This window comes from Thalassospira sp. MCCC 1A02898 (assembly GCF_001618185.1).
In the GTDB taxonomy this organism is placed as follows: Bacteria; Pseudomonadota; Alphaproteobacteria; order Rhodospirillales; family Thalassospiraceae; genus Thalassospira; species Thalassospira tepidiphila.
The window spans coordinates 287,241-344,189 of record NZ_LPXK01000013.1 but is presented as its reverse complement, the minus strand read 5'-3'; the positions used below and the strand labels follow the sequence as shown (position 1 = coordinate 344,189).

The following is a 56,949-nucleotide window of genomic DNA, read 5'->3' as shown; positions in this document are numbered from 1 at the left end:
CAAATCGGGGATTTGTCGTGTCGGATACGATGCATCAAATGCACGGCGCCGGGGAAACCGGTGCCGTGCAACCCGCTATTGAACTGCGCGGTATAGACAAGCGGTTCGGTGCGGTACATGCCAATAAAGAAATCGACCTGAAGGTCGACAAGGGAACTATCCACGGAATCGTGGGCGAAAATGGGGCTGGTAAATCGACCCTGATGAGTATTCTGTACGGCTTTTATCAGGCCGATGCAGGAACCATTCACGTCGATGGCAAGCTCTGTGAAATCAACGGATCAGAAGACGCGATCGCGGTCGGGATCGGCATGGTTCACCAGCATTTCATGTTGGTTGAGACGTTCTCGGTGCTTGAGAACGTTATTCTTGGCGTCGAAGGCGGTGCTGTTCTGCGCGACGGTGTTGAAAAGGCACGCGAAGAACTCAAGCGTCTTGAACGCGAATATTCGCTCAATATCGATCCGGACGCCACGGTGGGTGATCTTTCGGTCGGGCTCCAGCAACGTGTGGAAATCCTGAAAGCCCTCTATCGCGGGGCGGAAATTCTTATTCTGGATGAGCCGACCGGTGTTTTGACACCGCAGGAAGCTGATCACCTTTTCAGAATTCTTGATACCCTGAAAGAACAGGGCAAGACGGTTGTTCTGATTACCCACAAACTGCGCGAAATCATGGCCGCAACGGACAACGTATCCGTGATGCGCCAGGGCGCAATGGTGGCGCATCGCAAGACAGCCGAAACCAGCCCGGAAGAACTGTCGGAATTAATGGTCGGCCGTAAGGTATTGCTACGCCTTGAAAAAGGTGAATCCAATCCGGCTGCGACCGTGCTTAAAGTCGATAATCTTTGTGTTGATAATGCGCAGGGCGTTCGTAAGGTCAAAAATGCGACCTTCACCGTGCGCGCAGGCGAAATCGTCGGCATTGCCGGGGTATCTGGTAACGGACAAAGTGAGCTACTTGAAGCGCTTGGTGGTATCAGATCTGCCAGCGAAGGGACCGTGGAACTAAACGGGCAGGATGTAACGCCGGGCAAAGGTGTTGATGCCGCAGAGCTCCGTCGTCGCGGTGTCGCGCATGTGCCCGAGGATCGCCATCGCATGGCGATGGTCACGGCCTTTTCAGCCAAAGAGGCGGCCATTCTTGGCTATGAAGATGATCCTGGCTATCAAAAGGGCGGGCTTCTGGATTGGGATGCTATTTCAGCTGCCACAGCCAATATGATGTCGGAATTTGACGTTCGTCCGGACAATCCGGATTTGAAAGCTGCCAATTTCTCGGGCGGCAATCAGCAAAAGCTTGTTCTGGCGCGTGAAATCATGCGTGACCCGGAATTGCTTCTGGTGGGTCAGCCGACCCGTGGTGTCGATATCGGTGCCATTGAATTCATTCATAAACGTATTGTCGCCATGCGGGATGCAGGCAAAGCCGTCCTTCTGGTGTCAGTGGAGCTTGACGAGATTATGTCGCTTGCCGACCGCATTCTGGTGATGTGCGATGGGGCCATCATTGGTGAAGTTGCCGCGTCTGAGGCCAACGAACGCGTGCTTGGTTTGATGATGGCGGGCGTTGACCCAAATGAAGCCAAGGCAGCGGAGGGGCAGGCATGAGCAAGACTGTCGAACTGCCACGCTGGATTGATGTTGGCGCCTTGCCTTTGCTGAATCTGCTGTCGGCCCTCGTTGTGTCCGGGCTTGTGGTTTTGGCGATTGGTGAAAACCCGGTTCAGGTGGTTGAAATCCTGCTTTATGGCGCGTTTGGCTATGAAGAGGCATGGGGTTATACGCTTTATTACACCACCAACTTTATCTTTACCGGCCTTGCCTTTGCCGTCGCGTTCCATTGCGGGCTGTTTAACATTGGCGCCGAGGGGCAGGCCTATATCGGTGGCCTTGGTGTGACGTTGGCCGCCCTTTATCTCGATTTCCTGCCATTCCCGATCATGCTGGTTGTGGCGATGTTGGCGGCGATGATTTTTGGCGCGGCGTGGGCGTATATCCCGGCCTACTTGCAGGCGCGGCGCGGATCGCACGTCGTTATTACGACGATCATGTTCAACTTCATCGCCTCATCGCTGATGGTGTATCTGTTGGTCAATGTGCTTCGTCCGGAAGGATCGATGACGCCCGAAAGCGAACAGATCGCCGAACATTTGCGGTTGCCATTTATTCATGACATTGCGGGTGCGCTTGGCGTTGATATGGCGTCAAGCCCACTGAACCTGTCATTTGTTTATGCAATCGTCATCAGCGTCATGGTCTGGCTGTTTATCTGGCACACCCGTTGGGGCTATGCCATCCGGACAGTTGGTGCCAATGCTGTGGCGGCAACCTATGCCGGGCTTGAGCCCGGGCGTTTTATCATCATCGCGATGATGATCTCAGGTGCGCTGTCATCCTTCGTGGCGCTAAACGAAGTCATGGGTGTTCAGCACCGCCTGCTGATTGATTTCACCGCCGGGTATGGCTTTGTTGGCATTGCTGTGGCGCTGATGGGGCGCAACCATCCATTTGGCATCTTCCTTGCGGCTTTGCTATTCGGGATGCTCTATCAGGGTGGGGCAGAGCTTTCATTTGAAATTCCGACCATCTCGAATGACATGGTCGTGGTTATTCAGGGGCTTGTCATCCTGTTTACCGGCGCGATGGAACACATGTTCCGTCCGCGTGTGACGAAGATCTATACAGCCTGGCGTCTGCGCCATGATGCCGGGGAGGCCGCATAATGGATACATTTCAGCTGATTATCCTGTTGCTTGATGCAACGCTGCGAACCTCGACACCGCTTATTCTTGCGGCCTTGGCCGGGATGTTTTCCGAACGGTCCGGGACGATTAACCTTGCCCTTGAAGGCATGATGCTGGGCGGTGCGTTTTCGGCTGCTGCGGTTGCATTCTATGTCGGTAGCCCGTGGGTCGGGCTACTGGCCGCGATTGCAACCACGATTGCGCTTTCGCTTCTGCATGGTTTTGCATGCATCACGCACAAGGGCAACCAAGTGGTTTCGGGCATGGCGATCAATATCCTGATGTCGGGTCTGACCGCCCTTGTCGGGATTGCACTTTTTGCACAGGGCGGCAAAACGCCAGCGCTTGATAAAGGATCACGTTTCCAGCCGATTACGTTCCCAGGTGCCGACGCCGTTCAGGACGTTCCGGTTATGGGCCTGATTTATTCGGAACTGCTAAGCGGTCATAATATACTGGTTTATGTTGCCTTCCTCGCCGTTCCGGCAGCCTGGTGGGTGATGTATCGCACCCGGTTTGGCTTGCGTCTGCGCGCGGTTGGTGAAAACCCGGGGGCTGTTGATACGGCCGGCATTGGCGTTGTTGCGATGCGCTATCGCGCCGTGATTTGCAGTGGTGTGCTTGTTGGCATGTCAGGCGCCTATCTTTCAACTGCACAGGGCGCATCCTTCCTGCAGGACATGACCGCAGGCAAAGGCTATATCGCGCTAGCGGCCATGGTGTTTGGCAAGTGGCGTCCGTTCCCGGCATTGGCAGCTTGCCTGCTGTTTGGCTTCCTTGATGCGGCAGCCACACGTTTGCAGGGTGTCGTTCTGCCCGGTATTGGCGAAGTTCCGGTCCAGTTGGTGCAGGCATTGCCCTATATTCTGACGGTCATTCTTCTGGCCGGGTTTATTGGCCGGGCCATTCCGCCAAAGGCGCTTGGTCGGGCATACGTCAAGGAACGCTAAGGTTTTCGTGGTTCGGGTCTCGGCCTATGATACAGGCAGTCCCGAACCACTTTTCCAGAAATGTGCGCTTTGGTCAGGCGCGATAGGTAATCAAAACAGGATCAAACAAATGGTTGCTCATAAACAGGCTCCGCGCGATCTGATTGACGCGGCTCTTGCGGCTCGTGACAAGGCATATGCGCCTTATTCGAACTTCTTTGTCGGTGCTGCGTTGCGCACGACTGAGGGTAAGGTCATTTCAGGCTGCAATGTTGAAAATGCGGCATATCCCGAAGGCGTCTGTGCCGAGGCCGGCGCGATTTCGGCAATGGTACTGTCAGGGGAAACCCGTTTTGACGAGATCGTCGTTGTCGGGCTGGGCGATATCGCCTGTACCCCGTGTGGTGGGTGCCGCCAGAAGATCCGCGAATTTACCGGTCTGGATGCGACCATCTTTATCATCAATGATGCCGGTGAAACGCTTCTGACGCTCAGCCGTGAAGAACTTATTCCCCATTCCTTCGGGCCGGAGAACCTCAAATGAGCAATGTAAAAGCAGCGCTTGATGTCATTGCCGCCAAGGCACCGGGTTTCAAGGCGGAAGTCGCATTGGTTCTTGGCAGCGGACTTGGCGGTGTGGTTGACGCCGTAAGTGATGCGATCAGCATCGCCTACGAAGAATTGCCGGGCTTCCCGCGCCCCACCGTGGTTGGCCATGGCGGGACACTCGTTCTTGGCCGTATTGGCGGTGTGTCGGTCGCTGTGATGCAGGGGCGGGCGCATTATTATGAACATGGCCGATCGGATTTGATGGCTGAGCCGCTTGAAATTATGCGCGAACTTGGCGCAGAACGTCTGCTTTTGACTAATGCTGCCGGTTCACTGATCCCTGAGGCTGTGCCGGGCAGTCTGATGCTGATTACTGATCATATCAGCCTGTTTGGTCCCAATCCGTTGATCGGCTTTCACGGTAATGACCGTTTCGTCGGCATGGATGTGCCTTATGATCCTGAAATCGGGTCTGGGCTGCATGGCGCGGCGGCCAAGCTTGGCATAAAACTGTTCGAGGGAACCTATTGCTGGTGCACCGGGCCAAGCTTTGAGACGCCAGCGGAAATCCGCGCGCTCAAGATCCTTGGCGCGGATGCGGTCGGTATGTCGACCGTGCCGGAAAACATTCTGGCCCGCCGTCTTGGATTCAAGGTGGCCGCGGTTTCAAACATCACCAATCTGGCCGCCGGCATGAGTGCGACACCGCTTAGCCACGAGCAGACATTGGAAATGTCGAAAGCCGGTTCGGCCAATCTTATCAAGATATTGCTGCAATACTTTTCAAGCGCTTCCTGAAGTCGAATGACTTCAAAGCGTCTTATTTGAATTAACGACACGTGCGCAGGAGACAGCACATGCTGCCCCAAGAAATCATTCGCCGTAAACGCGAAGGCGAAGTTCTGACAGACGCTGAGATCGCCTTTTTCGTCAAGGGCATTACCGATAACAGCATCAGCGAAGGGCAGGTTGCCGCCCTTGCCATGGCAGTGTTCTTTAATGGCATGACCATGGACGAGCGCGCGGCCCTTACCCGCAACATGCGCGATAGCGGTACGGTTTTGGACTGGAAGGCACTTGGCCTTGATGGACCTGTGGTGGACAAGCATTCGACCGGTGGCGTTGGTGACAAAGTAAGCCTGATGCTGGGTCCGATTGTTGGTGCCTGCGGGGCGTTCGTGCCGATGATTTCCGGCCGCGGCCTTGGCCATACCGGCGGGACGCTGGACAAGTTTGACTCCATTCCGGGCTATCGCACCACACCAAGTCTTGACGAATTCGCCAAGGTCACCCGTGAAGTCGGCTGTGCCATTATCGGGCAGACAGCCGATCTGGCACCGGCCGATAAACGGTTTTATGGCATTCGCGACGTGACTGCGACGGTTGAGAGCATCCCGTTGATCACGGCGTCCATCCTGTCAAAGAAACTGGCAGCCGGGCTTGATAGCCTTGTCATGGATGTGAAATTCGGCTCTGGCGCCTTTATGAACGAGTATGAGCGCGCCCGTGAACTGGCCGAAAGCATTACCGAAGTTGCCACCCGCAACGGTGTTCCCACGGTCGCACTTTTGACCGATATGGAGCAGGTGCTGGGTGACACAGTTGGCAATGCACTCGAAATGCAGGAAGCAATCAACTTTCTGACCGGCAAGCATCAGGAACAACGTGTCTATGACGTCACCATGGCGCTGGCGGCAGAAATGCTGACCGTTAGTGGTGTGGCAGCCGATGTTTCCGATGGCCTGCGTATGGCAACAGAGGCGCTTGAGAGCGGCAAGGCAGTCGAGACCTTTGGCAAGATGGTATCAAGTCTTGGTGGTCCTGCGGACTTTGTCGAAAACACCAACAAGTATCTTGAAGCCGCCCCGATGATAAATACGGTCACAGCCGCCAAGACCGGCCGTGTTCTCTCGATGGATGCCAGAAAGGTCGGTCTTGCGCTGGTGTCGCTTAAAGGCGGGCGCACGCGGGCAGACCAGAAGATCGACTTTGCTGTCGGCTTTACCGATTTCATCAAGGTTGGACAGCCGGTATCGGCCGAAACACCAATTTGCCTGGCCCATACCCGTGACGATGCACAGCTTGAAGAAGCAACCGCCTTGCTGCGTGAAGCTATCGTGATCGGCGAGGGGGATGTCGATCCGACAGGTACCGAACCAGCTGTACGGGAACGGATCGTGGCACGCAAAAAGGCGTGATCGTTACCAAGTCAAAAGCAAAAAGCCGGGGATGAAACCCGGCTTTTTTGTTTTCTGCGCTTATCGAAGTTCGCCGTCAGCTTTCTGCGCGCATTTGCTTTCGACGGACAAGGCTTGCCAAATGGCTCAAGAGAAAGCATTTTGATCAGGAATGAAAATTTTCCAATAAAGATGAAAATTGAAAACAGAAGGAGAGAGGCATGGGGAAACTGGATCGGCGTCGTAGAGAGATTTTGGAGCTTGTCGCCTCCAACAGCTTTATGACCATTGATACCCTTGCCGAACATTTTTCTGTCACGCCACAAACCATCCGACGCGACATCAATGAAATGGCCGAAGAAGGCCTGATTGCCCGCTATCACGGCGGGGCTGCCAGTGTCTCGACCACCGAAAATACCGCCTATACCGACCGTCAAGTTCTAAACCTTGGCAGCAAGCGTGAGATCGCAAAGCTGGTGGCGCAACATATCCCCGAAGGCGCGTCTCTGTTTATCAATATCGGAACAACCAACGAAGAAGTCGCACATGCGCTTCTGGGCCATAAAAGTCTTAAGATCATTACCAATAACCTGCATGTTGCAGAAATCTGTGCTGCCAATCAGGGATTTGAAGTGATTATTGCCGGTGGCGTTGTGCGACAGCGCGATTTCGGTGTCATCGGCGAGGCCACCATTGATTTCATCAACCAGTTCAAGGTTGATTATGCGATTGTCGGGATTTCCGGTGTCGATGAAGATGGCAGCCTGATGGATTTTGATTATCGTGAAGTGCGCGTCGCGCGGGCGATTATTTCCAACGCCCGCCAAACATTCCTGTGCACGGATGCATCGAAATTCGGCCGTCGTGCGATGGTGCGCCTGGGACATCTTTCCGAAATCGACGCTCTGTTTACAGACCGTCATCCGGGGCCGGTTTGGGCCGATGTGATCCGCGAAGCCGATGTTTCGGTCTATACAGCCAACTAGAACCGCCAAGGGGCAGGGTGATTATCCGGTTAGCTATAGACGTGATCTTCGCGTTTGCCGGTTCGCATGGTGATCGGGCCCTGTGACGATCCGTTCAGCATCTGGGTCAGATGCGCATTATGTGCATCATCGATATCTTTGGTTTTGCCCGCCCAATAGACTTTGCCGTCATGCATCATCATCAGGTTCTGATAGCGGGTGCGGGCAATCTGCATGTCGTTGGTGATTGATATCACCGTGGTCCCGCGTTGTTCCGCAATCTTGCCAATCATGCGTTCGATATGGTTCGACAAAACCGGATCAAGCCCGGCGGTCGGATTGTCGAGCAACAGGATCGCCGGATCGGTGGAAATCGCCCGTGCGACACCAACGCGTTTTTGCATGCCGCCAGACAGGTCACTTGGTGTTAAATCCGCACTTTCCGATGCCAGACCGACAAGGCCCAACAGATCAAGGGCACGTTCCCTGGCCTCCTTGCGGCTGAGAGTGCCGGTTTCAATCTGACGAAAGCAGATGTTCTCCCAAACCTTCAAACTGTCAAACAGGGCATTTTGTTGAAACAGCATGCCGATGCGTTCCGCCCATGCGGCGCGTTTGGGCGCATTGGTTTGGCTAACATCATCGCCATCCAAAAGGATCTTGCCTGCATCGGCGCCGTAAATCCCAACCAGACATTTCATCAGAACACTTTTGCCTGCGGCAGACGGACCAATAATGGCCATGGTTTCGCCCTTGGGAAGATGCAAGCTGACATCATCAAGGGCAAGTTTGTCGCCAAACCGTTTGCTGAGATTTTCAACCGAGATAAAGGCCGGATGGGTCGCGGAGCTGGTTTCAGGCGTGGTCATTGGCAATCCGGATGATGAACGTGTTGGGCCGAGTTTCGGCAATTGCGCGGGTCTGGGCAAGGATCATTTTTACAAAAATGAAAACGGCCCCGCAAATGGGGGCCGTTTTGCAAAGATCGGGTGTTTGATAGCCGATTAATGCGACAGGATCTGGCTGAGGAACAGCTTTGTACGATCGCTTTTCGGGTTATCAAAGAACTCCTTCGGACCAGCCATTTCGACGATCTGGCCTGCATCCATAAAGATCACACGGTCAGCGACCTCTTTGGCGAAGCCCATCTCGTGGGTCACGCAAAGCATGGTCATACCTTCCTTGGCGAGTTCGACCATCACGTCGAGAACTTCCTTGACCATTTCCGGGTCAAGCGCCGAGGTCGGTTCATCAAACAGCATAATTTTCGGCTGCATGCAGAGCGAACGGGCAATCGCCACACGCTGCTGCTGACCGCCGGAAAGCTGACCCGGGAATTTGTGGGCCTGCTCGGCAATTCGCACACGCTCAAGGTAATGCATGGCCAGTTCGTTGGCTTGCTTCTTGGGCATCTTGCGAACCCAGATCGGGGCCAGCGTCAGGTTTTCCAGCACGGTCATGTGCGGGAAAAGGTTGAAGTGCTGGAACACCATGCAGACTTCGCGGCGCACGGCTTCGATGTTTTTTACATCGTCACCAAGCAAAATGCCATCGACGTAGACTTCACCGCTTTGATAGGTTTCAAGGCGGTTCAGGGTGCGGATCAGCGTCGATTTACCTGAGCCGGACGGGCCGCAGATAACGATACGCTCACCTTTGCGAACAGACAGGTCAATATCCTGAAGAACATGGAAATTGCCATACCATTTGTTCATCTTGTTGACGGTGATGACATCCTCTTTGGACGGAGGAGGCACAGCGCCGGTAGTGGGTTCAGTTGCTACAGTCATTGTTTTTTCCTCACTCCTTACCTTTGTTCGCCTTTGCGAAGCTCTTTTTCAAGATAGGCGGAATATTTCGCCATCGAGAAACAGATCAGGAAGAATATTGCCGCGGCGAAGGCATAACCTTCGACGTAATATTTGGTCCAGGCCGGGTCACTGCGCAGTGCCAGCTTTACCGTGCCAAGGAAGTCAAACAGGCCGATAATCACGACCAGTGTGGTGTCCTTGAACATGGAGATAAAGCTGTTGACGGTCGGCGGGATCACCAGACGCAGTGCCTGCGGTAAAATGATCAAACGCATCGACTGCCAATAAGACAGCGCAAGACTGTCACCAGCCTCAAACTGACCACGCGGAACGGCTTGCAGACCACCACGGAATACCTCGGCGAGGTAGGCGGCGGTAAACAGGATAATACCGATCTGCGCGCGCAGCAGCTTGTCGATGGTAACCCCATCTGGCAGGAACAGCGGGAACATGACGGATGCCATGAACAGAACCGTAATCAGCGGCACACCACGAATGACTTCGATGTACACCACGGAAACGGTTTTGATGGCCGGCATGTGCGACTGACGACCAAGTGCTAGCAGCAGCCCGAACGGGAAGGCAAAGATCACACCGATCGAGGACAGGATCAGGGTCAGCGGCAAGCCACCCCAATAGCTGTTCTGGACATAGGTAAGGCCAAACACACCACCCCACATGAGGATGGCAATAATCGGCACACCAATGACCCACATCGGAATGATTGCCTTGCGCAGGCTCGGATACTTAACCGCACCCAGACTGCCGCAAATAATGCCCATAAGAAGGATCATGGCAAGAAGCGGCCGCCATTGTTCTTCAAACGGGTAGGTGCCAAACAGAATCAGTCGTAAATTGGCATTAACGAACCCCCAGCAGGCACCTGTCGCTTCCGCGCAGGCCTCAATTGATGGCGCCAACGTCGCATTGATGATGGCCCACTCGACGATTGGCGGAATCAGCCAAACGAGGAATGCGATCGAACCAAGGGTCAGGAGGGTGTTGAACCATCCATCAAACAGGTTCTTTTTCGACCATGCCACGGCACGCTCGGAAAAGGTGCCGGTCGGAAGAGGAGGTAATTTTGCGTTTTCTGACATGTTACCTCTCCACCAGTGCCATTTTCTTGTTGAACCAGTTCATAAAGAGCGAGGTCAACAAGGACAAACCAAGATAGATCGACATGAAGATCGAGATTGCCTCGATCGCCTGACCTGTCTGGTTCATGGTCGTGTTGGAAACAGAAACCAGATCCGGATAACCGACGGCAACAGCCAATGAGCTGTTCTTGGTCAGGTTAAGATACTGGTTGGTCAGTGGCGGGATCGCGACACGCATGGATTGCGGCAGGATCACCTTGCGAAGCGCAATAGAACGGCGAATGCCCAAACTGTCGGCAGCTTCCCACTGGCCATTCGGAACAGCCTGAATACCGGAACGAACAACCTCGGCAACATAGGTCGAGGTGTAAACCGTAAGCCCGATCAGAACCGCCATGAATTCAGGCGAAATGTTGTAGCCACCCTGAATGTTAAAGCCTTTGAGGGCCGGCATGCTCATGTCGGTCGGTGCGCCACCTGCCAGATAGGCAGCCAGGACGAGACCAACGAAAATACCAATCCCGGCAAGAAGCATCGGGAAGGGCTGACCTGTGGCGTCCTGGCGTTTCTTGGCCCATTTCTTGACGAAATAGATCACAACGCAGGCAATCACGGCCGCAATGGTCATAAGGGTATAGGCGTTATCAGGTTCCGGCACCGGCAAATACATACCGCGCGACGTCAGCAAAACACCGGGCAGAGGCTCCAGCGCGTCGCGTGGATGCGGGAAAGCGCTTGGAATAAGTGCGTACCAGAAGAACAGTTGCAACAGGACCGGAATGTTCCGGAACGTTTCAACATACACAGTCGCAAGTTTGCGAACGATCCAGTTCGAGGACAGGCGCGCAATGCCAAAGATTGTCCCGATAATCGTACACAAAATGATCCCAAGCAGTGACACCTTCACAGTGTTAAGAAGACCGACCATCAACGCCGTCGCATAGTCGCTTTGGGCGCTGTAATCGATCATGGTTTCGCTGATCTCGAAGGAAGCTTCAAGATCAAGGAACCCGTAACCGGTTGAGATGTTCTGTTGTTCAAGGTTGTACAAGGTGTTGGACACCAGGTACCAGCCCGCAAGAACGATCAGTCCAATTGCGACGACTTGATAAAGCACCGCACGGACGTTTTCGTCATTGAGATAATCAACGAGGCCCTTGGAACGAACATCCCCCGGGGCATTTTGAGGCTTACTCATATGACCCTCAGGTGTAGATTGTATCCAAAATCAGCAAGCACCTAACGAAAAGCTCCGCCCATGCGTTCAGGCAGTGGGGCGGAGCTTCGTAGGTTTAGGCAGTCGGTTTGCTAGCGATTAGCGAACCGGCCATGCGTACTGCAGGCCACCATCGGTCCACAGAGCGTTCAGACCACGCTCAAGACCGAGCTTGGCGGTAACGTTTTTCTCATAGCTTTCGCCATAGTTACCGACCTGCTTGATGATGTTGTATGCCCAAGCTTCGTCAAGACCAAGAGCTTCACCCATGCCCGGCGAAACGCCAAGAAGACGCTGGATACCCGGGTTGGTGCTGTTTGCTTTCATGTCGTCAACATTTTCCATGGTGACGCCATACTCTTCTGCTTCAACCATTGCAGCAAAAGCCCAGCGAACGATGTCCGACCACTGTTCGTCGCCCTGGGCGACAACCGGGCCGAGCGGTTCTTTGGAGATGATTTCCGGCAGGATCACATAGTCAGCCGGATTTTCTGCCATCTGGGTACGGATGGAAGCAAGACCCGAAGCATCGGTGGTGTAAACGTCGCAACGACCAGAGAAGAAGGCAGCGGTTGCTTCGTTGATGTTCTCGATAACGACCGGCTCGAAGGACATGCCTTTGGCGCGGAAGTAGTCAGCGAGGTTCAGCTCGGTCGTGGTGCCCGGCTCAACGCAGACGGTCGCACCGTCAAGCTCGGTTGCGCTGGAAACGCCGAGAGCTTTCGGGATCAGGAAGCCCTGACCGTCATAGTAGTTGATGCCGACAAAGGTCAGACCCAGTTTCGCATCACGGGTGGTGGTTGCAGTGGTGTTACGCGACAGGATGTCGATTTCACCGGACTGCAGAGCCGTGAAGCGCTGTGCTGCGGTCAGCGGGGTGTATTGAACAGCGTTTGCGTCGCCAAGAAGTGCAGCAGCGGTTGCACGGCAGACGTCAACGTCAATACCTTCCCATTTACCTTCGGCATTGGCAGCGGAGAAACCCGGAAGACCGGTGTTCACGCCGCACTGAACGAAACCTTTGGCCTTGATGCCGTCAAGCACGGCACCTGCCTGTGCGTTCTGTGCGGCAACGGCTGCAACGGTCATTGCGCCAGCGGCAAGGATCGTCTGGATTTTCATAAGATAGCTCCCTTGTTAGCAAAGCATTGTTTTTAGCTTTTGTGCCACCCTGGATATGCACAGCCGCATATCCATCTGTCCGAAGAAGATCGGACCGCCAAATTAAGAAATTTTAGGCCGCCTTGTGTCAAGTGTGAAAAAATTTTGGCAACATTAGAACCTACGGTGCTGGCTAAAAATTGAGGCTTTTTCTGCGGTTATATCGCGCGGAGATACGATCACATAAAATATACGAAACTTTGTTTGTCTCATATATTCAATAACCTAGTGGTAGTTTCGTTCTGATCACCGGCAAGACCGAAAATTGCACGAACTTTTTTTCACCAAACAATCAGCCATGATCAAAAAAAGTGCATCAGTTCACGCTGTTTAAAAAATACGCATCGTTGCACTGCGGAATCGGGAGCGGCATTCGTTAACCAGCCCGGTCGAGTATCTTGCAAAACAGGATCGACACGAAAAAGCCCCGCTTTGAGATGCGGGGCTTGTCTTGATCAGGTTTTCAGTTCCGACAGGTTGGAAAACAGTTCCAATGCCGTCGGGTTGGCCAAGGCTTCCTGATTTTTTACCGGCCGTCCGTGAACAACATCACGAACAGCAAGTTCGGTAATTTTCCCCGATTTTGTCCGCGGGATATCGGCAACCGCAAGCACCTTGGCGGGGACGTGGCGTGGGGTGCAGTTGTTGCGGATCTGCTTCTTGATCTTGTCGATCAGTGCGGTATCCAATTCGTAATTGTCGCGGAGCACAACAAACAGGATCACCCGAACGTCATTATCCCAGTCCTGGCCGATCACAATCGATTCCTGAATTTCAGGTAGTTTTTCTACCTGGCGATAAATCTCTGCCGTGCCGATACGAACGCCGCCGGGGTTAAGGGTCGCATCCGAGCGGCCATAAATGACCATGCCGCCATCATCATCAAGCTCGACATAGTCGCCATGGCACCAGATGTTATCAAACCGGTCAAAATAGGCGCTGTGATACCGCGAACCATCCGGATCGTTCCAAAAGCCGACCGGCATCGATGGGAATGGTTTGGTGCAGACCAGTTCACCTTTTTCGTTCCGCACGGAGTTGCCATCGTCATCAAACACGTCGACAGCAACACCAAGGGCACGGGTCTGGATGACGCCACGTTTGACTGGCAGGACAGGGCAGGCCAGCACAAAGCAGCCAAGGATATCTGTGCCGCCTGAGATGGACGCCAGATGGATGTCTTCCTTGATGTCGCGATAAACGTAATCGAAGCTTTCCGGGGCAAGCGGCGAGCCGGTTGACGTCATCGCACGCACAGTGGCCAGATCGTGTGTTTCGCGCGGTTTGAGTTCGGCCTTGGCCAACGCATCGATATATTTGGCAGATGTGCCAAACAGCGTCATGCCTTCTGCATCGGCATAGTCAAACAGGATATTGCCGCTCGGATAGAAGGGCGAGCCATCATAAAGCAGAAGCGTTGCGCCGGCCGCAAGACCAGCCATCAACCAGTTCCACATCATCCAGCCACAAGTGGTGAAATAGAAAACGCGATCACCGGGCGCGACATCACAATGCAGGATATGTTCTGAAACCTGTTTCAGCAGGGTTCCGCCCGTGCCGTGAACAATGCATTTCGGCTTGCCCGTCGTGCCAGACGAGAACATCACATAAAGCGGGTGATTGAACTCGACCTGCTCAAAGACGATCTTTTCGGTCCGGAAGGGGGCAATGAAGTCGTCATAGGTGACGGCGTTGCGGATATCCGTCGTGTTGGCGCCGTCAAAGGCATAGGGCACGATGACGACCTTTTTCAGGCTGTCGATCCGCTCTACAACATCGTGAACCTTTTCGCGGATGTCGTGTTGCTTGCCGTTATAGTGATAACCGTCAACGGTGATCATCACGGTTGGTTCGATCTGGCCAAAGCGGTCTACAACACCCTGAACGCCGAAATCAGGGGAGGCGGAGGACCAGGTTGCCCCGATGGCTGCCGTCGCCAGCATCGCAATCACGGTTTCAGACATATTTGGCATATAGCCGCATACGCGATCACCCTTGCCAACGCCCTCTGCGCGAAGGGCCTGCGAGAATTTTGATACCGCAATATTAAGTTCCGCCCAGGATAGGCGGCTTTTGACCTTGTCTTCACCCCAGAAGATCAGGGCGTCGGTGTCGTCATCACGGACCAGAAGGTTCTCGGCAAAGTTCAGGCGCGCATCCGGGAAGAATTGGGCGCCCGGCATTTTGTTGCCGTCGATCAGGACACGGTCGCCCCATGTTTCCGCCCTCAAATCGGCATATTCGATAAGAGCAGGCCAGAAACGCTCAATCTCGGCAACGGACCAGTCATAGAGTTCGGTGAAACTCTGAAGGTTAAGCGCATGCTTTTCATTCACCCAGTCGCGAAAGCGGGTGACGTTTGCATTTTCAACGCGTTCTTTCGTCGGTTGCCAAAGAAAGTCGCTCATCATGAGTCCTCTGTTTCCTGCCGAACGTTTCGATCTCGTCGGCGCATCCTTTGAGGGCGCCAAATTGGTAGTCCTTTACCGCTTTTCTAGGCGGAAAAAAGCGGACCAGCAAGTGAAGTAACGCAGATATCCTTTATTGGTAATACCAATTGACTTGTTTTTCATCATATATAAGGCGAGGTGTGGTCCTTAAGTATCTGTAGTTACTGTATAATTATCTAACGTTTTGACGTGCAAAAATATTGTGAGTTGGAGCTTAAAAATAGCCCGTAAGGCTAATAAAATATCAAATGGCGGACGGTTTTTGTTCTATCGTGATTCGTTAGGTTGCGATGCCAGCGTTTCTTGCACGTGAAAACGCTTGCACGCCTGTCTGGGCATATTAGGTTGACACAGCATTTCATGAGACATGGAGATAACCGTGGCAGGTATTGACGAAAGCCAACCCTTTGTATCGATCAATATTGCCGTATTGACTGTCAGCGATACGCGCGATCTCCATAACGACACCTCGGGCGAGGTTCTTTGTGAACGCATCATCGCCAAGGGCCATCACGTTTATGAACGCAAAATCCTGAAAGACGATCAATTGGCCTTGCGCAAGCAGCTAGGTGCTTGGTGCTCAAACCCGGATGTCGATGTGATCATTACCACCGGCGGCACAGGTGTTACCGGGCGCGACGTGACGGTGGAAGCCCACCGGGCAATCTACGAAAAGGAAATCCCGGGCTTCGGCGAACTGTTCCGTTGGATATCATATCAAAAAATTGGCACATCCACCGTGCAATCACGGGCGACTGCGGGGGTGTGTATGGGAACCTATTTGTTTGCGCTACCCGGATCGACCGGGGCATGCAAGGATGCCTGGGACGAAATTCTGACCTATCAGCTTGATATCCGCCATCGGCCGTGCAACTTCGTCGAGCTCATGCCACGTCTGCTTGAAGAATAAAGGCGCACGCCGTTCATATCCGTTGCCCGCGATCCCTGAATTCCCCCATTAACAAGGACTTCCGATGGAATTTATCTCGGATCCGTTTTTCTATGTTGTCGGCATTCCCGCCGTTTTAATCGCCGGTGTCTCAAAAAGCGGCTTTGGCGGCGGGCTCGGTGTTGTGGCTGTGCCTTTGATGGCGTTGGCGGTATCGCCACAGGCCGCCGCGGCGATCATGCTTCCCATTCTGTGCCTGATGGACCTTGCAAATGTCTGGGCCTATCGCAACCGCTGGGATCGCCGGAACATGAAGATCCTGGTGCCGGCCGCATTACTGGGCATTCTTGTCGGGACATTGTCTTTCAGCTACCTGAACGAGGCAGCCGTCAAACTGATCATCGCAATGATCGCGATCATCTTTACCCTTGATCATTGGCTTCGTGGCCGGAAGGAAACCGGTGCACCGGGCAGGGCAACGATTGGCAAGGGTACAGTTCTTGGTGCACTGGCTGGTTTCACCAGTTTCGTCGCCCACGCCGGCGGGCCACCGGTGTCGGTTTATCTGCTGCCGCAGCGAATGGACAAGTCGATCTTTGTCGGCACGACAGTCATGTTCTTCATTGTCGTCAATTACGTCAAACTGATCCCGTATGCGCTGCTTGGGCAATTCGATGCATCCAACCTTGGAACATCACTTTTGTTTGTGCCGATCGCGTTGTTCGGGACGTGGCTTGGCTTGTGGGCGCATGACAAAGTCAGCGTTAAATTGTTCTACCGGGTTTGCTACAGCTTGTTGTTCCTGACCGGGATTAAGCTGCTTGCAGATTCTATCCTCGAATTTGCAGCCTGAAGATCGCATCGGTTTGCGCGGTACTTTAAGGCACCGCGTCAACTGTCGGCGTAGCAAGTAATGGTTTTGATGTTAGATAGCCGCTCTCTTCTGGGTGGAAATGGCATAAGCCAATGAGATAGCCGTGCGGTACGAGTATAATCCTGTATTTACGTAATGGTATAAGTGGCTTATTAGATATCAGTGCTGCAAAGACAAGCAGAATGGATGGCGAATAAAAGCACGCGATCAGCAGCCAGGAGGAAACCTGATGCGCATATGGGAGCTTTATTTAAATGCCAGAAAGAATTCTGCAGGTTGCGACAGCAATTTCCGGGCAAGCCAATGATAAAATTACCGAAATCAAGGCCGTTACACGGGCAACACGAACCCTTGCACTGAATGCGTTGATCGAGGCCGCACGCGCTGGCGAAGTCGGCCGTGGGTTTGGTGTTGTTGCCAACGAGGTCAAGGAAATCTCGCAACGTGTCAACGTGATTACCGAAGAACTTGAAGACATGTTTCTGACGCTTGCCTCCGATCTGGAGAAAACAGCGCAGACGGTTCGTGGTGATCGTTTTGCCGACCTTGCCCGCTATTCTGTCGAACTGATGGATCGCAACCTGTACGAACGATCTTGCGATGTGCGTTGGTGGGCAACCGACGCAGCCGTGGTCGATGTTTGCGAAAATCTGCAAGACCCTGCGTTGGCGTCGCGTGCATCGGAACGGCTCGGTGTGATCCTTGATTCCTATACTGTGTATCTTGATCTTTGGGTGGCGGACCGGAACGGGAACGTTATTGCCAACGGACGCCCGGACTCCTATCGCGTGATGGGGCAAAATGTTTCTGGTCAGGGCTGGTTTCAGGAGGCGTTGCGCTGTCGGGATGGTGGACACTATGCCGTTGCGGATGTAGCATCCAATTCACTGTTAAACAACGCCGCAACCCCGACTTATGCGACCGCCGTGCGCAGGGGCGGTTCTGTTGATGGCGATGTGATCGGTGTTTTAGGGGTTTTCTTTGACTGGGAGAGCCAGGCACCGATGATCGTCAAATCGCTGAACTTCAACGCGGAAGAACGTGAACGTACCCGGGTGATGTTGATCGACGCAAAAAATCGGGTCCTTGCTGCTTCCGATGACCACGGTGTGCTCAGCGAAACATTTAATCTGCGTGTCGATGATCCTGCCCGCGGGGCCTATCTGCTCGAAGACGGATCCCTTGTGGCCTACGCCTTGACACCAGGTTACGAAACCTATCAAGGGCTGGGCTGGCGTGGGGTTATCGTGCAAACACCACGAGCGGAAAATGCTGCCGCCTGAACGTCGACGTCCAGGCAAACGGCGATGTCTATCTGCTAAACGAAGACGGGCACCTTATGTTGGTGTCCGTCTTCTTTTGTTTTGTATTCAGGTGTTTGCGCTTGCCCCTTGGTGTGAAAAGAGATAACGATGCTGTCACTTTATTGATAAAATGTCATCGTAACTGCCTTGAAGGATGAAAGCTGTTGGAACTGATCCTTGCCAAAATTGCCGTGTCAATCGGAACGGTGCTGGGGCTTTCGATGCTTGCAGAACGGGCAGGGCCACGTGTCGCCGGCGTGTTGTCAGGTTACCCGTTGGGAACGGCCATCCTTTTGTATTTCATTGCAATCGAGCAGGGTGTTGCCTTCGCAAGTGAAAGCGCGGTGTACGCTTTGCCCGGCCTGATTGCGACCTTAACCTTCCTCTATGCCTATTTCATTGTGTCGCGCCAATGCGTCCGGCTGCCTGTCTTTCCACAGATTCTTCTCAGCTCGCTCGGGGCGTTTGTCACTTATCTGTCTGTCTCATGGTTGTTTCAGCTCGCTCCGATGAGCTTGACGCAGGCGGCGGTAATTTTGCTGGTTGCGATCGTTGTCGCACTCATCCTTTTCCGCAAGATCGAGAATGTCCGTATTCTCAATCGGGTTCGCCTGACCAAGCGGGTTGTTTTGCTTCGTGCTTCACTGGCGGCAATCATCGTTCTGGTCATCAGCGGCATGGCGGCATGGATTGGTCCGCGCTGGGCAGGATTGTTGTCAGGTTTCCCCGTAACACTCTATCCCATGATGCTGATCCTTCATTTCACCTATGGGGCAGAACCGGTGCATACGGTTATTCGAAACTTTCCGAGGGGAATGGGGGCGCTCTGGGTTTATATCCTTGCCGTAACCCTTGGTTATCCTGTTCTTGGGCTTGGCTTGGGCACGCTGTGTGCCTTCGGGGCTGCCACCGTCTATTTGGTCGGGTACACCACTTTCGTCTGGGTCCGCCAAAAGTCCGTGCAAGCAGCGCAATGATCTCCTAACATTCAGAGAACACGACAATGATGGTCGGTCAAATCGACCGCACACAGGGAGTAGTCGCTGAATGCAGCAAGTCCAGTCACTGGTAAGGGCGTTAAGTATCCTCAACGCGCTTGCCGAAAGCGAAGACGGGATGACCCTGACCGAAATTTCCCATCAGGTGAAATTGCCGCCCTCGACAGCACACCGGTTGCTGACCACCATGCAGCACGAACGCTATGTGTCGTTCGAGGGGGAGCGCACACTCTGGTTCGTCGGGGTTCAGGCTTTCAGCGTCGGCAATTCGTTTACCAAAAATCGCAATCTCAGCCAGATCGCGCGCCCCTATATGCGCGCACTCATGGAAGACAGCGGTGAAACGGTCAATCTTGCTGTCGCAGACGGTGGGGAGGTCATCTTCCTGTCGCAGGTGGAATGCCGCAAAATGATGCGCGCACTCGTCACACCCGGCCGGCGGGCCTTGATGCACTGCTCGGGCGTTGGCAAGGCCTTGCTTGCCTTTTTGCCGGAAGAAGAACTGCATTCGGTCGTGGCAAAGCACGGGTTGCCAAAGATTACCGAACGAACCCTGATAACCCAGGACGCTCTTGAAAAGGATCTGGAGCGTTGCCGCCAGCGCGGTTATGCCCTTGATGATGAAGAGCACGCGGTTGGTCTGCGTTGTGTTGCGGGCGTTGTCCGTGATGAAACGGGTTTGCCAATCGCGGCATTATCACTTTCGGGGCCCGCGGCCCGTATTCCAAACGACCATATCGAGCAATTAGGGCTTAAAATACGCCGTGTCTGCGCCGACCTGAGCCGTGAATATGGAGGAAAGCCGGTCTAAAGACCGGCGTTCTTCCACGGACCAAAGCGATCCTGCTCAGTCGGATTGCTGTTTACATACCCGGGCAGGAAACGCCAGTGCCGCCGAGCCCGCAATAGCCATCAGGATTCTTGTGAAGGTATTGCTGATGGAAGTCCTCGGCATAAAAGAATTCCGGTGCCTCGGTGACTTCGGTTGTCACGTCGGCTTGACCTGCTTCTTTCAGTGCGGCGTTGTAGTCCTGACGTGACTGAACAGCCGCTTGCTGTTGTTCAGGCGTAAAGGTGTAGATGACGGACCGGTATTGTGTGCCAATGTCGTTGCCCTGACGCATCCCCTGAGTCGGGTCGTGGTTTTCCCAAAACAGCTTCAAAAGCGCTGAATAGGACGTTACGGCAGGATCAAAGACGACCAACACCACTTCGGCATGGCCTGTCATGCCGCTGCAAACTTCACGATAGGTCGGGTTCTTGGTGAAGCCACCGGCATAGCCGACAGCAGTGCTGTAAACGCCTTCAGCTTTCCAGAACAGGCGTTCCGCCCCCCAGAAGCATCCCATGCCAAAGACGGCAATTTCCAGATGATCCGGGAAGGGGCCCTTCATCGGATTGCCTGTGACGATATTGGCATCGGCAACCGGCAGTGCTTCGTCGCGCCCCGGAAGCGCAGTGTCAGCGGTTGGCATTTTGGGTTTGTCTGATTTCAGCACGGAGAACATGTCTTGATTTCCCGAAGAAGAATTTGCGTTCATGCCTGCAATGTACTCCAGAAGCGCACAATAGCAATTCCCGTCTTGATCAAATGTCTTTGAACATTCTTTTGGCCGCACCCGCGATCACGCGGATAATCCGCACCAAAAGTCCATGGAACTGCATAATGGAATGGCTTTGCACAGGTTCAAGCATTTGAAATCGACAGCTTTGATGCTTTTGGGGGCGTTCAGTTTGCTGGTTGGGCTTCTATTCCTGCCTTTGCCGCCACCATTTTTTGGCATGGTGTTTATTGCGCTTGGTATTCCGTTGCTGGCAGCGGGATCAAAACAAACGCGGCGATTTATCCAGCATCTGCGCTGGCGGTATTACCGGCACAACGCCAAGATCGAATATTTTTTGGGAAAGATGCCCGGGTTCGTTCGAAGACACGGTCGGAAAACCCGCCCGGATGGCTTGATGCGGTCTGAGAAGATGGCGGCATCCGCCCGACAGAGGTCTACGGACTAACGCGTCGAACCAGGCAATCCGTCCCGGCAGATTTCAAGCTGTTGCAAGCCTGTGTTGCATCAGCGGAGGAAGCATACATTCCGGTTAGCAGTCGGAAGAACAGACCTTTGCCTTCAATCGCGATGCTGACAACTTCATGGTCTGCTGCCGCCAGCATGCCATGCGATGCGCTTTGGAACTTCGTCCATGCATCTTCCGCACGTCCGCGCGAACGATACGCTGCAAGTTGAACCGAGTAGTAGGGGCTATCACTTTGCGTGGTTTGGCTGGTCGCAGTTTCCGCTGGCGCCGAGTTTTCGGTTGATGGCGCCACCACGTTTTGTGTTGCTACCGGCTCTGTCGAGGTGATCGGAAGTTCGATCATGGGTGCTTCGGGTTTAGGGTCAACAATATCAAGTTCGCCCTGTTCAGTCGGGCGCGCGTTTGAGGTGACCATTGCACCCTTATGTTCTGTTGATGCTGCGTCGCCGGCAATCGTCGGCGCAGCAATAACGCGAACCGGTGCCGCGGTTTGCACTGACTGACTGGGCACCGGCGCAGGGGCGGCAACCGGGGCAAGTTTTGAAACTGCCGTTTCTGTTCCACTGGTCGCCGGCCCGTCGGTTCTATTAGGGGCGGGGACAGGCGTTGCTGCAGGCGTCGTGTTTGGTGCGGCGGCCTGTCGGTCAACCCGTGTCAGTCGCGCCGTGTTTTCACTGACCTCCATCTCCATCTGAACGACGGGACTGGTGGGCGCTTCGGGTTCTGCCTCTACCACGCCACCGGTTTCATAAAACCGGCGATCGCGTTCGACCTGCGGCGGATTGGGTAACTCTGGACCTGGCGCAACGGTGGCGGATGCGACAACGGCATCTATTTCTTTGGATCGCGCATATTCCGGGGATGATGCATCAAGCGTGACAAGCCGTCGTTGCGCGAGGCTGTTGATGCTGCCTGAAAGCCGCACACCTTGGCCGCAATCGAGATCAATCTTGGCGTCGGGCGGCGTCGCGGTCAGCCAAACATAAAGCTTGCGCGCACTTTCATAGTTGCCGTCCATGTCATATGAAATCGCCTGCAGGAAGTTATCCACGGGGCTTCGGTCAAGTGAAATCGGTTCGGATGGGGTGGAGCCATCCTTGTGCATTTCGGTGCCGGTGGAAGCCGTGTGGCCGAAAAACAAACCACATGCGGCCCGGTTGAAGCTTGTTTTTTCCGCTGCAGGCAATTGTTCGTTCGATGGGGAACTCAGTTCTTGCGACGTGGGCGACGAACCGAACCAAAGACCGGAAAAATCAGAGGTGCTGCAAGCAGTCAGGAGCGGCAGGAGAGCTGCGGCAGTTATTCTTCCCCAGTTGCGTCGAAGGGGAGTGTTTGTTGTCGCAAACCTGATTTTCACGCTTCACCTGACCATCGCTGTATTACAGAAAGTTATATCTTTCATCGCCAGCAAAAACAACTCCTGCTAATGCAACGATGATGATCAGCTGTCTTTGGAAATCAGGGACATAGCAAGCAAGCGGTATCGCATTCAGAAGGGTGGCACAGAGCAGACAGGTAAATCACCGCATGGCCAATGGAACCATGATCCCGATAAGCAGGATCAGCACGGTTACGGCGATGACGATATTTATGATGCCTTTTGTTGCCTTGTTTGCCGTTTCACGCGTCATGCCACGGCTTTGAGAAGATCGGCCGGAGGCACCCATTGCGCCGCCCGCGTTATCGGACGTCAAAATCTTGATGACCTGCTTCTTTTCCTTGCGGGTATCTTGGTCGTACTTGTTTTCAACGATCCGTACTTCAGAATTGCCTTTGCTGCTGATCGCATCCTTGGCAGTCTTTAGAGCAGAACTGTAGTCGGATACCGGCTCGAGCTCCATCAGGTTCCCTGTCTTGCGCAGGCAAACCACAGTATAACTTTTGCTAAGTGCCGCGTCGGCCATCTTTATTCCTGTTTTTTGTGTACAACTTTGACAGACATATGGCGTGTTCGCACAAAAATAAGAACCTATCCTAAAGAATAGGTTCTATTGGCGACCAAACGGGAGAGGTCAATTCGTAATGCTGCTGGCCAGCGTTTTGTACTCTTCGCAGTCCATGCCACAAAGCTGTTCCAGTCGCGCAAGGTTTTCCTGAGCCATTTCAGGTTTCCCGGTCTGAAGGAAAAGTTCGCCCTGATACTCAAGAGCGCCGACATGTTCAGGGTCAATCATCAGGGCGCGTTCATAGTTTTGCGCCGCACTGTCAAAGTCACCCATCTTGCGCTGGCTGTAGGCCAGGTAATTGTACAGATCGGCATTTTCCGGATCTTCTTCGAGCATGGTTTCAATCTTGTCGATCGCCATGTCGTACATACCGGTATCAACAAGCTCCGTAACAGCGGAAAGGTCGGTGCCTTCCGAGCTCCAGCTGTCCGAACTGCCCATTGCAAAAGCGTTGCCTGCCAGAAGCGGGGTGGCAAGCATCATCATAACAGCACATGCCTTGATCATTTTTGGGGTTTCACCGTTACGGTCCATCGTCGTACCTTTCTGTGATCTGGTTTGGCATTAATACGTGTGTCGGGATGCGCTGAAAGTGTGATTTATCACAACTGAACGTTTTTCCTGTTCACTTGTTGGTGAGAATTATGGCTTTGAAAGGGCGGAATCTGTGGGGGTAATTGAAACTCTTGCGTTGGGAATGGGCGGGGCCTGGGCCAGTGGTGTAAACCTCTATGGCACAGTGGTTATTCTTGGTCTTCTGAACAATTTCGGGCTGCTTGATTTGCCGCCGGAGCTTCAGGTTCTGGGAAGCTGGTGGGTGCTGGCACTCGCCATGTTCCTTTATCTGATCGAATTTGTGGCCGACAAGATCCCGATCGTCGATAGCGTCTGGGATGCCATTCATACCTTCATCAGGATTCCTGCCGGCGCACTCCTTGCCGCAGGCGCCATGAGCGGCCTTGATACCGGCATGGGCGACGGCCTTCAAACTGCAATTGCCTTGCTGGTCGGCGGGACGGTGGCGGCTGGGAGCCACTTTACAAAGGCCGGCAGCCGCGCGGCAATCAATACATCGCCTGAACCGTTTAGCAACAGCATCGCCTCAGTCGCCGAGGATGTCGCCGTATTTGGCGCACTTTACACAGTCGCTTTCCATCCAGTAGTTTTCTTTGTGCTGTTTGCCCTGTTTGTTCTGCTTCTGGTCTGGCTGGTGCCAAAGATCTGGCGGTTCATCGGACAGGTGTTTGGCAACGCGCGTCATCCATCCGTGGCCTATGCCCAAACGCGTGCGCAACAAGCAAGCGGCGGTACGGGGCTGCCAAAACTCAATCTTTCAGGGGCAGGCGGTTCAGCTTTGCCTCCATCGGGTAAACCGAAACTTCCACCTGAATAGGATGGTGTTGAGCCAAAAGAAAAGCCCGCAAGTATCTGACTTGCGGGCTTTATTGGTTGTGTTTCTGACGTCAATCAGAAGTCGGCTTCGATCACGCGATCACGGATTTCGGCCGCCATTGCATCACCAAGTTCATCAATGCCAAACGTCTTCTGGTGCTTGAACCCAATGCGACGGACCGAAGCAGTTTTTTCTTCGGCTTCGCGTTTGCCAAGCGCAAGGATCATCGGAACCTTTGCATGGCTGTGTTCGCGGACCTTGTAGTTGATTTTCTCGTTACGGGTATCGAGCTCAACATTCAGGCCCTTGGCTTCAAGTGCTGCCTTAACTTCATGGGCATAGTCGTCGGCATCATTGGTAATGGTGCAGACAACCGCATGAACCGGTGACAGCCATAGCGGTAAACGACCGGCATAGTTTTCGATCAGAATACCGATAAAGCGTTCAAGCGATCCAAGGATCGCACGGTGCAGCATGACCGGGCGGTGTTTTTCACCGTCTTCACCCATATAGGATGCGTCAAGACGTTCCGGCAGAACGAAGTCAGCCTGAAGCGTACCGCACTGCCAGTCACGGCCGATGGCATCCCGAAGCACGAACTCAAGCTTCGGCCCATAGAACGCGCCTTCACCCGGATTGACTTCAAGTGCCAGACCCGCTTCCTCAGCTGCTTCGCGAAGGGCTGCTTCGGCCTTGTCCCAAATCTCGTCAGAACCCGCACGCACTTCCGGACGGTCGGAGAACTTCACAAGAATGTCGGTAAAGCCGAAATCCTTGTAGACCGATTTCAGAAGGTCACAGAAAATCTTGGTTTCCGAGACAATCTGGTCTTCGGTGCAGAAGATATGGGCGTCATCCTGAATGAACTGACGGACACGCATGATGCCATGCAGACCACCAGACGGTTCATTGCGGTGACAGCAGCCAAATTCTGCCATACGCAGCGGCAGGTCACGATACGACTTGCTGCCAAGACGGAAGATCTGCACGTGACACGGGCAGTTCATCGGCTTAAGCGCCAGAACCTTCTCGGGATCATCTTCATCCGGGGTGGTGGTGAACATGTTCTCGCGGAACTTTTCCCAGTGACCGGATTTTTCCCAAAGCACGCGGTCGACCAACTGCGGCGTACGCACTTCCTGATACCCGGCGGCATCGAGGCGATCACGGATATAGGTTTCGACCTTGCGATAAAGCTTCAGACCCTTGTCATGCCAGAAGACAGAACCCTGGGCCTCTTCCTGCATGTGGAAAAGGTCCATTTCACGGCCAAGGCGACGGTGATCGCGCTTTTCGGCTTCTTCAAGCATGTGCAGATACGCATCCAGGTCTTCCTTGCTTTCCCAGCAGGTGCCATAGATACGCTGCAGCATCTCGTTATCCGAATTGCCACGCCAATAGGCGCCGGCAACCTTCATCAGCTTGAAGGCCTTGCCGATCTTGCCGGTCGACGGTGCATGCGGCCCACGGCACAGGTCGATGAAATCGCCCTGGCGATAGCAGGTAATGGTCTCGGTTTCAGGAAGATCACGGATGATCTCGGCTTTGTATTTCTCACCTTTATCAAGGAAGAACTTGATCGCCTCGTTGCGGTCCCAGACCTCACGCACGATCGGTTCGTTGCGTTCGATGATCTTGTGCATCTGTTTTTCGATCTTCACAAGATCGTCGGGCGTAAACGGCGTTTCGCGGGCGAAATCATAATAGAAACCGTTCTCGATCGACGGGCCAATCGTGACCTGCGTATCGGGATAAAGTTCCTGGACGGCTTCGGCCATGACATGCGCACAATCGTGACGGATCAGCGGCAGAACTTCCGCATGGCCCTTGGTCACGATTTCGATAGTCGCGTCAGTGTCAATCTCGCGCGCGAGGTCGCGCACTTCACCGTTGACGATGATGGCAAAGGACTTCTTTGCCAGCGAAGAACTGATTCTTTTGGCGACATCGAAACCCGATACCGGGCCGTCAAATTCGCGTACGGCACCATCGGGAAGGGTCAGGGCAATCATGGTTGGCTCAACTCTGCTTTATCTGCGGGCATAATTTTGGAATGCACATATAGGACCCGCATGTTTACGCGGGGTAAATGCACAAGAAAAGGAATTTCAGGATGAGGTCAAGTTCGCTCTTTGAAAAAAGCGACTTTCGGGACAGCACGAACCGCCGCAACGCCAATCAGGCGTGCAGTGTTTTTGGCGGTATTCAACTTTTTGTCGGCAAAGCCGTGCATTGATACTATCCCGTAAGGTGAAGACTTAATATAACAGGACAAACTTGTAGAGCAAGACGCAAGCCTTTGCCAAAGGCAGGTTTTGTTCAACACATTATTACGGCGCCACCAACGCCATCGAAGGGAGCCCCAAATGTCGAGCCCGGAAGTTCGCCGGAACATCATGATTTTGAGTCTGTGCGTCGCGTTGTCTGCCAGCGCGATGTCGTTGATTTTCACGGTCGCCGCTGTGATCGGCTTTTCGCTGGCCAGTGACAAATCCCTTTCAACCCTGCCAGTCGCCTTCATGATGATTGCCATGATGGCGATGACGGCCCCGTCGGCGGTTGTCATGGCCAAGATGGGCCGGAAATTCGGGTTCTGGATGGGGGCGACCATTGCCATGATGGGCGCCGTGTCCGGTATGGGCGCTGTCTACTACGCCAATTTCTGGCTGCTTTGTGTGGCATGTGCCTGCATTGGTGCTGGCAATGCCATCGCCATGCAATACCGCTTTGCTGCCGCAGAAGCCGCACCGGTCGAATTTCGTGCGCGTGCGATTTCCTACACCATGCTGGGCGGGCTTGCCTCGGCCTTTATCGGGCCGAACCTGGCAAGCTTTGCGCGGGACTGGTTCGAGACGATCCCGTTTCTTGGCACCTTCGTTGCCCTGATCGGCTTGCAGTTCCTGTTGGTGATTGCCATTGGTCAACTGCGTTTACCCGACATGCGCGGGCACAAGCATCCTGAACCGGCACGCCCGTTATCAACGGTGATGGGGCAACCCGCCGTTATTGTTGCGATCATTGCAGGTGCGCTTGGCTATGCGGTCATGAGCTTTGTGATGACGGCGACACCGCTTGCGATCCTTGATTGCGATTACGCGTTCGGTGATGCCGCCTTTATCATTCAGTGGCATGTGGTGGGCATGTATGCGCCCGGCTTCATTACCGGCAACCTGATCAAGCGATTTGGCGCGCTTAAGGTCATTCAGGCCGGTGCAATCCTGAACTTTGCCTGTCTTGCGGTTGGTCTTGCGGGACAGGACTTGATCGGCAATTTCTGGGTGTCGTTGGTACTTCTCGGCGTTGGCTGGAACTTCATGTTTGTCGGTGCGACGACGTTCCTGACCGAAAACTACCGTCCGTCCGAACAGGCGCGGGTGCAGGCGATCAACGAATTTTGCGTATTTGGCACCGTTGCGGTTGCATCGCTGTCGGCAGGCACGATCTATGCCGGGTCGGGATGGGGCACGCTGCTTTACAGTGCCGCTTTGCCGGTTGGTCTGGTGTTGCTGATCGTTGCGACCTTCGCGATCCGCCGCAAGGCACAAGCGGCCTGAAGGCAGGACTTTGATAGATAAAGGAAAGGGCCGCACATGCGGCCCTTTTTCGTTGCGGTGACGATCAGTGATGACCGCTCAGGATATCGAGCGCGTGCGATCGGAATTCCCGATTATAGAGAACCAACGTCACCCAGGTTGCACAAACAATGAAGGCAAGGGGATGATAGAACCAGCCCAATGCCGAGAGCGCAAAGAAATAGGCGCGAATTCCGCGGTTGAAGTTGTGGGCCGACATCATGCTCATGCGTGATGCCCGTGCTGCCGCGCGGGCGGCATCGGGCGCGTCGGCTTCTGGGGCGGCACCGATCAGGATGGAACAATAGTTCGATAACCGAAACGCCCACGTGAATTTGAAGAAGGCATAAATAAAGATCACGATCAGCAACACCACCTTGCATTCCCAGACCGCCGGCGTGGTGACAGCGGCAAAGGGCAGGGCAGAAACAGTTTCAATCGCCTTGTCGGTATAACCCAGGAGCGCCATCAGACCGATCAGGACCAGAATGGTGGTCGAGGAAAAGAAACTGATGCCGGTGATCAGGTTGCTGGCGATTGATGTATCCACCATCCGGATATCGCGTTTGAGCATCTGTTCCATCCAGCGATGGCGATTGCGTGCCATATGTGCCGAGATGGAGTTGCGGCGTCGCGAACTGGCATCGGCAAAAATCGTATAACCAACCCACCAGGCAAACGCCCAACAAATTGCGACAACATCAAGAAGCGTGAAGGTGGGCATAACGGGTTCCATTCAAAGCCGTTCCATCAGATTTATTCTAATCCTAGTGATAATGCGCTATCGTTCGCAATATTGTTTGCCACGCAATGTGATGGATGCATAGCAGATGGTCATGTCACCAGTCCGGGTTGAGTTTTCCCGTAATCCAGAGTATCAGCAGCGCAAATTTTGATTGGAGAGCGACATGAGCGATCTTGAAAACGATCTTGGCGACGACATCGACTTCGAAGAATTCGAAGCCCATACCGAAAAGCTGCTGGAAGACGGTCGCACCAAAGACGACCTGTTCGAGTTCATCGGTTTCATGAACATCAACGAAGTCGGCACGCACATGATCGCGGCCGAAATGGTGCTTGATGAAGATGCCATCGACCAGATGAGCAAAAACCTGCGCAAACTTGAAATCGATCTTTCACCCCTTGGCGAGCTTACCGGAGGCCTTAAAGGCGGCGAAGACGTCAAACGCGCCCTTGGTGCCCTGTTCCTGGAACTGGTCGAGCTTTGCGAAATTGATGAAGATGACGAAGACGCGGGCGAGCTTTCCGAAGAAGCACTGCTGCTGTTGAACTTCATCAAACGCTTCAATCCGCAGATGCGCCGCCTGACGGTTGCGCTGACCGACACCGATGATGACGATGTGTCCTGCGAATATGAAGTGACCAACTGGTAAGCCAAGGCTTGCCGATCAGGCAAAAATTAATGTAGCTAAAGGCAGGGCATCGTTCCCTGCCTTTTTCTGTTTCGGAGCCACCACCGTGACCGCCTTGCGATCGACCGCTGCTGCCCAACGTCTTCAATCCTATCAGGACCGCTTTGCAAATGGCGAGGAACCGATGCCAGAAGCCGCAAGCCTGCGTGCCTGGATCGATGAGAACCGAGATGTTTTTCACTCTGTCATGGAATGCGACCTCAAGACATGTGCGAAGATCGTCTACGACTTTTCTTCAAACGGCGATGTGGTGATTGGTGGCGAAAGCGATCCGGCACGCCAGACCGAAATCATGTGGCAGCAACTGGCCGATGCCAATGCCCCGGTTGGCATTGGGCGTTATCGCGAGGACCGGATTTGTTATCAATCCGAACAGTTCAAAAACGATGGCGAGGCCCGCAGTCAGCACCTTGGCATCGATCTGTTCGCACCGGCATATACGCCGGTATTTGCGCCATTGGACGGTGTTGTGCACAGCTTTGCCGATAACAACCTGCATCTGGATTATGGGCCGACCATTATCTTGCAGCATGAACCGGCGGAAGGCATCAGGTTCTATACGCTCTATGGTCATCTCAGCCGCGAATCCCTGGAAGGGCTTTACAAGGGCAAGGAAATCAACGCCGGTGACCTTCTGTGTCGGTTTGGCGATTTCCCGATCAATGGCGACTGGATCCCGCATCTGCATTTCCAGATCATCTTTGACATGCTGGGGCGGGAAGGGGACTTCTTTGGTGCCGCCAAGCCGTCTGAATGGGATATCTGGGAAAGTATCTGCCCCAACCCGAACCTGATCCTGCAAATGCCCGAAAACGTGACCGCGTCACGGGAAGGGGTATAGATGCAACCGCGTCTAAAAGCCGGGTTGTGGGTGCGCGCGCAGATCGCGATTTGCCAGTCGAACCTGATTACGGCGATGGTGGCCCACATGGGCAACGAAGATGCCGGGGCCGTGCTTGTGAAGCTCAACCGGTTTGACGCAGGATGCTTTGTCTATTCACGTGTGACGACACTTGATGGAGAACTGGGTTGGATGCTGGTGGCCGGTGGCCCGGATGGGGGCCGCGAAACCGAGTTTGCCTGCGATGAATACTGGCGCAAGCAAATTGGCTATGATCCGGATGTCTGGGTGCTGGAGATCGAAGATCACAAGGGGCAATACGAACTTGATGCCCCGATTGTTGATTTCTGACAGGCGCGTCTGAAAAAGAAAAGGCTGGCAATCAAATGCCAGCCTTTACGTTTTGCATCATGTGCAAGCGATTGCTTATGCGGTGCGCTGCAGCAGGTGGTAACCGAAATCGGTCTCAACCACGTCAGACGTCGAACCAACTTCCATGCTGAACGCAGCGGCATCGAATTCCGGAACCATCATGCCACGGCCAAAGAAGCCAAGGTCGCCGCCCTGCTGGCCGGACGGGCAATCGGAGTTGGCTTTTGCCAGTTCTGCGAAATCGGAACCGTTTGCGATCTGGTCTTTCAGCGCGTTGATTTCGGTCAGGGCTTCGTCTTTGGTGCGGGTGGCGGTCGAACGTGCCGAACCGGCATACATCAGAAGAATGTGCGACGCGCGAACTTGTTCACTCATAATGGGTCCTTTCATCCGTCAAAACTTGCAACCGACGGATTTTCTGCAAGATTAGAAGTTTATGGATAACGCTAAGGGTCCAAATCCATGTACAGGCGTATACTCCTGTACATAGGGTTGGACCCTAGACATTGCCCATGCCTTGTGGCTTGTTACGACAAATCGAACCGAGATGAAAGAGAAGAGGCAGATTGATGCTTGCTGTTGTGTCCCCGGCCAAGAAGCTGGATTTCGAAACAGACGTCCCGGAAATGTCTGTTTCTCAACCCGCATTTCTGGACGACACCGAACAACTTGTTGATGTCGCGCGCAAAAAAAGCCGCAGCGATCTGATGAAGCTCATGGGCATCAGCGAAAACCTTGCCGATCTGAACTATCAGCGTTTTCAGCATTTTTCGCGTCCGTTTGATCGTACCAACGCCAAACCGGCGATTTTTGCATTCCGCGGTGATACCTATGTCGGCCTTGATGCCGATACCATGAAGGCCGAAGACATCGACTGGGCAGAGGATCATTTTCGGATGCTCTCGGGCCTTTATGGCCTCCTGAAGCCGCGCGATTTGATGCAGCCATATCGTTTGGAAATGGGAACGCGCCTTTCCAACCCGCGGGGCAAGGACCTTTACGCGTTCTGGGATGATAAGCTTTCAAAAGAAATCAACGAGATTACCAAAGGTCACAAGGACCGTAGTCTGATCAATCTCGCCTCGAACGAGTATTTCAAATCGATCAAGACCAAGGTCCTTGATGGCCCGGTAATTACGCCTGTGTTTAAGGAAGTGAAGGGCGGTACGGCCAAGGTTGTCGGCTTCTCGGCCAAGCGTGCGCGTGGCATGATGGCACGCTATATGATTGACAATCGGCTCGAAGACCCGCAAGAGCTCAAGAAGTTTAATGTTGATGGCTATCGCTATCAGGATGACCTCTCGACCGAGACAGAGTGGGTCTTCACACGTATTCACGATCAGTAACACCAACTATTCCGGTGAAACCATATGACCGACGAGCATCTTGAACAGCTCGAGGATGAGAATGTCTTACCAGAGGCGCATCCGTTTTCTGGCTATCTCCGCACGTTCTTCCGTGGGCCGGGCCGTTCGCGCAGTCTGACCCGCGAGGAGGCATTTGATGCCTTCTCGATGATCCTGCGCGACGAGGTCGAACCGATCCAGCTTGGCGCATTCCTTTTGATGCTGCGCTACCGTGCTGAGACGCCCGAAGAACTGGCCGGCATGATCGAAGCTGTGCGCAAGGCCGCGCGTCTTGAACCGGATGAAGACAGCAAAGATGACGCGCTTATGCGTCCTGCGCTGGATTGGCCATCCTATGCGGCCGGTCGGACCCGTGGTCTGCCCTGGTTTGTGCTGTCGGCGCTTCTGCTGTCGCAGAATAATGTTCCGGTGCTGATGCATGGCTATAACTCGCATCTGGTCAACGGGATCAGCACAGAAGTTGCCATCAAGGCGCTTAAGCTTCCGATTGCCATGTCTGCAGAAGAAGCGCGTTCTGATATCGCATCGAAGGGCTTTGCGTATCTGCCGCTGCGTCATATGCATCCCAAGCTGCAGGAGCTGATTGGATTGCGTCCACTTCTTGGATTACGCAGTCCAGTCAATACGTTACTGCGTTTGCTTAATCCTCTGCATGCGCGTGCAGCCTTCCTTGGTGTGTTTCATCCGGCGTTTCTTGATGTCCATCGTGAAACCGGCAAGCTTTTGGAACTTCCACGCATCGGTGTGATCAAGGGCGGTGGCGGCGAAGCCGAAAGAACACCCTATAAGCATGTCGATCTGCGCATGCTTGATAATGGTGAGCTCAATGATGTTCGCTGGCCGGCATTGCTGTCAAAAACCGAAAAGGATGGCGAAGACCAAAGCCCTGTATCGCTGAAGCACTTTCTGGCGGTCTGGCGTGGCGAGGTGGAAGATATTCCGGCCGAAGCCAAGATCAAGGGCAGTGCCGCCATGGCAGCCTTCCTTGCCGGCAAGGCGGATTACATGGATGAGGCAGAAAGCCTTGTGCAGGGCTGGTGGGATAATCGCGACCGTGATGTTGGCTGATGTTCCGCGATCAAGTGAGATGAAATGAAAGGGACGGGAAACCGTCCCTTTTTTAATGCTCAGAACGATGATCCGGGCTCTTTGAGAAACGCCACTTCCTCTGGCGTCGATGGACGGCCCAGTATTTCATTGCGGTGTGGATAGCGGCCAAACCGGTCAATGATCTTTTTGTGTTTCAGCTCGAACTCGTAATTGTTCTCAAGGCCGGGCTGTGAAAACAGGTCAACCGCCACTTCATGGATGATTTCGGATTCCGAGTGCATATACGGCATATACAGGAATGCCTGTTCCTGCGGTGTGACCAGTTTGCGATCCAGCTTCAAGGAAACAGCCTCCTGCGCCAGCACCAATGCCATTGGATCTGATGCAAAGGACTGTGGCTGATCGCGGTACATATTGCGTGAAAACTGATCAAGAACGATGATTTCGGCAAGTCGTCCATGGGCGGTTTTGCGCCAGTTAAAAAGCTCTCCGGCCGTGGCGGCGGCGTGAAAATCGGCAAAGCGTTCCGCGATATGGCGATCCAGGGCTTCATCCTTGATAAACCACTGTTTTTCTTCGAGTTCCTTGAACCAGAAAACAAGAACCGTTTCAGGTTTCATAATGTTTCCACCCATCTGATTGCAGGCTTTCGGGGCCCGTCGGCAAAATTGCGCGTGATCTTCGCGCCCGGTTTAAAGCGCGTCAAGCCATCCGCAAAAAGATTGTCACGGACCTTGGGGCAGGGAGTTGACAGCAATCCGTCCGACGTGGATTATGACATTGTCTTTGGTGTTGATCCGATTGGACCAACTTAAAAGGGAACGTGGTGCGTCATGCATGACAAAGCCACGGCTGCCCCCGCAACTGTAAGCGGTCAGAGCATTGCATATGCCACTGGTGCAAACCGGGAAGGCGCATTGCTTTTTAAACCGTGAGCCAGGAGACCTGCCTTTGACTGCCGGGTGCCGATTGCCCGGTATGAAACTGTTGGACGCCGGGGTGAGCGTCAGGTTGCAGGGGTACAAACGGTCTTTTGAAGATCCGCAATCTTGCTTCCAGCCATCCTATCGTTCTTTGTCCTGACCCTGTGCGCTGGGCCTTTGGCCTGCGTGCATCGTTTGAGAAAGAGACGATTATATGTTTAAGACCCTTGGCAGGCTTGCGATTGCAAGCGCCTGTGTGCTGTCGGCGGCCATGCCGGCGCATGCGCATTTTCAATTAGCCTATACGCCGGACGTGAACGTGACCAAGGCCGGGGATCAGCCGGTTAAGCTGATTTTCTGGCACCCGTTTGAAAACGGTCATGTCATGGATATGGCCGAGCCGCTTGAATTTTATGCGGTTAATCGCGGTGAGAAACTTGATCTCAAATCAACGCTTACGCCGATTACTTTCACCGGAATTGCCAACTCGGCAGCGGCCTTTGACGCAACTTTGACTCTGCGCCGCAGCGGTGATTACGTCATGGTGGTGGTCCCCGCACCGTATTATGAAGAAAGCGAAGATATCTTCATCCAGCAGATCACGAAGTCCTATGTAAACCGCAATGAAATTCCGACCGACTGGATGGAACCGCAAGGTCTTAAAACCGAAATCCTGCCGCTTAATCGACCAACCAACATCATTGCCGGTTCGACCTTTACTGGCCGAGTGTTAAGCGAAGGCCAACCTGTGGCCGGTGTTGAAGTCGAAATCGAATACATGGCCGCAGAACCCGATATGGCCAGCAACACACCCAAAGGGCCAACGGCATCGCCAATGCCCGGTGGTGCGGTTGTGGTCATTTCCGATCAAAACGGGTATTTCACTTTTGGTGTCCCCAAGGCAGGTTTTTGGGGATTTGCAGCACTTGGCAGCGGCCCTGACAAAGAATTTCAGGGCAAGGAACTTTCACAGGATGCAGTCCTGTGGGTTCGCGCCTATGATGTGAAATAGGCGAGGGACAAAACAGATGCATATTGTTGATGGTGCGCTGGCACCGGAAGTCTTGATTGGCGGGGGTATTCTTGCAATTGCCGGACTTGGCCTTGGACTGCGGAAACTGCCAATCGATAAAATTCCTGCAACCGGGGTTTTGTCGGCAACATTCTTTGTTGCCTCGCTTATTCATGTGCCGGTGGGACCATCCAGTGTGCATCTGATCATGAGCGGTCTTGCCGGGCTCGTGCTTGGCTGGACCGCGTTTCCGGCACTTTTTGTCGGTCTCCTGCTTCAGGCCGTTTTCTTTGGCTTTGGCGGTTTGACGGTTCTTGGCGTCAATACGGTCAATATCGCCTTTCCGGCTGTGCTGGCGGGCCTTTTGTTCCGGGGAATGGTGTCGCGCAGCAGCCCGGTCACGGCGGCCGTGCTTGGTGGATGTGCTGGTGCGTTTTCCATCGCGCTGACAACGGTGTTTGTCGCGATTTCGCTTGCACTCAGTGGTGATGCATTTGTTCCGGCGGCCAAGCTGGTCTTCTTTGCCCACATTCCGATCATGGTGGTCGAAGGGTTGGTGTCAGCGGCATCGGTGTATCTGATCGCCAAGGTCAAACCGGCCTTGCTGCAACCCGCCGATCAGACATCCGGTTTTGAGATGCAGGCGACAGCATCCTTGCGTGCAAAGCAGGCGGGCGAGGCATCCAATGGCTAGATCACTCATGCTGGTCTGTGCCCTTGGCATGCTTGTGTATGGCGCAGCACCTGCACAGGCGCACAAGGTTATCGCATCCCTGTTTCCAAGTGGTTCAAACATCGAAGGTGAAATCGGTTTCTCCAACGGTGTCATGGCCGAAAACACGCTTGTTGAGATCTTTGATCTTGATGGCAACAAGATTGATGAAGTTACCACCGACGGCGACGGTTTTTTTGTCTACACGCCAAGCCAACAGATTGATCTGCGTTTTCGGGCCGATCTCGGGGCAGGGCACGTTGCCGAGGCAACCTTTGCCATTGCGGACCTGACGGATGTTGATGCGGCTGTACAAACAGCATCGTCAAAGGCGCCGACTGCATCGAGGGCAGGATCAAACGCTGGGCCTGCAATTTCCCGCGAACAGGAAGAAATCATCGCGACCATCGTGCGTGACGAATTGCGTCCTCTCAGGCGCGAGCTCACCGCCTATAAGGAAAAGAATGATCTTCAATCGATTCTGGGCGGCATTGGCTATATATTCGGTGCCTTCGGGATCATTTATTACATCGCTGCGCGACGGCTAAGAGCAAAAGCACCCAACGCATGAGCCACCTTTTCGGACATGACCAACCCCTGAGCGTTCAGGCACATGGCGGACAATCACCGTCATTCGTCGGGACGTTCGATCCAAGGGTACGTGTGGTCGCGGCCTGTGTTTTTGCAATTGTCGTGGTGGCCCTGCATCAGATCGAATTTGCACTGGGTGCCCTGATATTTGCCGCCATTACCATGAGCCTGACGGACTTGCCGCTGCGCGTAACCCTGAAACGCATGGCAGCCATGGACGGGTTTATCATCGTCATGTTGATAATGTTGCCGTTTACGACCCCCGGAACACCGATGTTTTCGGTGCTTGGGGCAGAGGCCAGCAAGGAAGGCCTGATGCATGCCATCCTTGCTGGCATACGGGCCAATGCGGTTGTCCTGATGATGCTTAGCCTTTTGTCGGGTATGACGCCGGTGACACTTGGCCACACGCTATATCGTTTGAAATGTCCGCCGGTTCTGGTGCATCTGATGATGTTTACGGTGCGCTATATTTCGGTGCTTCATGACGAATATCATCGTCTTCGCATGGCGATGAAACTTCGCGGGTTTAAGGCACGCAATAATGCCCATACCTACCGGTCTTTTGGCTATTTGTTTGGCATGTTGGTGGTGCGGTCGCTTGAACGGGCCGAACGTGTGCTGGAAGCCATGAAGTGCCGCGGATTTAGTGGTCATTTCCCGATGATAGATGATCTGGCATTCAAGCGTCGTGACGGTGCATTTGCCGTTTTCTTCCTTGCCCTGATTATTGCCCTTGTCGTGATGGATCGCATGTATGTCGTCGCTTATTGAATTGAATGATATTTCCTATGGTTATCGGGCAGGGCAGAATGTGCTCGATCGCGTCAGTCTGACGCTTGATCCGGGTGAACGACTGTTCCTTGCAGGGCCGAATGGGGCTGGTAAAAGCACGCTTTTGCGTATTCTTGTCGGCCTGATTAAGCCGCATGCGGGTGAAATCCGTGCCTTTGGCACCCCGCGGGTTACCGATGCCGAATTTCACGATTTGCGCTGCCGGGTTGGTTTTATCGTGCAGGATCCCGATGACCAGCTGTTCTGCCCAACCGTGATCGAGGACATCGCTTTTGGTCCGCTAAACCTCGGTGCCAGTCGCGAAGAAGCCCTTGCGATCGTGGATGGGGTCCTGGATCAACTGCATCTCAAACACCTGCGCGAACGGATTACCCATGAGCTTTCCGGCGGTGAGAAACGGCTTGTTTCGGTGGCAGCTGTCCTTGCCATGAAGCCCGATGTGTTGCTGCTTGATGAGCCGACAAACGCGCTTGATGAAGAAAACCTGCGACGGCTTGAAGAAATCCTGCTGGGGCTGCCACAAGCCATGATCCTTGTGTCGCACGATCCGCATTTCAGACGGAAACTTGCAACGCGGATCATTGAATTGCGCACCGGAAAAGTGCTTCAGTTGCCAGACAAGAAATGCACGGCCAGTGAACGCACCAACCAGGCCGAGGCCACATCCTGAGGGTCCTGTGCCTCGGACGAGCATGAAAGGGCGGTGATGACAACAAACCTATCCCCGTTTTCGCAACCGGCCTTTCGCCATCTGTTTTCCGCCCAGATTACGTCCCTGATCGGGACCGGGCTGACGACGGTGGCGCTATCGCTGTTGGCTTATGATCTTGCCGGTGACGACGCTGGTCGGGTGCTTGGCTCCATCCTTGTTTTGAAAATGGTGGCCTATCTCGTGATCGCGCCGGTGGCTGGGGGCATGGCCCATCTGTTGCCGCGTCGGATGTGGCTGGTCGGGTTGGATGTGTTGCGCGCCGGGATCGTGCTTTGTCTGCCCTTTGTTGATCAGGTCTGGCAGATTTTCGTTCTGGTGTTTGTTGTAAACGCGGCCTCGGCCGCCTTTACCCCTGTGTTTCAGGCAATCATCCCGGAAATTCTCCCGGATGAAAAGGCGTATACCAAGGGGCTTTCTTACGCGCGGCTGGCCTATGACCTTGAAAATCTGGCCAGCCCGGCCTTGGCCGCGGCCCTTTTGGTTGTGTGGTCGTTTGACAGTCTGTTTTTGGCCAATAGCCTGACCTTTGCGATCTCGGCTTTGCTGATCATGACAGCACAGATCCCGCAGGCCGCACCGACGGATCGGACTGGCGGCATTTATGCCAATACGGTGTTTGGCATTGTGGCTTATCTGAAGACGCCGCGTTTGCGCGGGCTTCTGGCCGTTTACTTTGCCGTCTCATCGGTTGGGGCAATGATCATTGTCAATACCGTGGTTCTGACCCGCGGCATTCTTGGTGGGGCAGAGTTGCTGACGACAAGCTTTTTGGCTTGTGCCGGCGCCGGATCAATGTGTGCGGCATTCCTGATCCCGCGGCTGATCGAACGCGTCGGCGAACGCCATCTGATGTTGTTCGGTATTGTCGCCGCGGCGGTCGCAATGCTCTTGGGCGGCGCTTTGATGATTTCAGATTTTGGGTCGGTCATCGCTTTCGCAGTTCTGTGGCTGATTGCCGGGGCAGGTACAACATTTGCCCAGACCCCCGGCGGACGGCTTGTGCAACGGTCTGCCGGGGACGGGGATCGTTCTGCGTTTTTTGCGGCCAACTTCGCGCTTTCGCATGGCGGGTGGTTGTTTGCGTATGGCATCGTTGGCTGGCTGGGAAGTTTGGCGGATCTGTCAGTTGCTTTTCTGGCATCAGGCGGCATGGCAATCGGTTCTGTGCTTGTTGCTGTCATGCTCTGGCCGAAGGAAGACAGACTTGAAATCAAACACAGTCATCCGGGGTTTTGGCACGAACATCCGCACGACCACAATGACCCGCATCACGTCCATGTTCATGAACATGCGGCCGAAACAGACAAGCATCGTCATCGGCACTTCCACCCGCCAGTAACCCACAAGCATCGCTTTGTCATCGACAGCCACCATACAAAATGGCCGATGGAAAGCGGCGATCGGGTCTAGGGAATGGGGCCAAAACCCGAATGTGAGGAAAGCTCACTTTTGCGTTTTGCACGGTACGTGGTGACATTTCAAAAAGTATGAGGATATGAATTCGGGTGTCTTCACCGCGCACCTGAAACAACAGACTTGGCCTCCGGTTGTTTTGCGTTAAGGTTTTGCAATCCAAACAGGGAGGGCGGTTTATGGAAGTTGTATATGTATCAGAAGACGGGCAAGAACATTGGATTGATGCCAAAATCCGCCCGACATTAACCCTTGATCAGGCGATTGCGCAAAGTCGGCCCGGGCAAATGATCCGCATGATCGCGGGGGATTATTGCTTTGCTGAACCCTTGCATTTCCCGCGCAGTGGAACGGCTGATCAACCGATCATTGTCCGTGGCGAACCCGATGCGATAATCGACGCGGCAAAGCTTCCTGATCCTTCCGTTTCGGCAAGCAATCCGGGACGCGATGGTTATGCCGTCTTCCAATTGATTGATGTCGCCCATATCCGGCTTGAGCTTTTTACCATCAAGCGGGCTTGGCCAAGCGCGGTTTATATTGAAAACAGTCATCATCTGGCGTTTAGCGACCTTGATATCACCGAGGGCACCTATGCGTTTTATGCCAACGGCGAACAAACCCGCGGCATCTCGATCACGGGTTGCCGTTGGGTCCAAAACCCCGATATCTGGCGTCAGATTCGCTGGGATGAAATTCATGACGGCAAGGACGAAGACGGCAATGTGATCGAGGTTGAATATCGCTACCTGAACGGGGCGTTCTTCGGGGCTGATGATATTATCGGGGATGTCGAAATCATCCGAAACGATATCTGTGATTGTTATAACGGCGTTCGGATGGATGTATCCCAGCATAATCTGGATGCACCCGTAGGCAGCTTTAACCGCGACGTCCGGATATTTGACAACCGGTTCAGATATATCCGCGATAACCCGATAGAGCCCGAAGCAACCGCCGTTGGCTGGTGGATCGGCCGCAACCGGTTTTATAACTGCCATAAGCTGTTCTCGCAGGACGGTGTGCGTGGCGGATTCTGGTATTATTTTGGCAATATCTGCTGGTTTGACAGCCGACCGGGCCCAGAAGGGGACGAGAATAACGGCGGCGCTGTTTTCAAACTGGGCAAGGGCGGATCGGTGGCCCAGCCGGATTATATTTCCGTCTGCCTGCACAACAGCTTTTTCCTGCGCCAGAAATACATCAAGAAGGGCACGACGCGTGGCCTGATCAATGCCCGCAATGCGATTGAACATGCCGATCCAGCAAAACTTCCCGACGACCTGATGCCATTTGATCAGACATTCTTTGGTCCGGCCGACAAACTTTCGCTGTCGGCGGATGGTCCATTGCCTGTTTCGTTTGAAGGCGATCTTGCCAACCATCCGACATATCCGGCGGTGTTTGCGCCCTATGATGGTGTTTTGCGTGATCCGCGCGTTTCCGATGACCCGTTGTTCGAAGATGGGCTGTCCGGGCGGTTTGATCTTCGTGCGCAACATCGCGAGGGGTATTGCGACACACTAAGCATCCCGATGCCAGATGGCGGGACATGGTTGTCTCACCGTGCATTCTGGCCTGGTGCTTTGACAGATGGGGAGATCTTCGAGGGGCCGGACTATGTTCCCGTCGATCTGGATTACGTTCGAAGTTTGCCTGTTTACAGTGATTGAAAGGACGTCTTCGTAACGCCCGGCACGCGGTGTTATGGCCTTACGTATGCGTAAATCAGTTGACTGGGCTGTCGGAATGTTGCGATGGTGACGCACCGCATTCAACAAACAAGAAAAAACATGAACGATAAGCTTTATAGCATTACCGAGCTGGCCGAAGAATTCGACATCACGCCACGCGCGATCCGGTTTTACGAAACAAAGAACCTGCTTGCACCACAGCGTGCCGGTGCGACGCGCGTATATAATTACCGTGACCGGGCGCGGCTGATGCTGGTGCTGCGTGGCAAGCGTCTTGGTTTCTCGCTTGAGGATATCAAGGAATATATCGATCTCTATGACGCAGACCGCAGTCGGACGGAACAGCTTGCGCATCTGATGCTGGTCGGGCGTCGCCGGATCGAAGAGCTTGAACAGCAGCTCGAAGACGTGCAAACGACCTTGCAGGAATTGCGCACGATTGAGAATGAAGCAATTGATTCGCTTCGTGAAAAGGGCATCGATCCGGAAAAGGCCGTTGCCGATATCAAGGCCAAGCTTGTCGCAGAAACCGCCTGAATTTATTGAAACTCATGCCTGAAACGAAAAAGCCCGGTATTTCACCGGGCTTTTGTTGTTTGGTCATGATGGTGCGGTTTATTCCGGCTCACGCTGCAAGGGCAGGGTGACTTCAAACACCTCTTCATCCGGGATGAATTTGCGGCTGAAGCCAAGGCTTTCGCAAAGGGTCAACATCCGACGGTTATTTGGCAGAACCTGGCCGATGAAGGTTTCTGTGCCCTTGCGACGGCAGAATTCGATCATCTTTTCCATCAGAATACGGCCAAGGCCGCGGCCCTTGATATCGGATCGCACCATAATGGCGTATTCGGCTTTCTCGTTGTTCGGATCAATCACGACCTGAACGATACCGTGAATTTCGCCTTCCTGGTCACCGTTTGGTAGAATGGCAAGGAAAGCCATGTCGCGATCGTAATCAAGCTGCGTCTGACGGGCCATTTCCGAATGCGGCAATTCACGGACTGAGCCGAAGAAGCGGAAGTGAATATCTTCCGGGGTTAATCGCGACATAAATTCGTAGTGGGCCGGTTCATCTTCGGGCTTGATCGGGCGCAGCAAATAGGTCGTCCCATCATCCATCACCACCTTTTCCTTCAAGTGGCGCGGGTAGGGATGAATGGCCAGGCGCTGTTCATCGCTTACAACCTTTGGCGTTACCTTGATCCGGGCATCGAGCGCAATCACACCTTCACGGTCGGCCAGAAGCGGGTTCATATCAAGTTCGACAACTTCGCCCAACTGCACAACCAACTGCGAAAGCCGCACTAAGGTCATGTAAAGTTCTTCGAGGTTGACCGCCGGGACATCACGGTAACCTTGCAGAAGTTTATGAATGCGTGTGCCTTCAACCAGTTCACGGGCAAGCTTCATGTTCAGCGGCGGCAACGCCATGGCGCGGTCGCGGACAACTTCGACTTCGACACCGCCATGCCCGAACAGGATCACCGGGCCAAAGATCGGGTCGGTGGTCATGCCAACAATCAATTCACGCGCGCCGTCACGTTTGACCATTTCCTGAACGGTGAAACCGCGCAGGCGGGCTTCCGGGAATTTCTTGCCAATAACGCGCTGCATTTTTTCCGCCGCAGCACGAACTTCCTCACCGTTTTCAAGGTTCAGGATAACGCCGCCGACATCGGACTTGTGGCTGATGTCGTCCGACAGGATCTTGAGTGCGACCGGGCGGCCGATCTTTTCTGCCTTGCGAACGGCATCTTCAACATCAAGGGCGGCATAGGTTTTGACCGTATTGATGCCAAAGCATTCCAGAACCGATTTTGCTTCCGGTTCGGTCAGCATGTGACGTCCGGCATGAATTGCGGCGTGTATGATGCTGCGTGCCTTGTCTACATCAGGTGTGTAATCGTGCGGTACCGAAGGCGGTGTTTCCATCAAGAGCTCTTGCAGCTTGCGGAAATTGACCATGTGCTGGAAGGCGGCAACAGCATTTTCAGGCGTACGGTAGGTCGGAATACCAGCCGCATAGAACATATTGCGGGCTTCGGCCACGGTGGCCTCGCCAACCCAGTTGGTCAGGATGTTTTTCTTGCTGTTCTTGATGGTGTCAATCACACCCTGTGCGACTTCGACCGGATCGGTGATGGCCGTCGGGGCATGCATCACCAGCAAGCTGTCGATATTTTTGTCCTTCAGGACAACTTCAATGGTCTTGGCATAACGTTCACCCGGTGCATCCCCGATGATATCAACCGGGTTGGCGTGGGACCAGGTCGGCGGCAGGACTTCATCAAGGGCTGCTATGGTTTCGTCGTCAAGGTGGGCCAACTGGCCATGTCTTTCGATCAGGGCGTCAACCGCAAGCACCCCGATCCCGCCACCGTTTGTCACGATACCAAGCTTGTCACCACGGAACGGGCGCATCCGCGATAGTGTTTCGGCAGCCGAGAACATTTCACTGACCGTGTACACGCGCAAAACACCGGCACGTTTGATGGCAGCATCGAAAACATCATCGGCACCGGCAAGCGCACCGGTGTGAGACGCGGCCGCAGCTGCACCCTCGGCAAAGCGACCGGATTTGATGCACAGGATCGGTTTGTTACGTGATGCGGCTCGGGCGGCCGAGATAAAGCTTCGGCGTTCGTGAATGGACTCAATATAAAGCATGATCGCCCGGGTATCGGGATCAGAACCCAGATAGTCGATGACATCGCCAAAATCGACGTCATCGCATTCACCCAGCGAAATAAAGTGGGAAAAGCCGATTCCACGAGCAGCAGCCCAGTCGAGAACTGCGGTACACAGGGCACCTGATTGCGAAACAAAGGCAATCTTGCCATTGCCAATGCTTTGATGGCTGAAGCTGGCATTCAGGCCAATGCCCGGCACCATCAGGCCAAGGCAATTCGGACCCAGCAGACGCATCTTCTTGGAGGCCGCAATATCAAGCATCGCCTGTTTGACCGTGCGGTTGTCATCATATTGTTCCGCACTCAGACCTGCTGTCAGGACAATCGCGGCAAGGCAGCCTTTTTCGGCCAGGCATTCCATAACCGGAACGACACCTTTGGGCGGAACACAGATCACGGCAAGCTCTGGCACCACCGGCAGACTGTTGACGTCGGGGTAGGCCAGAACGCCACCGATTGACTGACTGCGTGGGTTAACCGGCATGATCGGCCCGTCAAATCCACCGGCAAGCAGGTTCTTCATAATCACGCTGCCGACGGAGTGCGGCCGATTGGAAGCGCCAATCACGGCGACCGATTTCGGTTTGAACAGATGATCGAGATTGATTGTACTCATCGCCAGTTTGCGCCTTGTCCTGTGTGGGCAGACCTGATTTCGGCCAACTCGCCCTATATGGTGATGCATGCGCTGTTTTTTCAGCGCACCATCATGATGCGGTGCGATATTTTAGAGCGATGCCAATTATATTGATTTGCTGTGCATCAATAAAGCGCTGCAAACACGAAGTTTTTATGGCAGTGCGATGCGGCAGGCTATGGGAAGCGTGAAGTGCGGAGATCTTGCGTCACGATTAATGCACGTGACCATGATGCCCATCGTCAAATCGCTCGGACTCTTCAAGCCAGGCTTCCACTTCGTCCTGTGAGCTCATGGCGAGCGCGATTTCAAGGTCGGCTTGGACATGCGCCAGACTGTCGAACATCGGGCACCAGCCAAACGCCTGTATCCGGGCATCGGTTGTCGACGAGATCGTGAACAGATCCCCGTCAATCGGGTGCACCAAGCCATGAATGACCCCGCCTTCGCCCGTGATCAACCATCCGCGGGTCGGTCCGGAAAGGGTGGCGAGTTCAACTTCGCGAAGGTCGATTTTGATGGTTTTCATGGGGTAAACATCCGTGTTTTGACGTTCAAAAGCAAAAGGGACCGAACATTACGTTCGGTCCCTTTTTAATTGGCTCCGGCAGCAGGACTCGAACCTGCGACCCAATGATTAACAGTCATTTGCTCTACCAACTGAGCTATGCCGGATCAGGTACTGCGCGTCTTTCGATGCGCGTGGCAGGTGTATAATCAAACAGCCCGAGGCCCGCAAGACCTTTTTTGAGAAAATCCGGCCAAAATCGCGTCTTTTTTCAACATGGTCGCGACAGGTTATCGGCAGGCGCGATAATGATGGAAACCATTTCCCAACTGGTTGAATTGGATCGCGTAAAGCGCATCGTGTTCTGTGATCGGGAAGGGGCAAATTACACTTGGAATAACTGCGGAGTTATATTGGCCCGGAAAGCAAAAACCCCCGGAACAGAGTTCCAGGGGTTTATGGCTCCGGCAGCAGGACTCGAACCTGCGACCCAATGATTAACAGTCATTTGCTCTACCAACTGAGCTATGCCGGATCAGTGGAGGCGCGAGCCGGAATCGAACCGGCGTGCAAGGATTTGCAGTCCTCTGCGTAACCACTCCGCCATCGCGCCTTCGCGTTGGCTGGAGCGGTGTATAGCCTCAACAAACGCACCCCGTCAAGCACCCAATTTTACATTTTTCTGAAGGCTTGGGGATTAGTGCTACGAAAAAGAAAAAACGCCCGGGAAAACTCCCCGGGCGATCTTTAAAGATGGATAAGTCAGTGAAGCGACAATGGCGTGCTGTTACCCGGCCATCTTCCCAAAGCGCTTTTCAAGCCAAGGGCGCAGACGTTCTTCACGAAGACTGCTTGGGGCGAAATCAAGGTTTGCGATGGTGTCTAGGACGTGTTCGACTTCGAACGGAATGGTCGTATTCGGACCCTCGATGGTGATCTCGCCTTTCGCGCCCTGCATGACTGGTTCGGGCAGGGAGACCTTCGCGCCACCGACAGAGATGTCGATTGTCTGACCAGCGATAGATTTACCGCCAATTTTGACGGTTACCTTGATCTGCGCATCATAACGCGGATCCTTGCGGCGGTTTACTTCCGGGGTTGCGGTTCGAACGATTCGTACAAGACTTTTACGAAGTTCTGCGATGCTTACATCCACTTCTTCGGCAATTTTGTTCATGTCAGCCGCACGGATGAGGTTGTCTTGCGCCTCGGAGGCAACATGACCGATCTTTTCGGTTACTTCGTTCGATGCTTCTGCTGTCTGAACCACGTTACGGGCGATTTCTTGGGTTGCATCGTCCTGCTGGCGCACGCTGATCGCAACGTTGGACGCAACCTCGTCAACGCGACGGATACTTGCGGTCATCTGCTGAACAGTGGAGACAACAGTGCCGGTAACATTCTGGATTTCGCCCAGCTGACGGGTAATTTCTTCGGTCGATTTGGCTGTCTGGTTGGCAAGGTTTTTGACTTCTTGGGCAACAACGGCAAAGCCTTTGCCTGCATCACCTGCGCGCGCGGCTTCGATGGTTGCGTTTAGAGCCAAAAGGTTGGTCTGTGCTGCAATGTCGCCAATAAGCTCTGCAACTTCACCGATGCGATCAACACTGTCTTTAAGCGACGTCACAGTGCTTTCGGCACTTTGGCCTGCCTTGTTGGCTTCGGCCGTTAGGTTAGTGGCTTCTTCGATCTGGCGGGTAATTTCACGGATCGAAGCGGCTAGTTCCTCGGACGCACCAGATACCGTCTCCGCATTTGCCAGTGCTTCATGTGCAGCTGCTGCCACACTTTCAGAGTTTTCAGAGACACGTTCGGACGAGCCGGCCATATCGCCAGCAGCCGCATTCAGACGACTTGTCTGATCAATAATCGACTGCACAACCTTTTGCAGTTCTTTTTCGACGGTCTCAGCCAACCCACGCAAGGCCCCAATACGCTGGTTGTTTGCTTTGGCTTCATTCTCATCACGTTCCAGGCGGTTATAGGCCAGCTTGGCGTGCAAGGCACGAAGTTGCTGGGTAAGTGATTTAAAGTCTGGCATATCCGGAAGCGGGATAAAGTAGGAAGAGTCGTTCCTCGCAATAGCTTCAAAGTGCTGTTCCATCACCACAAGAGGTTTGCGGAATTTACGAACAAGCCAAATGCCGTAGACAACGGTCAGAATACTCGCCAGCAAGAACAACCCAGTATCAATCGCAACCGTAACAAAGAACTCGGATCGAGCGTCTGTAACCTGCTTGCCGACAATATCATTCTGAACGATAGAAAGATTACCAATCTGCTCGGTAAGGGGGTCGATGGTTTGATAGAGTTCGTCCTTGACGAGCGCATCAAGTTCAGCGGTGTCCTCTTCGAGGAAAACTGTACGCAGGCGCCCAATCAGTTCATCTGCCGGAGGAATTAAGTCGCGAACCTTTTGCACGATATCGGCTTCTTCCGGGTCAATTTGGCGTGCAAAATAGATATCGAGGTTGTCCTTGATGCGTTTTTCCGCAATATCAATGCTTTCAAGGCCTTCCTGCCAGGTAAAGTTGCCATTGCGTACCTTGTGTGATGCATCGACCACAAACACAGCGTAGTCATCAGATACCTGCTTAAGAAGGTTTAGCGGCTTCACGCGGTTTTCATATACGCTTTCAAGTCGCTGTTCGGTTTGGAACTCGCCATAGAGTGCATATCCACCTATCAACAGCATCAGGAACACCATCGTGCCAAAGGCAACGGTCAGGCTTCCCTTGATGCTGGCAAGGAAGTTTTTGAATTTCGCAGAAGCACTTGTGTCGACAATTTCACCATACTCAAGCCCGACGTTTTGGGCAGCACCAGAGCGCATGTCGTAATAAACGCGTTCTGCTTTGTTCTTCTCACCCTCAGTCGGTTTTGTACGGATTGAGATAAAGCCGCCGATTTCGCCGTTATCGATGGTTGGCGTGATATTGGCGCGTACCCAATAGTGATCGCCGTTTTTTGCGCGGTTCTTAACCAAACCTTGCCAAGGCAAACCGGCCTTGATGGTTTCCCACAAATTGGCGAAGGCTTCCTTCGGCATATCCGGGTGACGAACAATGTTGTGTGCGGAGCCTGTAAGCTCTTCTTCACTATAGCCGCTGATATCAACGAACGCTTGGTTCGAAAACTGTATACGCCCACCAATGTCCGTCTTCGAGACAAGGATATCCTCGTCTTTCATTTGAATTTCGCGATTGGTAACAGGACCATTATCACGCATGTCAGTAGATCCCTAAAGTAAGGCGTGGTATGCCACGCCGCGCGCGGTTGTGGGAGGGTAGTTTTGCAGGTAATGCTTGTAGTTAGATTATGAACATATACTTATGTATGGTATCCTCATTTGGGGATGTATTAGTCTGTTTCCAAGATTTTTTTATGCTTCGTTTGCAAAAGCCTGGCGCTGATCTGTTTCAAAGGCCCCAAAAAAAATGTTGCGATGTGACGCCAACGCCAGAAAAGAGCAGAAAATACACGCCCAAAGAGGAGGTTGAGCTTGATCCGTGGTTGTCAGGTGCTTAAGTGCTGACTATAAACAGGGCAATTGCCGCAGCCGTCTTTGGGGACAACAAGAGGACTGTGGTCTGTTTCTCGCGAGAATTTTCAGGTCAGATAATCATGGATTACCAAATCGCGCGCCATAACATGGTGGAAAATCAGGTTCGGACCAACAAGGTTACCGATCCGCTGGTCATTGCAGCGATGGAAGGGGTTCCGCGCGAACTGTTCCTGCCGGAAGCCAAGCGCGGCGTTGCCTATATCGACGAGGATATCGCTGTGGGCGCCGGGCGTTTTGCCATGGAGCCGATGGTGATTGCGCGCCTTATGCAAAATGCCGAGATTGCTGAAACGGATGTTGCTCTGGTGATTGGTGCCGGGTACGGCTATTCCAGCGCGCTGATCTCGCGCGTGGCAGAAACTGTGGTATCTGTCGAAAGCGACAAGGATATGGCTGCCGCAGCCGAGGCCACCTTCCAGAAGCTCAACTATGACAATGTCATTGTTGTCGAAGGTGATCTTGCATCAGGGTATGCCAAACAGGCTCCTTACAACGTCATCGTCTTCGATGGTGCTGTTGCAGAAGTTCCGGCGGGCATCCTTGAACAGGTTTCCGAAGGTGGTCGTTTGCTCGCCGTGGTTCGTGAGCCAGGCAAGGTAGGCGTTGCACGCCTTTACGAGCGTGAAAACGGTGTCATCGGGCATCGCGATCTGTTTGATGCGAACATTCCGTATCTTCCGGGATTTGAGCCGGCAGAAAGCTTTGTATTCTGATTGAGGTTTGACGGTGCTCGACATCAGTTGTGCTGAACTTGCGTCACGGCTTGATGCGAATGCACCGATTGCCTTGCTTGATGTCCGCGAAGATTGGGAACTTGAAATCTGCGCGATAGATCAGGCGCTCCATATCCCTCTTTCCCAACTATCGGGAAGGTTGGATGAATTGGCGCCTGATATGCCTTTGGCGATCATTTGTCATCATGGCGTTCGCAGTCGCCATGCGGGCCTGTTGCTTGAGGATCATGGATTTAAAGAGCTTTTTAATGTTCGCGGCGGTATAGATGCATGGGCGCTTGAAGTTGAGCGCGATATGAGCCGCTACGATTGAAAACGGCGATGACGGAGAAACGGGGCAAATTACTTTTTTTTGATGCAAATGCCTCTTTTCTTGGAAAATTTTCCTTCCGTCGTTACCATACGTGAAACTGCGCCGGGGTCGGGACTTGGTGTAGGATTTTACAAGGGTAGATAAATGATCAAACGGTTCTTGCTGACCTGCAGTATTCTGGCGACCGGCGGCATTGTTGCCAGCGGCGCTTCTGCAGAAAGCCTGGAAGACGCACTTATCAAGGCGTACCAGAGCAACCCGACACTCGAAGCCGGTCGTGCGGCACTTCGTTCGACCGATGAAGAAATTTCCTCGGCATTGTCAAACTGGCGGCCGAGTGTAAGCCTTTCAGGTAGCGCTGGCGTTCGTGATACGGAAACAGAAGTCAACGGTACGAAAACAGATAACAGCCTGACGCCTTATACGGTTGGCCTCAACGTTACGCAGCCGCTTTATCGTGGCGGCCGTACCACGGCAGAAACCGAACGTGCAGAGGCCCGCATCAAGGCTGCCCGCGCGTCGCTGCGCTCGACCGAGCAGGATGTCATGCTTCAGGTGGCAACGGCGTATTTCAACGTTCTGCGTGATACTGCGGTTGTTGAGCTTAATCAGAACAACGTGCGTGTTCTGGAGCGTCAGCTTGAAGCAACCCGTGATCGTTTTGATGTCGGCGAGGTGACCCGGACAGACGTGTCCCAGGCCGAAGCACGCCTTGCAGGTGCAAAGGCCAATTTGATCTCGGCACAGGGTGCCTTGGCCAATACCCGGGCGCAATACGAGCGCCTTGTCGGGAATCCGCCAAGCGATCTTGAAATTCCCAATGCGCTCTCGGGACTTCCGACAAGCATTTCCGATGTTCTGACGATTGCACAGGGTCAGCACCCTGACGTCTTGCAGGCAATTTACAGCGAAGAAGCTGCTCAGTCCGACATTCGTCTGAGCGAAGGTTCGCTTTATCCGGAAGTAAGCCTTGCTGCCGGGGTTGAGCGTCAGCATGAAGCCTCGAACGATGATTTCACGTCTGATACGGCGGACATTATCGCGTCAGTCTCGATACCGCTGTACCAGCAGGGTGCTGTTTTCTCGAACGTGCGTTCGGCAAAGCAGACCGCCGGTCAGGCCCGGATCCAGATTGATGAAGCGCGCCGTTCAGTAATCGAAAATGCAACCAGTGCTTGGGAGACGCTTGTTACAGCACGTGCAAGCATCGAATCGCAGCAGGCACAGGTATCATCGGCTGAAGTCGCCCTTGATGGCGTTCAGCGTGAAGCATCGGTTGGTTCGCGTACCGTTCTTGATGTTCTTGATCAGGAACAGGAACTGTTGCAGGCCCGTGTGGATCTTGTGGGGTCGCGCCGTGACGCTGCGGTTGCCGAGTTTCAGGTTAAGGCTGCCATGGGAGCGCTTAATGCGCAGGTCCTTGGTCTGCCGGTCGAAATTTATGACACTGAGTCCAACTATAACAAGGTCAAGGACCAGTGGTGGGGAACGGATTGATTGGTTGATGGTCGGGGCAGGTTGGCGACATCCTGCCTTCGAACTTGCGTCGGATCGGTCTGGTTAAATGACACTAGTGCGGAAGTTTAATTATGAGTGACGGGCAACAAGAACCTTCCATGGAGGATATCCTCCAGTCCATCCGCAAGATTCTTGCCGATGAGGGGGATGAAGAAAAACAGGAAGCTGCTCCTGAACCCGAACCGACGCCGGAACCGGAGCCAGAACCTGAGCCCGAGCCGGAACCAGAACCCGAGCCTGAAGAAGAAATCGACGAACTTGTGCTTGACGAAGAGCCTGAGGAACTTGAGTTCGAGGAAGAACCCGAGGAACTGGAGCTCGACGAGCCCGAAGAAGAGGAAGAACTCGAACTCGACGATATGCTCGATTTCGATGAAACACCTCTGGAAGAAGAATTCGACGAGCCGGAACCGGAACCAGAGCCCGAACCGGCAATGCCAGCCCTTTACGATGATGAAGACGACGAACCGCTGATTTCGAATTTGACGGAATCGACGGCCACCGGAACCATCTCGGAACTGGCGCAAGCTGTTGCAAAGAAACGCGCAGTTGCCCTTGGCATTAACGCGGGTCACGCAACCCTTGAGGATCTGGTGCGCGATATGCTGCGTCCGTTGCTTAAGGAATGGCTTGACGAAAACCTTCCCTATATGATCGAACGCCTTGTGAAAAAGGAAATCGAGCGGATTGTGAACCGCGCCGAAGACCTGTAGGCGAGCCGATTTTGACATTCGAGCGGCGCGCCAACGGTGCGCCGCTTTTTCTTTGGATAAACAATTAAACCCGCAGCGGATCAAAAGACCATGTTGGAGAAGACCTACAACCCGGCCGATGTTGAAGGCAGACTTTACGATAAATGGGAAAAAGCAGGGGCATTTGCCGCTGATCCGGCATCGAGTGCCGATCCCTATGTCATCATGATGCCGCCGCCCAACGTGACCGGTAGCCTCCACATGGGGCATGCACTGACCTTCACGCTTCAGGATATCCTGGTCCGCTATAACCGGATGAAGGGCAAGGATACCCTTTGGCAACCGGGCACCGACCACGCCGGTATCGCGACCCAGATGGTCGTTGAACGCCAGCTTAGCGAACAGAACGTCACACGCCATGACCTTGGCCGTGAAAAGTTCGTCGAGAAGGTCTGGGAGTGGAAAGAGAAATCCGGCGGGACTATCACCAATCAGCTGCGCCGTCTGGGCGCGTCGCCCGATTGGCCGCGTGAGCGCTTTACCATGGATGATGGCTTGTCGGCTGCGGTCCGCAAGGTGTTCGTTAAGCTGCACAAGGATGGCCTGATTTACCGTGACAAGCGTCTGGTGAACTGGGATCCGAAACTTCTGACCGCGATTTCCGACCTTGAAGTCGTTCAGAAAGAAGTCAAAGGCCATTACTGGCACTTCAAATATCCGATCGAAGGCCGTGACGGCGAGTTCATCACCGTTGCAACCACCCGTCCCGAGACGATGCTGGGCGATACCGGCGTTGCCGTCCACCCGGATGACGAACGCTATCAGGACCTGATCGGGAAATACTGCATTCTTCCGATTGTTGGACGCCGCATCAAGATCGTCGCGGACGATTACGCCGATCCGGAAAAAGGGTCGGGTGCTGTTAAGATCACACCGGCGCATGATTTCAATGACTTTGAAGTCGGCAAACGTGCTGGTCTCGAAAAGATCAACATCCTGGATGATTATGCGCGCATCAATGATGAAGCGCCCGAGGAATACCGTGGCCTTGATCGTTTTGAAGCCCGTAAACTGATCGTTACGAAGATGGACGAACTCGGTCTTCTGGAAAAGATCGAGGATACCGTTCACATGGTTCCATACGGCGATCGTTCGAACGTCGTGATTGAGCCGTATCTGACCGATCAGTGGTTTGTTAACGCCGAGGTTCTTGCCAAGCCCGCCACCGAGGCGGTTGAAGATGGCCGCATTCGCTTTGTGCCGAAGAACTGGGAAAACACCTATTTCGAATGGATGCGCAACATCCAGCCATGGTGTATTTCCCGTCAGCTTTGGTGGGGGCATCGTATTCCGGCATGGTTTGGCCCCGACGGCGAATTCTTCGTTGAAGAAACCGAGGAAGAGGCCATGGCCGCCGCCAAGGCTCATTATGGCAAGGATGTCGAGCTGACCCAGGAAACCGACGTTCTTGATACCTGGTTCTCATCTGGTCTCTGGCCGTATTCGACGCTGGGTTGGCCGGAAAAGACCCCGGAACTTGCCAAATATTATCCGGGCGATGTTCTGGTCACCGGGTTTGACATCATCTTCTTCTGGGTTGCCCGGATGATCATGATGAGCATGTATTTCATGGACGGCAAAGTCCCGTTCCGTGACGTTTACATTCATGCGCTGGTGCGTGATGAGCACGGCCAGAAGATGTCAAAATCCAAGGGCAACGTTATCGATCCGCTTGAGATCATTGACGAATATGGCTGTGATGCGCTGCGCTTTACCCTGACGGCATTGGCAGCCCAGGGCCGTGATATCAAGCTTGCCGCATCCCGTGTTGAAGGCTATCGCAACTTCGCGACCAAGCTTTGGAATGCGGCCCGCTTTGCCGAAATGAATGAATGCAAGCCGGTTGATGGCTTTGATCCGGCGAACGTGAAATCGACCCTTGGTCGCTGGATCGTTGGCAAAACGGTTGAAGCGGCCAAGGCCGTCGGCACCGGTATTGAGACCTATCGGTTCAACGATGCCGCAAGCAGTGCCTATCAGTTTGTTTGGGGTTCTTTCTGTGACTGGTATCTGGAACTGGCGAAACCGGTTCTGATGGGCAGTGACGAGGAAGCCAAGGCGGAAATTCGTGCGGTTACCGCGTGGGTTCTTGACCAGATCCTGTTGATCTTGCATCCGGTCATGCCGTTCATCACCGAAGAGCTTTGGGAAAAGACCGCCGATAGTCGTGCAAAAATGCTGATCGCCGAAGGGTATCCGCAGTTTGACGACGCGCTGATTGATCGTGAAGCTGAGGCCGAGGTCGATCTGGCCATCCGCCTGATTGGGGATATCCGTGGTGTCCGTTCTGAAATGAATGTGCCGCCGGCGGCCGAAGTTCCGATCTATCTGGTTGATGCCACCGACGCGATGAAGGCGGCTGTCACGGCACAGGAAGCACAGGTCAAGCGCCTTGCGCGCGTTGCAGATGTTGCCTTTAAGGGGCAGGGCGATGTCGAGGCGATTGCCAAAGGTGCGATCCAGACTGTGGTTGATGGCGTGACGGTCTTTGTTTCGGTTGCCGATTTCATTGATGTTGCCGCTGAAAAAGCGCGTCTCGAAAAGGAAATTCAGGACAAGACGAAATACATCAAGGCCCAGGAAGGCAAGCTTTCGAACGAGAAGTTCGTCAGCCGCGCGCCTGAGCACATCGTCACGGCCGAAAAAGCCAAGCTTGAAGAAGCACGTGATACGCTTGCCAAGCTCAACGAAGCTTTCGCGCGTATTGCAGCGATGTAAGGTTTCGAACCAATCTGCGAGAAAGGCCAGCCATCTTTGGTTGGCCTTTTTTGTTCTGGGTTCAATTGAACTGTCGTAATGTCGCAAAAATCTTCACCCGATCATGCAGAATCGCTTAGATTGGCGTCGCCCGTTCCTGTGAGCGACAAGAACCCCCATGGAATGACGATTTTCGTCACGTCCAGTCGATAAGAATGCGCCGGCCCAATGCTGATTGAAGAATGCCCCTATATCGAACCCGTTGATGCCTATGGCGCGTTTGCGCCATTTGCCGATAGCCATTTTTTGGATTCTGGTGACCGTGACCGGTTCTCCTACATTGTCGTGTCGCCGCTGCATAAATTGACGGCGAAGAACGGGCAGGCGGTGCTGGATGGCTTTGAAATTCCGGGAAACCCGTTTGACGTCCTTGGCGATCTGTTGGCGCGCTATCAGGTCGAAGCGAAACCAGACTTGCCGCCGTTTCAGGGCGGTGCTGTCGGCTATTTTGGCTATGAGTTGGTACATCAGACAGAATTGTTGCCCACAGCACCGGAGGACTGGCTTTCAATGCCGGACATGGCCGTCGGGATTTATGATCTTGTGATCGCATTTGATCAGATTGACCGGCGGATGTGGCTTATTTCCACCGGCATTCCAGAGACCGAAGGTCCAAAGCGCAACCAGCGCGCAAACGATCGTATGGCCTTGATCCGCAAGTATCTAAGACTTGCACGACCTCTGATTGATACGCCTGCTGTTCCACATGTACCAAACGTTTCGAACTGGCAGTCAAACTTTGATCGCGCCAGCTACAAGGCCGCCGTACAGCGCGTAATTGACTACATCTTTGCCGGTGACATCTTTCAGGCCAACCAGTCACAAAGCTTCCGCGCAGAATATGCAAGTGATGCCATACCAAAGCGGTTTGATCTTTATCGCCGGTTGCGTGACATTAGTTCGGCGCCCTTCGGCGCATTCCTGAATTTCGGGGATGTGGCGGTGCTGTCAAATTCGCCAGAACGGTTCCTTAGGGTCAGAAACCGGCAGGTCGAAACCAAGCCGATCAAGGGCACAAGGCCGCGTGGCGAAACACCGTTAAGCGATGCTGAACTGGCACAGGAGTTAATGTTATCGCCAAAGGATCGCGCAGAAAACGTTATGATCGTTGATCTTTTGCGCAACGACCTTTCAAAGGTGAGTAATCCTCACACCGTGAAAACACCAGTGATCTGCGCGTTGGAAAGCTACGCCAATGTGCATCATCTGGTGTCCACCGTGACAGGCGAACTGCGAGAAAACAAAACGGCTGTTGATGCATTGCGCGCATGTTTCCCCGGTGGGTCGATCACTGGTGCGCCGAAGATCCGTGCGATGGAGATCATCACCGAACTCGAAAAAACAACGCGCGGTGCCTATTGCGGTGCCATTGGCTATATCGGTTTTGATGGGGCGATGGACACAAACATTGCCATCAGAACGCTTAGCGTAAATGGCGGCAAGATGGCCTTTAATGTGGGCGGCGGGATCGTTGCTGACAGCGACCCGGCGGCGGAATACGAGGAAACGCTTGTTAAAGCCGCCAAGATGTTTGAGTTGTTCGGAATAAGTGCCGGGGATCTGCTATGATCCTGCTGATTGATAATTATGATTCGTTCGTTTTCAATCTTGCCCGCTATCTTGAGGAACTTGGACATACGGTCAAGGTCGTGCGAAACGATGAGATCACGGCGGCAGACGTTCGTGCCCTTAATCCGTTAGCGATCGTCTTTTCGCCGGGCCCCTGCGGACCGGATGAGGCGGGAAACAGTCTGGACCTGATCAACGCGCTAAAAGCCGAGTTTCCGATGCTTGGCGTTTGCCTTGGGCATCAGTCTATCGCCCAGGCATTCGGTGGAACGGTCAAGCGCGCGAAACGGCCGGTTCACGGGATGACATCATCAATCCGGCATAGCGGAGACGATTTGTTTGCCGGATTAAACAATCCTTTGCAAGTCACGCGATATCACTCGTTAATCGTTGATTTGCCAAATGATGGCACTTTGATCGAGACAGCAACAGGCCCCGACGGAGAAGTCATGGCATTTGCCCATGCGACCTTGCCGATTTACGGTGTTCAGTTCCATCCCGAAGCCGTGCTTACGGAACAGGGCCACGCACTGTTGGCGAATTTTCTAAAACGCGCTTCCGGACAGGGAGCTGATAACGATTAAAAGGGACCGGGCTATGCAGGTGTGGATGAATGGCAGCTTTCTTGATCTTGCTGATGCGTCCATTCCGGTAACGGATCGTGGCTTCCTGCTGGGAGATGGTTTCTTTGAAACCATGCGTGCGCACGAAGGGAAAATTGCCTGGCTGGAAGCCCATATGGATCGGCTTGACCATCATGCCGAGCTGATCGAGTTCCCGCTTGACCTGTTGCCCGAGACAGAAGAAGTCGCAGAAATCGTTGCCAAGCTGTTTGAGCAAATTCACCGCAAGGATGCGGTTGTTCGTATGACGGTGT

At 53.8% G+C, this 56,949-nt stretch carries 54 protein-coding genes, 3 tRNA genes and 1 riboswitch (1 of these 58 cut by a window edge); of the genes, 37 read left to right on the top strand and 20 right to left on the bottom strand.

Going from position 1 to position 56,949, the window contains the following annotated elements; translation table 11 throughout:
- Nucleotides 1-38: 38 nt before the first annotated feature.
- From AUQ41_RS18305 to AUQ41_RS18275, 7 genes are all read left to right on the top strand, one after another.
- On the top strand, nt 39-1,613 hold the full coding sequence (locus AUQ41_RS18305; protein ID WP_063090131.1) for an ABC transporter ATP-binding protein: 1,575 nt from the start codon (nt 39-41) through the stop codon (nt 1,611-1,613).
- Nucleotides 1,610-2,728: an ABC transporter permease gene (locus tag AUQ41_RS18300; RefSeq protein WP_063089724.1), complete on the top strand. Its 1,119-nt coding sequence runs from the start codon at nt 1,610-1,612 to the stop codon at nt 2,726-2,728. Before AUQ41_RS18305 ends, AUQ41_RS18300 begins: the two co-directional genes overlap by 4 nt.
- Nucleotides 2,728-3,699, top strand: coding sequence for an ABC transporter permease (locus AUQ41_RS18295; protein WP_063089722.1), 972 nt, complete (start codon nt 2,728-2,730; stop codon nt 3,697-3,699). The genes AUQ41_RS18300 and AUQ41_RS18295 overlap by 1 nt, the downstream gene beginning before the upstream one ends.
- Before the next feature lie 109 nt (nt 3,700-3,808).
- On the top strand, nt 3,809-4,222 hold the full coding sequence (locus AUQ41_RS18290) for a cytidine deaminase (RefSeq protein ID WP_063089720.1): 414 nt from the start codon (nt 3,809-3,811) through the stop codon (nt 4,220-4,222).
- Entirely contained in the window at nt 4,219-5,025 is an 807-nt protein-coding gene (locus AUQ41_RS18285) for a purine-nucleoside phosphorylase (protein WP_063089718.1), read from the top strand. The genes AUQ41_RS18290 and AUQ41_RS18285 overlap by 4 nt, the downstream gene beginning before the upstream one ends.
- Before the next feature lie 59 nt (nt 5,026-5,084).
- Nucleotides 5,085-6,425, top strand: coding sequence for a thymidine phosphorylase (gene deoA / locus AUQ41_RS18280; RefSeq protein ID WP_063089717.1), 1,341 nt, complete (start codon nt 5,085-5,087; stop codon nt 6,423-6,425).
- Between the two features lie 200 nt (nt 6,426-6,625).
- Entirely contained in the window at nt 6,626-7,390 is a 765-nt protein-coding gene (locus AUQ41_RS18275; protein WP_008890742.1) for a DeoR/GlpR family DNA-binding transcription regulator, read from the top strand.
- Between the two features lie 29 nt (nt 7,391-7,419).
- Here AUQ41_RS18275 and AUQ41_RS18270 read toward each other — a convergent pair whose 3' ends face one another.
- The 6 genes from AUQ41_RS18270 to AUQ41_RS18245 all read right to left on the bottom strand — a co-directional run bounded on the left by AUQ41_RS18270 (nt 7,420) and on the right by AUQ41_RS18245 (nt 15,065).
- A complete protein-coding gene (locus AUQ41_RS18270; RefSeq protein ID WP_063089715.1) occupies nt 7,420-8,238 on the bottom strand; it encodes an ABC transporter ATP-binding protein in 819 nt (272 codons plus the stop codon).
- Between the two features lie 135 nt (nt 8,239-8,373).
- Nucleotides 8,374-9,159 carry an amino acid ABC transporter ATP-binding protein gene (locus tag AUQ41_RS18265; protein ID WP_040823744.1) on the bottom strand — a complete coding sequence of 262 codons (786 nt, stop codon included), beginning with the start codon at nt 9,157-9,159 and terminating at the stop codon, nt 8,374-8,376.
- 17 nt (nt 9,160-9,176) lie between these two features.
- A complete protein-coding gene (locus AUQ41_RS18260; protein ID WP_063089713.1) occupies nt 9,177-10,280 on the bottom strand; it encodes an amino acid ABC transporter permease in 1,104 nt (367 codons plus the stop codon).
- A gap of 1 nt (nt 10,281) precedes the next feature.
- Entirely contained in the window at nt 10,282-11,478 is a 1,197-nt protein-coding gene (locus AUQ41_RS18255; RefSeq protein WP_063089712.1) for an amino acid ABC transporter permease, read from the bottom strand.
- 117 nt (nt 11,479-11,595) lie between these two features.
- Nucleotides 11,596-12,618: an amino acid ABC transporter substrate-binding protein gene (locus AUQ41_RS18250; RefSeq protein WP_063089710.1), complete on the bottom strand. Its 1,023-nt coding sequence runs from the start codon at nt 12,616-12,618 to the stop codon at nt 11,596-11,598.
- Between the two features lie 494 nt (nt 12,619-13,112).
- Entirely contained in the window at nt 13,113-15,065 is a 1,953-nt protein-coding gene (locus tag AUQ41_RS18245) for an acetoacetate--CoA ligase (protein WP_063090129.1), read from the bottom strand.
- Nucleotides 15,066-15,486: 421 nt separating this feature from the next.
- On the opposite strand from AUQ41_RS18245, the gene moaB reads away from it, so the two are divergent.
- The 5 genes from moaB (at nt 15,487) to AUQ41_RS18220 (ending at nt 19,983) form a co-directional block, all read left to right on the top strand.
- Complete coding sequence (moaB, locus tag AUQ41_RS18240; protein WP_063090127.1) at nt 15,487-16,017, top strand: molybdenum cofactor biosynthesis protein B; 531 nt, start codon at nt 15,487-15,489, stop codon at nt 16,015-16,017.
- A 64-nt stretch (nt 16,018-16,081) separates the two neighbouring features.
- A complete protein-coding gene (locus AUQ41_RS18235; protein WP_063089708.1) occupies nt 16,082-16,849 on the top strand; it encodes a sulfite exporter TauE/SafE family protein in 768 nt (255 codons plus the stop codon).
- A gap of 275 nt (nt 16,850-17,124) precedes the next feature.
- The gene (locus AUQ41_RS21300) at nt 17,125-18,153 is read left to right on the top strand and encodes a methyl-accepting chemotaxis protein (protein ID WP_063089707.1); all 1,029 of its coding nucleotides are present in this window, start codon (nt 17,125-17,127) and stop codon (nt 18,151-18,153) included.
- A gap of 185 nt (nt 18,154-18,338) precedes the next feature.
- Nucleotides 18,339-19,151: a hypothetical protein gene (locus tag AUQ41_RS18225; RefSeq protein ID WP_063089705.1), complete on the top strand. Its 813-nt coding sequence runs from the start codon at nt 18,339-18,341 to the stop codon at nt 19,149-19,151.
- Nucleotides 19,152-19,221: 70 nt separating this feature from the next.
- Complete coding sequence (locus AUQ41_RS18220) at nt 19,222-19,983, top strand: IclR family transcriptional regulator (RefSeq protein ID WP_063089703.1); 762 nt, start codon at nt 19,222-19,224, stop codon at nt 19,981-19,983.
- Nucleotides 19,984-20,035: 52 nt separating this feature from the next.
- Here AUQ41_RS18220 and msrA read toward each other — a convergent pair whose 3' ends face one another.
- Nucleotides 20,036-20,680, bottom strand: coding sequence for a peptide-methionine (S)-S-oxide reductase MsrA (msrA, locus tag AUQ41_RS18215; RefSeq protein ID WP_063089701.1), 645 nt, complete (start codon nt 20,678-20,680; stop codon nt 20,036-20,038).
- Between the two features lie 145 nt (nt 20,681-20,825).
- On the opposite strand from msrA, the gene AUQ41_RS21370 reads away from it, so the two are divergent.
- Entirely contained in the window at nt 20,826-21,182 is a 357-nt protein-coding gene (locus AUQ41_RS21370; RefSeq protein ID WP_063089699.1) for a PGPGW domain-containing protein, read from the top strand.
- Here AUQ41_RS21370 and AUQ41_RS18205 read toward each other — a convergent pair.
- Nucleotides 21,172-22,254 (bottom strand): SPOR domain-containing protein, encoded by a 1,083-nt coding sequence (locus AUQ41_RS18205; protein ID WP_168173407.1) that lies wholly within the window; start codon nt 22,252-22,254, stop codon nt 21,172-21,174. The genes AUQ41_RS21370 and AUQ41_RS18205 overlap by 11 nt on opposite strands.
- Before the next feature lie 46 nt (nt 22,255-22,300).
- Here AUQ41_RS18205 and AUQ41_RS20780 point away from each other — a divergent pair, with 46 nt between their 5' ends.
- Complete coding sequence (locus tag AUQ41_RS20780) at nt 22,301-22,630, top strand: hypothetical protein (RefSeq protein ID WP_143588715.1); 330 nt, start codon at nt 22,301-22,303, stop codon at nt 22,628-22,630.
- A 93-nt stretch (nt 22,631-22,723) separates the two neighbouring features.
- On the opposite strand, the gene AUQ41_RS18200 is transcribed toward AUQ41_RS20780, so the two are convergent.
- The gene (locus tag AUQ41_RS18200; RefSeq protein ID WP_063089696.1) at nt 22,724-23,107 is read right to left on the bottom strand and encodes a hypothetical protein; all 384 of its coding nucleotides are present in this window, start codon (nt 23,105-23,107) and stop codon (nt 22,724-22,726) included.
- Between the two features lie 108 nt (nt 23,108-23,215).
- Entirely contained in the window at nt 23,216-23,683 is a 468-nt protein-coding gene (locus AUQ41_RS18195) for a lipopolysaccharide assembly protein LapB (RefSeq protein ID WP_063089694.1), read from the bottom strand.
- Nucleotides 23,684-23,816: 133 nt separating this feature from the next.
- Here AUQ41_RS18195 and AUQ41_RS18190 point away from each other — a divergent pair, with 133 nt between their 5' ends.
- On the top strand, nt 23,817-24,542 hold the full coding sequence (locus tag AUQ41_RS18190) for a DUF4126 domain-containing protein (protein ID WP_063089693.1): 726 nt from the start codon (nt 23,817-23,819) through the stop codon (nt 24,540-24,542).
- 74 nt (nt 24,543-24,616) lie between these two features.
- Here AUQ41_RS18190 and thrS read toward each other — a convergent pair whose 3' ends face one another.
- Nucleotides 24,617-26,554 carry a threonine--tRNA ligase gene (gene thrS, locus AUQ41_RS18185; RefSeq protein WP_063089692.1) on the bottom strand — a complete coding sequence of 646 codons (1,938 nt, stop codon included), beginning with the start codon at nt 26,552-26,554 and terminating at the stop codon, nt 24,617-24,619.
- 354 nt (nt 26,555-26,908) lie between these two features.
- Between thrS and AUQ41_RS18180 the strand changes: the two genes are divergently transcribed.
- Nucleotides 26,909-28,096, top strand: coding sequence for an MFS transporter (locus tag AUQ41_RS18180; protein WP_063089690.1), 1,188 nt, complete (start codon nt 26,909-26,911; stop codon nt 28,094-28,096).
- A 64-nt stretch (nt 28,097-28,160) separates the two neighbouring features.
- Here AUQ41_RS18180 and AUQ41_RS18175 read toward each other — a convergent pair whose 3' ends face one another.
- Nucleotides 28,161-28,850, bottom strand: a complete 690-nt coding sequence (locus tag AUQ41_RS18175) for a DUF599 domain-containing protein (RefSeq protein ID WP_008890722.1) — start codon at nt 28,848-28,850, stop codon at nt 28,161-28,163.
- Nucleotides 28,851-29,022: 172 nt separating this feature from the next.
- On the opposite strand from AUQ41_RS18175, the gene AUQ41_RS18170 reads away from it, so the two are divergent.
- From AUQ41_RS18170 to AUQ41_RS18160, 3 genes are all read left to right on the top strand, one after another.
- Nucleotides 29,023-29,508: a hypothetical protein gene (locus AUQ41_RS18170; RefSeq protein ID WP_008890721.1), complete on the top strand. Its 486-nt coding sequence runs from the start codon at nt 29,023-29,025 to the stop codon at nt 29,506-29,508.
- An 85-nt stretch (nt 29,509-29,593) separates the two neighbouring features.
- Nucleotides 29,594-30,388 (top strand): peptidoglycan DD-metalloendopeptidase family protein, encoded by a 795-nt coding sequence (locus AUQ41_RS18165; protein ID WP_063089688.1) that lies wholly within the window; start codon nt 29,594-29,596, stop codon nt 30,386-30,388.
- The gene (locus AUQ41_RS18160) at nt 30,389-30,739 is read left to right on the top strand and encodes a DUF1491 family protein (protein WP_063089686.1); all 351 of its coding nucleotides are present in this window, start codon (nt 30,389-30,391) and stop codon (nt 30,737-30,739) included.
- A gap of 75 nt (nt 30,740-30,814) precedes the next feature.
- Here AUQ41_RS18160 and AUQ41_RS18155 read toward each other — a convergent pair whose 3' ends face one another.
- Nucleotides 30,815-31,135 carry a peptidylprolyl isomerase gene (locus AUQ41_RS18155; RefSeq protein ID WP_063089685.1) on the bottom strand — a complete coding sequence of 107 codons (321 nt, stop codon included), beginning with the start codon at nt 31,133-31,135 and terminating at the stop codon, nt 30,815-30,817.
- A gap of 194 nt (nt 31,136-31,329) precedes the next feature.
- Between AUQ41_RS18155 and yaaA the strand changes: the two genes are divergently transcribed.
- The gene (yaaA, locus tag AUQ41_RS18150; protein WP_063089683.1) at nt 31,330-32,106 is read left to right on the top strand and encodes a peroxide stress protein YaaA; all 777 of its coding nucleotides are present in this window, start codon (nt 31,330-31,332) and stop codon (nt 32,104-32,106) included.
- Nucleotides 32,107-32,130: 24 nt separating this feature from the next.
- Nucleotides 32,131-33,195, top strand: coding sequence for a glycosyl transferase family protein (locus AUQ41_RS18145; RefSeq protein ID WP_008890716.1), 1,065 nt, complete (start codon nt 32,131-32,133; stop codon nt 33,193-33,195).
- A gap of 59 nt (nt 33,196-33,254) precedes the next feature.
- Here the strand turns inward: AUQ41_RS18145 and AUQ41_RS18140 are convergent, their stop codons facing one another.
- The gene (locus tag AUQ41_RS18140; RefSeq protein WP_063090125.1) at nt 33,255-33,797 is read right to left on the bottom strand and encodes a DUF924 family protein; all 543 of its coding nucleotides are present in this window, start codon (nt 33,795-33,797) and stop codon (nt 33,255-33,257) included.
- Nucleotides 33,798-33,947: 150 nt separating this feature from the next.
- Nucleotides 33,948-34,145: riboswitch (cobalamin riboswitch) on the top strand.
- A 169-nt stretch (nt 34,146-34,314) separates the two neighbouring features.
- On the opposite strand from AUQ41_RS18140, the gene AUQ41_RS18135 reads away from it, so the two are divergent.
- The 8 genes from AUQ41_RS18135 (at nt 34,315) to AUQ41_RS18100 (ending at nt 41,566) form a co-directional block, all read left to right on the top strand.
- Nucleotides 34,315-35,112 (top strand): DUF4198 domain-containing protein, encoded by a 798-nt coding sequence (locus tag AUQ41_RS18135; protein WP_063089681.1) that lies wholly within the window; start codon nt 34,315-34,317, stop codon nt 35,110-35,112.
- A gap of 16 nt (nt 35,113-35,128) precedes the next feature.
- Entirely contained in the window at nt 35,129-35,806 is a 678-nt protein-coding gene (cbiM, locus tag AUQ41_RS18130; RefSeq protein WP_063089680.1) for a cobalt transporter CbiM, read from the top strand.
- Entirely contained in the window at nt 35,799-36,395 is a 597-nt protein-coding gene (locus AUQ41_RS18125) for a cobalt ABC transporter permease (protein WP_232308449.1), read from the top strand. The genes cbiM and AUQ41_RS18125 overlap by 8 nt, the downstream gene beginning before the upstream one ends.
- Nucleotides 36,392-37,189, top strand: coding sequence for a cobalt ECF transporter T component CbiQ (gene cbiQ / locus AUQ41_RS18120; protein WP_063089676.1), 798 nt, complete (start codon nt 36,392-36,394; stop codon nt 37,187-37,189). Before AUQ41_RS18125 ends, cbiQ begins: the two co-directional genes overlap by 4 nt.
- Nucleotides 37,173-37,880, top strand: a complete 708-nt coding sequence (locus AUQ41_RS18115) for an energy-coupling factor ABC transporter ATP-binding protein (protein ID WP_063089675.1) — start codon at nt 37,173-37,175, stop codon at nt 37,878-37,880. Before cbiQ ends, AUQ41_RS18115 begins: the two co-directional genes overlap by 17 nt.
- A gap of 36 nt (nt 37,881-37,916) precedes the next feature.
- A complete protein-coding gene (locus tag AUQ41_RS18110) occupies nt 37,917-39,332 on the top strand; it encodes an MFS transporter (RefSeq protein WP_063089673.1) in 1,416 nt (471 codons plus the stop codon).
- A gap of 182 nt (nt 39,333-39,514) precedes the next feature.
- On the top strand, nt 39,515-41,008 hold the full coding sequence (locus AUQ41_RS18105; protein WP_063089672.1) for a hypothetical protein: 1,494 nt from the start codon (nt 39,515-39,517) through the stop codon (nt 41,006-41,008).
- 120 nt (nt 41,009-41,128) lie between these two features.
- The gene (locus AUQ41_RS18100) at nt 41,129-41,566 is read left to right on the top strand and encodes a MerR family DNA-binding transcriptional regulator (RefSeq protein ID WP_063089670.1); all 438 of its coding nucleotides are present in this window, start codon (nt 41,129-41,131) and stop codon (nt 41,564-41,566) included.
- Nucleotides 41,567-41,644: 78 nt separating this feature from the next.
- On the opposite strand, the gene AUQ41_RS18095 is transcribed toward AUQ41_RS18100, so the two are convergent.
- From AUQ41_RS18095 to AUQ41_RS18070, 6 genes are all read right to left on the bottom strand, one after another.
- Nucleotides 41,645-44,335: a bifunctional acetate--CoA ligase family protein/GNAT family N-acetyltransferase gene (locus AUQ41_RS18095; RefSeq protein ID WP_063089669.1), complete on the bottom strand. Its 2,691-nt coding sequence runs from the start codon at nt 44,333-44,335 to the stop codon at nt 41,645-41,647.
- A 235-nt stretch (nt 44,336-44,570) separates the two neighbouring features.
- A complete protein-coding gene (locus tag AUQ41_RS18090) occupies nt 44,571-44,885 on the bottom strand; it encodes a hypothetical protein (protein ID WP_063089667.1) in 315 nt (104 codons plus the stop codon).
- Nucleotides 44,886-44,955: 70 nt separating this feature from the next.
- Nucleotides 44,956-45,031: transfer RNA gene (locus AUQ41_RS18085), tRNA-Asn, on the bottom strand.
- Between the two features lie 292 nt (nt 45,032-45,323).
- Nucleotides 45,324-45,399, bottom strand: a tRNA-Asn gene (locus AUQ41_RS18080).
- Between the two features lie 4 nt (nt 45,400-45,403).
- A tRNA-Cys gene (locus AUQ41_RS18075) sits at nt 45,404-45,477 on the bottom strand.
- Between the two features lie 174 nt (nt 45,478-45,651).
- Complete coding sequence (locus tag AUQ41_RS18070) at nt 45,652-48,093, bottom strand: methyl-accepting chemotaxis protein (RefSeq protein WP_063089666.1); 2,442 nt, start codon at nt 48,091-48,093, stop codon at nt 45,652-45,654.
- A 395-nt stretch (nt 48,094-48,488) separates the two neighbouring features.
- Between AUQ41_RS18070 and AUQ41_RS18065 the strand changes: the two genes are divergently transcribed.
- From AUQ41_RS18065 to AUQ41_RS18030, 8 genes are all read left to right on the top strand, one after another.
- Nucleotides 48,489-49,142, top strand: coding sequence for a protein-L-isoaspartate O-methyltransferase (locus AUQ41_RS18065; RefSeq protein WP_063089664.1), 654 nt, complete (start codon nt 48,489-48,491; stop codon nt 49,140-49,142).
- A gap of 13 nt (nt 49,143-49,155) precedes the next feature.
- Nucleotides 49,156-49,476 (top strand): rhodanese-like domain-containing protein, encoded by a 321-nt coding sequence (locus tag AUQ41_RS18060; protein WP_231959732.1) that lies wholly within the window; start codon nt 49,156-49,158, stop codon nt 49,474-49,476.
- A gap of 144 nt (nt 49,477-49,620) precedes the next feature.
- A complete protein-coding gene (locus tag AUQ41_RS18055; RefSeq protein WP_063089661.1) occupies nt 49,621-50,973 on the top strand; it encodes a TolC family outer membrane protein in 1,353 nt (450 codons plus the stop codon).
- 119 nt (nt 50,974-51,092) lie between these two features.
- Nucleotides 51,093-51,707, top strand: a complete 615-nt coding sequence (locus AUQ41_RS18050; RefSeq protein ID WP_063089660.1) for a DUF2497 domain-containing protein — start codon at nt 51,093-51,095, stop codon at nt 51,705-51,707.
- Between the two features lie 90 nt (nt 51,708-51,797).
- Entirely contained in the window at nt 51,798-54,464 is a 2,667-nt protein-coding gene (locus tag AUQ41_RS18045; RefSeq protein WP_063089658.1) for a valine--tRNA ligase, read from the top strand.
- Between the two features lie 207 nt (nt 54,465-54,671).
- Nucleotides 54,672-56,072, top strand: coding sequence for an aminodeoxychorismate synthase component I (gene pabB, locus AUQ41_RS18040; RefSeq protein WP_063089656.1), 1,401 nt, complete (start codon nt 54,672-54,674; stop codon nt 56,070-56,072).
- Nucleotides 56,069-56,656, top strand: coding sequence for an aminodeoxychorismate/anthranilate synthase component II (locus AUQ41_RS18035; RefSeq protein ID WP_063089655.1), 588 nt, complete (start codon nt 56,069-56,071; stop codon nt 56,654-56,656). The genes pabB and AUQ41_RS18035 overlap by 4 nt, the downstream gene beginning before the upstream one ends.
- A gap of 13 nt (nt 56,657-56,669) precedes the next feature.
- Nucleotides 56,670-56,949, top strand: the beginning of a protein-coding gene (locus tag AUQ41_RS18030; protein WP_063089653.1) for an aminotransferase class IV. It continues 578 nt past the right edge of the window; the window shows 280 of its 858 coding nt (coding positions 1-280); the start codon lies at nt 56,670-56,672; its stop codon lies off the right edge, out of view.

What these genes read in the sequence shown, in the direction of transcription:
- AUQ41_RS18305 (WP_063090131.1), top strand. Translation starts at nt 39, where the DNA reads ATGCACGGCGCCGGGGAAACCGGTGCCGTGCAACCCGCTATTGAACTG.
- AUQ41_RS18300 (WP_063089724.1), top strand. Translation starts at nt 1,610, where the DNA reads ATGAGCAAGACTGTCGAACTGCCACGCTGGATTGATGTTGGCGCCTTG.
- AUQ41_RS18295 (WP_063089722.1), top strand. Translation starts at nt 2,728, where the DNA reads ATGGATACATTTCAGCTGATTATCCTGTTGCTTGATGCAACGCTGCGA.
- AUQ41_RS18290 (WP_063089720.1), top strand. Translation starts at nt 3,809, where the DNA reads ATGGTTGCTCATAAACAGGCTCCGCGCGATCTGATTGACGCGGCTCTT.
- AUQ41_RS18285 (WP_063089718.1), top strand. Translation starts at nt 4,219, where the DNA reads ATGAGCAATGTAAAAGCAGCGCTTGATGTCATTGCCGCCAAGGCACCG.
- deoA (WP_063089717.1), top strand. Translation starts at nt 5,085, where the DNA reads ATGCTGCCCCAAGAAATCATTCGCCGTAAACGCGAAGGCGAAGTTCTG.
- AUQ41_RS18275 (WP_008890742.1), top strand. Translation starts at nt 6,626, where the DNA reads ATGGGGAAACTGGATCGGCGTCGTAGAGAGATTTTGGAGCTTGTCGCC.
- AUQ41_RS18270 (WP_063089715.1), bottom strand. Translation starts at nt 8,238, where the DNA reads ATGACCACGCCTGAAACCAGCTCCGCGACCCATCCGGCCTTTATCTCG.
- AUQ41_RS18265 (WP_040823744.1), bottom strand. Translation starts at nt 9,159, where the DNA reads ATGACTGTAGCAACTGAACCCACTACCGGCGCTGTGCCTCCTCCGTCC.
- AUQ41_RS18260 (WP_063089713.1), bottom strand. Translation starts at nt 10,280, where the DNA reads ATGTCAGAAAACGCAAAATTACCTCCTCTTCCGACCGGCACCTTTTCC.
- AUQ41_RS18255 (WP_063089712.1), bottom strand. Translation starts at nt 11,478, where the DNA reads ATGAGTAAGCCTCAAAATGCCCCGGGGGATGTTCGTTCCAAGGGCCTC.
- AUQ41_RS18250 (WP_063089710.1), bottom strand. Translation starts at nt 12,618, where the DNA reads ATGAAAATCCAGACGATCCTTGCCGCTGGCGCAATGACCGTTGCAGCC.
- AUQ41_RS18245 (WP_063090129.1), bottom strand. Translation starts at nt 15,065, where the DNA reads ATGAGCGACTTTCTTTGGCAACCGACGAAAGAACGCGTTGAAAATGCA.
- AUQ41_RS18235 (WP_063089708.1), top strand. Translation starts at nt 16,082, where the DNA reads ATGGAATTTATCTCGGATCCGTTTTTCTATGTTGTCGGCATTCCCGCC.
- AUQ41_RS21300 (WP_063089707.1), top strand. Translation starts at nt 17,125, where the DNA reads ATGCCAGAAAGAATTCTGCAGGTTGCGACAGCAATTTCCGGGCAAGCC.
- AUQ41_RS18220 (WP_063089703.1), top strand. Translation starts at nt 19,222, where the DNA reads ATGCAGCAAGTCCAGTCACTGGTAAGGGCGTTAAGTATCCTCAACGCG.
- msrA (WP_063089701.1), bottom strand. Translation starts at nt 20,680, where the DNA reads ATGTTCTCCGTGCTGAAATCAGACAAACCCAAAATGCCAACCGCTGAC.
- AUQ41_RS21370 (WP_063089699.1), top strand. Translation starts at nt 20,826, where the DNA reads ATGGAACTGCATAATGGAATGGCTTTGCACAGGTTCAAGCATTTGAAA.
- AUQ41_RS18200 (WP_063089696.1), bottom strand. Translation starts at nt 23,107, where the DNA reads ATGGCCGACGCGGCACTTAGCAAAAGTTATACTGTGGTTTGCCTGCGC.
- AUQ41_RS18195 (WP_063089694.1), bottom strand. Translation starts at nt 23,683, where the DNA reads ATGGACCGTAACGGTGAAACCCCAAAAATGATCAAGGCATGTGCTGTT.
- thrS (WP_063089692.1), bottom strand. Translation starts at nt 26,554, where the DNA reads ATGATTGCCCTGACCCTTCCCGATGGTGCCGTACGCGAATTTGACGGC.
- AUQ41_RS18180 (WP_063089690.1), top strand. Translation starts at nt 26,909, where the DNA reads ATGTCGAGCCCGGAAGTTCGCCGGAACATCATGATTTTGAGTCTGTGC.
- AUQ41_RS18175 (WP_008890722.1), bottom strand. Translation starts at nt 28,850, where the DNA reads ATGGAACCCGTTATGCCCACCTTCACGCTTCTTGATGTTGTCGCAATT.
- AUQ41_RS18170 (WP_008890721.1), top strand. Translation starts at nt 29,023, where the DNA reads ATGAGCGATCTTGAAAACGATCTTGGCGACGACATCGACTTCGAAGAA.
- AUQ41_RS18160 (WP_063089686.1), top strand. Translation starts at nt 30,389, where the DNA reads ATGCAACCGCGTCTAAAAGCCGGGTTGTGGGTGCGCGCGCAGATCGCG.
- AUQ41_RS18155 (WP_063089685.1), bottom strand. Translation starts at nt 31,135, where the DNA reads ATGAGTGAACAAGTTCGCGCGTCGCACATTCTTCTGATGTATGCCGGT.
- yaaA (WP_063089683.1), top strand. Translation starts at nt 31,330, where the DNA reads ATGCTTGCTGTTGTGTCCCCGGCCAAGAAGCTGGATTTCGAAACAGAC.
- AUQ41_RS18145 (WP_008890716.1), top strand. Translation starts at nt 32,131, where the DNA reads ATGACCGACGAGCATCTTGAACAGCTCGAGGATGAGAATGTCTTACCA.
- AUQ41_RS18140 (WP_063090125.1), bottom strand. Translation starts at nt 33,797, where the DNA reads ATGAAACCTGAAACGGTTCTTGTTTTCTGGTTCAAGGAACTCGAAGAA.
- AUQ41_RS18135 (WP_063089681.1), top strand. Translation starts at nt 34,315, where the DNA reads ATGTTTAAGACCCTTGGCAGGCTTGCGATTGCAAGCGCCTGTGTGCTG.
- cbiM (WP_063089680.1), top strand. Translation starts at nt 35,129, where the DNA reads ATGCATATTGTTGATGGTGCGCTGGCACCGGAAGTCTTGATTGGCGGG.
- AUQ41_RS18125 (WP_232308449.1), top strand. Translation starts at nt 35,799, where the DNA reads ATGGCTAGATCACTCATGCTGGTCTGTGCCCTTGGCATGCTTGTGTAT.
- cbiQ (WP_063089676.1), top strand. Translation starts at nt 36,392, where the DNA reads ATGAGCCACCTTTTCGGACATGACCAACCCCTGAGCGTTCAGGCACAT.
- AUQ41_RS18115 (WP_063089675.1), top strand. Translation starts at nt 37,173, where the DNA reads ATGTCGTCGCTTATTGAATTGAATGATATTTCCTATGGTTATCGGGCA.
- AUQ41_RS18110 (WP_063089673.1), top strand. Translation starts at nt 37,917, where the DNA reads ATGACAACAAACCTATCCCCGTTTTCGCAACCGGCCTTTCGCCATCTG.
- AUQ41_RS18105 (WP_063089672.1), top strand. Translation starts at nt 39,515, where the DNA reads ATGGAAGTTGTATATGTATCAGAAGACGGGCAAGAACATTGGATTGAT.
- AUQ41_RS18100 (WP_063089670.1), top strand. Translation starts at nt 41,129, where the DNA reads ATGAACGATAAGCTTTATAGCATTACCGAGCTGGCCGAAGAATTCGAC.
- AUQ41_RS18095 (WP_063089669.1), bottom strand. Translation starts at nt 44,335, where the DNA reads ATGAGTACAATCAATCTCGATCATCTGTTCAAACCGAAATCGGTCGCC.
- AUQ41_RS18090 (WP_063089667.1), bottom strand. Translation starts at nt 44,885, where the DNA reads ATGAAAACCATCAAAATCGACCTTCGCGAAGTTGAACTCGCCACCCTT.
- AUQ41_RS18070 (WP_063089666.1), bottom strand. Translation starts at nt 48,093, where the DNA reads ATGCGTGATAATGGTCCTGTTACCAATCGCGAAATTCAAATGAAAGAC.
- AUQ41_RS18065 (WP_063089664.1), top strand. Translation starts at nt 48,489, where the DNA reads ATGGATTACCAAATCGCGCGCCATAACATGGTGGAAAATCAGGTTCGG.
- AUQ41_RS18055 (WP_063089661.1), top strand. Translation starts at nt 49,621, where the DNA reads ATGATCAAACGGTTCTTGCTGACCTGCAGTATTCTGGCGACCGGCGGC.
- AUQ41_RS18050 (WP_063089660.1), top strand. Translation starts at nt 51,093, where the DNA reads ATGGAGGATATCCTCCAGTCCATCCGCAAGATTCTTGCCGATGAGGGG.
- AUQ41_RS18045 (WP_063089658.1), top strand. Translation starts at nt 51,798, where the DNA reads ATGTTGGAGAAGACCTACAACCCGGCCGATGTTGAAGGCAGACTTTAC.
- pabB (WP_063089656.1), top strand. Translation starts at nt 54,672, where the DNA reads ATGCTGATTGAAGAATGCCCCTATATCGAACCCGTTGATGCCTATGGC.
- AUQ41_RS18035 (WP_063089655.1), top strand. Translation starts at nt 56,069, where the DNA reads ATGATCCTGCTGATTGATAATTATGATTCGTTCGTTTTCAATCTTGCC.